At 57.9% G+C, this 55,954-nt stretch carries 58 protein-coding genes, 1 tRNA gene and 1 riboswitch (2 of these 60 cut by a window edge); of the genes, 34 read left to right on the top strand and 25 right to left on the bottom strand.

Annotated features, from left to right (window positions below):
* Positions 1-609, bottom strand: the 5' portion of a protein-coding gene (locus AC2FH9_RS08285; protein ID WP_282027330.1) for an alpha/beta fold hydrolase. Its footprint begins 141 nt before the window's first position; 609 of the gene's 750 nt are visible here — the first part of the coding sequence; its start codon is at positions 607-609; its stop codon lies beyond the left edge, outside the window.
* A 218-nt stretch (positions 610-827) separates the two neighbouring features.
* Here AC2FH9_RS08285 and thrS point away from each other — a divergent pair, with 218 nt between their 5' ends.
* From thrS to AC2FH9_RS08260, 5 genes are all read left to right on the top strand, one after another.
* Positions 828-2,786 (top strand): threonine--tRNA ligase, encoded by a 1,959-nt coding sequence (gene thrS, locus AC2FH9_RS08280; RefSeq protein WP_496749489.1) that lies wholly within the window; start codon positions 828-830, stop codon positions 2,784-2,786.
* Positions 2,787-3,007: 221 nt separating this feature from the next.
* Positions 3,008-3,310 (top strand): BufA1 family periplasmic bufferin-type metallophore, encoded by a 303-nt coding sequence (locus tag AC2FH9_RS08275; RefSeq protein ID WP_142632987.1) that lies wholly within the window; start codon positions 3,008-3,010, stop codon positions 3,308-3,310.
* Between the two features lie 74 nt (positions 3,311-3,384).
* Positions 3,385-4,242: an MNIO family bufferin maturase gene (bufB, locus tag AC2FH9_RS08270; protein WP_496749488.1), complete on the top strand. Its 858-nt coding sequence runs from the start codon at positions 3,385-3,387 to the stop codon at positions 4,240-4,242.
* Entirely contained in the window at positions 4,239-5,000 is a 762-nt protein-coding gene (locus AC2FH9_RS08265) for an HvfC/BufC family peptide modification chaperone (protein WP_496871218.1), read from the top strand. Before bufB ends, AC2FH9_RS08265 begins: the two co-directional genes overlap by 4 nt.
* Positions 4,997-5,515: a hypothetical protein gene (locus AC2FH9_RS08260; protein ID WP_496695928.1), complete on the top strand. Its 519-nt coding sequence runs from the start codon at positions 4,997-4,999 to the stop codon at positions 5,513-5,515. The genes AC2FH9_RS08265 and AC2FH9_RS08260 overlap by 4 nt, the downstream gene beginning before the upstream one ends.
* Before the next feature lies 1 nt (position 5,516).
* Here the strand turns inward: AC2FH9_RS08260 and AC2FH9_RS08255 are convergent, their stop codons facing one another.
* Positions 5,517-5,885: a hypothetical protein gene (locus AC2FH9_RS08255; RefSeq protein ID WP_142632981.1), complete on the bottom strand. Its 369-nt coding sequence runs from the start codon at positions 5,883-5,885 to the stop codon at positions 5,517-5,519.
* Between the two features lie 41 nt (positions 5,886-5,926).
* Positions 5,927-6,244: an ArsC/Spx/MgsR family protein gene (locus AC2FH9_RS08250; protein WP_496785781.1), complete on the bottom strand. Its 318-nt coding sequence runs from the start codon at positions 6,242-6,244 to the stop codon at positions 5,927-5,929.
* A gap of 216 nt (positions 6,245-6,460) precedes the next feature.
* Between AC2FH9_RS08250 and AC2FH9_RS08245 the strand changes: the two genes are divergently transcribed.
* Entirely contained in the window at positions 6,461-6,667 is a 207-nt protein-coding gene (locus tag AC2FH9_RS08245) for a cold-shock protein (protein WP_142632979.1), read from the top strand.
* 435 nt (positions 6,668-7,102) lie between these two features.
* Here the strand turns inward: AC2FH9_RS08245 and thyX are convergent, their stop codons facing one another.
* Positions 7,103-8,014, bottom strand: coding sequence for an FAD-dependent thymidylate synthase (thyX, locus tag AC2FH9_RS08240; RefSeq protein WP_281971864.1), 912 nt, complete (start codon positions 8,012-8,014; stop codon positions 7,103-7,105).
* A 175-nt stretch (positions 8,015-8,189) separates the two neighbouring features.
* On the opposite strand from thyX, the gene AC2FH9_RS08235 reads away from it, so the two are divergent.
* The 3 genes from AC2FH9_RS08235 to AC2FH9_RS08225 are packed head-to-tail and all read left to right on the top strand — an operon-like array spanning position 8,190 to position 10,044.
* Complete coding sequence (locus AC2FH9_RS08235; protein ID WP_142632976.1) at positions 8,190-8,618, top strand: VOC family protein; 429 nt, start codon at positions 8,190-8,192, stop codon at positions 8,616-8,618.
* Positions 8,615-9,319 carry a DUF1194 domain-containing protein gene (locus AC2FH9_RS08230; protein ID WP_271947892.1) on the top strand — a complete coding sequence of 235 codons (705 nt, stop codon included), beginning with the start codon at positions 8,615-8,617 and terminating at the stop codon, positions 9,317-9,319. The genes AC2FH9_RS08235 and AC2FH9_RS08230 overlap by 4 nt, the downstream gene beginning before the upstream one ends.
* On the top strand, positions 9,316-10,044 hold the full coding sequence (locus AC2FH9_RS08225) for a DUF1194 domain-containing protein (RefSeq protein ID WP_496871217.1): 729 nt from the start codon (positions 9,316-9,318) through the stop codon (positions 10,042-10,044). The genes AC2FH9_RS08230 and AC2FH9_RS08225 overlap by 4 nt, the downstream gene beginning before the upstream one ends.
* Here AC2FH9_RS08225 and AC2FH9_RS08220 read toward each other — a convergent pair.
* The 3 genes from AC2FH9_RS08220 to AC2FH9_RS08210 all read right to left on the bottom strand — a co-directional run bounded on the left by AC2FH9_RS08220 (position 10,038) and on the right by AC2FH9_RS08210 (position 11,259).
* The gene (locus tag AC2FH9_RS08220) at positions 10,038-10,535 is read right to left on the bottom strand and encodes a MarR family winged helix-turn-helix transcriptional regulator (protein WP_496871216.1); all 498 of its coding nucleotides are present in this window, start codon (positions 10,533-10,535) and stop codon (positions 10,038-10,040) included. The genes AC2FH9_RS08225 and AC2FH9_RS08220 overlap by 7 nt on opposite strands.
* Before the next feature lie 77 nt (positions 10,536-10,612).
* The gene (locus AC2FH9_RS08215; RefSeq protein WP_496871215.1) at positions 10,613-10,870 is read right to left on the bottom strand and encodes a succinate dehydrogenase assembly factor 2; all 258 of its coding nucleotides are present in this window, start codon (positions 10,868-10,870) and stop codon (positions 10,613-10,615) included.
* Positions 10,870-11,259, bottom strand: a complete 390-nt coding sequence (locus tag AC2FH9_RS08210) for a helix-turn-helix domain-containing protein (protein WP_496871214.1) — start codon at positions 11,257-11,259, stop codon at positions 10,870-10,872. Before AC2FH9_RS08210 ends, AC2FH9_RS08215 begins: the two co-directional genes overlap by 1 nt.
* Before the next feature lie 92 nt (positions 11,260-11,351).
* Between AC2FH9_RS08210 and AC2FH9_RS08205 the strand changes: the two genes are divergently transcribed.
* Positions 11,352-12,554 (top strand): pyridoxal phosphate-dependent aminotransferase, encoded by a 1,203-nt coding sequence (locus tag AC2FH9_RS08205; protein ID WP_496871213.1) that lies wholly within the window; start codon positions 11,352-11,354, stop codon positions 12,552-12,554.
* A gap of 11 nt (positions 12,555-12,565) precedes the next feature.
* On the top strand, positions 12,566-12,967 hold the full coding sequence (locus AC2FH9_RS08200; protein WP_496871212.1) for a hypothetical protein: 402 nt from the start codon (positions 12,566-12,568) through the stop codon (positions 12,965-12,967).
* 7 nt (positions 12,968-12,974) lie between these two features.
* Here AC2FH9_RS08200 and AC2FH9_RS08195 read toward each other — a convergent pair whose 3' ends face one another.
* Together AC2FH9_RS08195 and ppk2 are read right to left on the bottom strand one after the other, a co-directional pair.
* On the bottom strand, positions 12,975-14,339 hold the full coding sequence (locus AC2FH9_RS08195) for an MATE family efflux transporter (RefSeq protein ID WP_496705857.1): 1,365 nt from the start codon (positions 14,337-14,339) through the stop codon (positions 12,975-12,977).
* Between the two features lie 104 nt (positions 14,340-14,443).
* Entirely contained in the window at positions 14,444-15,370 is a 927-nt protein-coding gene (gene ppk2, locus AC2FH9_RS08190) for a polyphosphate kinase 2 (RefSeq protein ID WP_142632960.1), read from the bottom strand.
* Positions 15,371-15,480: 110 nt separating this feature from the next.
* On the opposite strand from ppk2, the gene AC2FH9_RS08185 reads away from it, so the two are divergent.
* Positions 15,481-16,356, top strand: coding sequence for an alpha/beta fold hydrolase (locus tag AC2FH9_RS08185; protein ID WP_496871211.1), 876 nt, complete (start codon positions 15,481-15,483; stop codon positions 16,354-16,356).
* Between the two features lie 3 nt (positions 16,357-16,359).
* Here the strand turns inward: AC2FH9_RS08185 and AC2FH9_RS08180 are convergent, their stop codons facing one another.
* Positions 16,360-16,968: a carboxymuconolactone decarboxylase family protein gene (locus AC2FH9_RS08180; RefSeq protein WP_496871210.1), complete on the bottom strand. Its 609-nt coding sequence runs from the start codon at positions 16,966-16,968 to the stop codon at positions 16,360-16,362.
* Positions 16,969-17,359: 391 nt separating this feature from the next.
* Here AC2FH9_RS08180 and AC2FH9_RS08175 point away from each other — a divergent pair, with 391 nt between their 5' ends.
* The 3 genes from AC2FH9_RS08175 to AC2FH9_RS08165 all read left to right on the top strand — a co-directional run bounded on the left by AC2FH9_RS08175 (position 17,360) and on the right by AC2FH9_RS08165 (position 20,644).
* Positions 17,360-17,794 (top strand): NYN domain-containing protein, encoded by a 435-nt coding sequence (locus AC2FH9_RS08175; protein WP_496871209.1) that lies wholly within the window; start codon positions 17,360-17,362, stop codon positions 17,792-17,794.
* Positions 17,795-18,009: 215 nt separating this feature from the next.
* On the top strand, positions 18,010-19,968 hold the full coding sequence (parE, locus tag AC2FH9_RS08170; protein ID WP_496871208.1) for a DNA topoisomerase IV subunit B: 1,959 nt from the start codon (positions 18,010-18,012) through the stop codon (positions 19,966-19,968).
* A complete protein-coding gene (locus tag AC2FH9_RS08165) occupies positions 19,961-20,644 on the top strand; it encodes a DUF2971 domain-containing protein (RefSeq protein ID WP_496871207.1) in 684 nt (227 codons plus the stop codon). The genes parE and AC2FH9_RS08165 overlap by 8 nt, the downstream gene beginning before the upstream one ends.
* 179 nt (positions 20,645-20,823) lie before the next feature.
* On the opposite strand, the gene AC2FH9_RS08160 is transcribed toward AC2FH9_RS08165, so the two are convergent.
* From AC2FH9_RS08160 to AC2FH9_RS08120, 9 genes are all read right to left on the bottom strand, one after another.
* A complete protein-coding gene (locus AC2FH9_RS08160) occupies positions 20,824-21,594 on the bottom strand; it encodes an alpha/beta hydrolase (RefSeq protein ID WP_496871206.1) in 771 nt (256 codons plus the stop codon).
* A 59-nt stretch (positions 21,595-21,653) separates the two neighbouring features.
* Entirely contained in the window at positions 21,654-22,799 is a 1,146-nt protein-coding gene (locus tag AC2FH9_RS08155; protein ID WP_496871205.1) for an iron-containing alcohol dehydrogenase, read from the bottom strand.
* Positions 22,796-24,178, bottom strand: coding sequence for an aldehyde dehydrogenase family protein (locus AC2FH9_RS08150; RefSeq protein WP_496749477.1), 1,383 nt, complete (start codon positions 24,176-24,178; stop codon positions 22,796-22,798). Before AC2FH9_RS08150 ends, AC2FH9_RS08155 begins: the two co-directional genes overlap by 4 nt.
* Before the next feature lie 130 nt (positions 24,179-24,308).
* Positions 24,309-25,670 (bottom strand): glutamine synthetase family protein, encoded by a 1,362-nt coding sequence (locus tag AC2FH9_RS08145; protein WP_271947924.1) that lies wholly within the window; start codon positions 25,668-25,670, stop codon positions 24,309-24,311.
* A 57-nt stretch (positions 25,671-25,727) separates the two neighbouring features.
* A complete protein-coding gene (locus tag AC2FH9_RS08140; protein ID WP_496749476.1) occupies positions 25,728-27,413 on the bottom strand; it encodes a Na/Pi cotransporter family protein in 1,686 nt (561 codons plus the stop codon).
* Between the two features lie 146 nt (positions 27,414-27,559).
* Positions 27,560-28,594, bottom strand: a complete 1,035-nt coding sequence (locus tag AC2FH9_RS08135) for a TRAP transporter substrate-binding protein (protein WP_142632938.1) — start codon at positions 28,592-28,594, stop codon at positions 27,560-27,562.
* 52 nt (positions 28,595-28,646) lie between these two features.
* Positions 28,647-29,966, bottom strand: a complete 1,320-nt coding sequence (locus AC2FH9_RS08130) for a TRAP transporter large permease (RefSeq protein WP_496871204.1) — start codon at positions 29,964-29,966, stop codon at positions 28,647-28,649.
* Positions 29,963-30,535: a TRAP transporter small permease subunit gene (locus AC2FH9_RS08125; protein ID WP_496871203.1), complete on the bottom strand. Its 573-nt coding sequence runs from the start codon at positions 30,533-30,535 to the stop codon at positions 29,963-29,965. The genes AC2FH9_RS08130 and AC2FH9_RS08125 overlap by 4 nt, the downstream gene beginning before the upstream one ends.
* An 8-nt stretch (positions 30,536-30,543) precedes the next feature.
* Complete coding sequence (locus tag AC2FH9_RS08120; protein WP_496700599.1) at positions 30,544-31,299, bottom strand: N-formylglutamate amidohydrolase; 756 nt, start codon at positions 31,297-31,299, stop codon at positions 30,544-30,546.
* Between the two features lie 156 nt (positions 31,300-31,455).
* Here AC2FH9_RS08120 and AC2FH9_RS08115 point away from each other — a divergent pair, with 156 nt between their 5' ends.
* Positions 31,456-32,325 (top strand): MurR/RpiR family transcriptional regulator, encoded by an 870-nt coding sequence (locus tag AC2FH9_RS08115; protein WP_142632930.1) that lies wholly within the window; start codon positions 31,456-31,458, stop codon positions 32,323-32,325.
* An 838-nt stretch (positions 32,326-33,163) separates the two neighbouring features.
* On the opposite strand, the gene AC2FH9_RS08110 is transcribed toward AC2FH9_RS08115, so the two are convergent.
* Complete coding sequence (locus AC2FH9_RS08110; protein ID WP_496871202.1) at positions 33,164-33,838, bottom strand: TIGR04283 family arsenosugar biosynthesis glycosyltransferase; 675 nt, start codon at positions 33,836-33,838, stop codon at positions 33,164-33,166.
* A 73-nt stretch (positions 33,839-33,911) separates the two neighbouring features.
* Between AC2FH9_RS08110 and ygfZ the strand changes: the two genes are divergently transcribed.
* Both ygfZ and AC2FH9_RS08100 read left to right on the top strand, forming a co-directional pair.
* On the top strand, positions 33,912-34,649 hold the full coding sequence (gene ygfZ / locus AC2FH9_RS08105) for a CAF17-like 4Fe-4S cluster assembly/insertion protein YgfZ (RefSeq protein ID WP_496871201.1): 738 nt from the start codon (positions 33,912-33,914) through the stop codon (positions 34,647-34,649).
* A 106-nt stretch (positions 34,650-34,755) separates the two neighbouring features.
* Positions 34,756-35,694 carry an ABC transporter transmembrane domain-containing protein gene (locus tag AC2FH9_RS08100; RefSeq protein WP_271947939.1) on the top strand — a complete coding sequence of 313 codons (939 nt, stop codon included), beginning with the start codon at positions 34,756-34,758 and terminating at the stop codon, positions 35,692-35,694.
* A 63-nt stretch (positions 35,695-35,757) separates the two neighbouring features.
* Here AC2FH9_RS08100 and efp read toward each other — a convergent pair whose 3' ends face one another.
* Positions 35,758-36,321: an elongation factor P gene (efp, locus tag AC2FH9_RS08095; protein WP_142632922.1), complete on the bottom strand. Its 564-nt coding sequence runs from the start codon at positions 36,319-36,321 to the stop codon at positions 35,758-35,760.
* Between the two features lie 218 nt (positions 36,322-36,539).
* Between efp and AC2FH9_RS08090 the strand changes: the two genes are divergently transcribed.
* On the top strand, positions 36,540-36,860 hold the full coding sequence (locus AC2FH9_RS08090; protein WP_108785849.1) for a DUF6280 family protein: 321 nt from the start codon (positions 36,540-36,542) through the stop codon (positions 36,858-36,860).
* A 204-nt stretch (positions 36,861-37,064) separates the two neighbouring features.
* Positions 37,065-38,522, top strand: a complete 1,458-nt coding sequence (locus AC2FH9_RS08085; RefSeq protein WP_281994393.1) for a cobyric acid synthase — start codon at positions 37,065-37,067, stop codon at positions 38,520-38,522.
* A gap of 3 nt (positions 38,523-38,525) precedes the next feature.
* Here AC2FH9_RS08085 and AC2FH9_RS08080 read toward each other — a convergent pair whose 3' ends face one another.
* The 3 genes from AC2FH9_RS08080 to AC2FH9_RS08070 form a co-directional block, all read right to left on the bottom strand.
* Complete coding sequence (locus AC2FH9_RS08080) at positions 38,526-39,242, bottom strand: hypothetical protein (protein WP_496871200.1); 717 nt, start codon at positions 39,240-39,242, stop codon at positions 38,526-38,528.
* 75 nt (positions 39,243-39,317) lie between these two features.
* A complete protein-coding gene (locus AC2FH9_RS08075) occupies positions 39,318-40,736 on the bottom strand; it encodes a TolC family outer membrane protein (RefSeq protein ID WP_496692410.1) in 1,419 nt (472 codons plus the stop codon).
* Between the two features lie 95 nt (positions 40,737-40,831).
* On the bottom strand, positions 40,832-41,485 hold the full coding sequence (locus AC2FH9_RS08070) for a protein-L-isoaspartate O-methyltransferase family protein (protein WP_281972387.1): 654 nt from the start codon (positions 41,483-41,485) through the stop codon (positions 40,832-40,834).
* A 228-nt stretch (positions 41,486-41,713) separates the two neighbouring features.
* Between AC2FH9_RS08070 and AC2FH9_RS08065 the strand changes: the two genes are divergently transcribed.
* From AC2FH9_RS08065 to cobJ, 8 genes are all read left to right on the top strand, one after another.
* Positions 41,714-41,787, top strand: a tRNA-Cys gene (locus AC2FH9_RS08065).
* A gap of 352 nt (positions 41,788-42,139) precedes the next feature.
* Positions 42,140-42,346: riboswitch (cobalamin riboswitch) on the top strand.
* A gap of 94 nt (positions 42,347-42,440) precedes the next feature.
* Complete coding sequence (locus AC2FH9_RS08060; protein ID WP_142632902.1) at positions 42,441-42,815, top strand: DUF1636 family protein; 375 nt, start codon at positions 42,441-42,443, stop codon at positions 42,813-42,815.
* A gap of 2 nt (positions 42,816-42,817) precedes the next feature.
* Positions 42,818-43,873, top strand: coding sequence for a cobalamin biosynthesis protein CobW (gene cobW, locus AC2FH9_RS08055; RefSeq protein WP_496871199.1), 1,056 nt, complete (start codon positions 42,818-42,820; stop codon positions 43,871-43,873).
* A gap of 3 nt (positions 43,874-43,876) precedes the next feature.
* Positions 43,877-47,170, top strand: a complete 3,294-nt coding sequence (cobN, locus tag AC2FH9_RS08050) for a cobaltochelatase subunit CobN (RefSeq protein ID WP_496871198.1) — start codon at positions 43,877-43,879, stop codon at positions 47,168-47,170.
* Entirely contained in the window at positions 47,167-48,294 is a 1,128-nt protein-coding gene (cobG, locus tag AC2FH9_RS08045) for a precorrin-3B synthase (RefSeq protein ID WP_496871197.1), read from the top strand. The genes cobN and cobG overlap by 4 nt, the downstream gene beginning before the upstream one ends.
* A complete protein-coding gene (locus AC2FH9_RS08040) occupies positions 48,294-48,923 on the top strand; it encodes a precorrin-8X methylmutase (protein ID WP_496749464.1) in 630 nt (209 codons plus the stop codon). The genes cobG and AC2FH9_RS08040 overlap by 1 nt, the downstream gene beginning before the upstream one ends.
* Complete coding sequence (locus AC2FH9_RS08035) at positions 48,920-49,648, top strand: precorrin-2 C(20)-methyltransferase (protein ID WP_496749463.1); 729 nt, start codon at positions 48,920-48,922, stop codon at positions 49,646-49,648. The genes AC2FH9_RS08040 and AC2FH9_RS08035 overlap by 4 nt, the downstream gene beginning before the upstream one ends.
* Complete coding sequence (cobJ, locus tag AC2FH9_RS08030; protein ID WP_496695985.1) at positions 49,645-50,397, top strand: precorrin-3B C(17)-methyltransferase; 753 nt, start codon at positions 49,645-49,647, stop codon at positions 50,395-50,397. Before AC2FH9_RS08035 ends, cobJ begins: the two co-directional genes overlap by 4 nt.
* On the opposite strand, the gene AC2FH9_RS08025 is transcribed toward cobJ, so the two are convergent.
* Entirely contained in the window at positions 50,370-51,119 is a 750-nt protein-coding gene (locus AC2FH9_RS08025; protein ID WP_496871196.1) for a cobalt-precorrin-6A reductase, read from the bottom strand. The genes cobJ and AC2FH9_RS08025 overlap by 28 nt on opposite strands.
* Here AC2FH9_RS08025 and cbiE point away from each other — a divergent pair.
* The 6 genes in view from cbiE to cobF are tightly spaced (each overlapping or abutting the next) and all read left to right on the top strand, a layout consistent with a single transcriptional unit that may run on beyond the window.
* Positions 51,118-52,317, top strand: a complete 1,200-nt coding sequence (gene cbiE / locus AC2FH9_RS08020; RefSeq protein WP_496871195.1) for a precorrin-6y C5,15-methyltransferase (decarboxylating) subunit CbiE — start codon at positions 51,118-51,120, stop codon at positions 52,315-52,317. The two genes, AC2FH9_RS08025 and cbiE, sit on opposite strands and share 2 nt — an antisense overlap.
* Positions 52,314-52,682 carry a cobalamin biosynthesis protein gene (locus tag AC2FH9_RS08015; RefSeq protein ID WP_496749690.1) on the top strand — a complete coding sequence of 123 codons (369 nt, stop codon included), beginning with the start codon at positions 52,314-52,316 and terminating at the stop codon, positions 52,680-52,682. The genes cbiE and AC2FH9_RS08015 overlap by 4 nt, the downstream gene beginning before the upstream one ends.
* Positions 52,679-53,473, top strand: a complete 795-nt coding sequence (gene cobM / locus AC2FH9_RS08010) for a precorrin-4 C(11)-methyltransferase (RefSeq protein ID WP_496749459.1) — start codon at positions 52,679-52,681, stop codon at positions 53,471-53,473. The genes AC2FH9_RS08015 and cobM overlap by 4 nt, the downstream gene beginning before the upstream one ends.
* Complete coding sequence (locus AC2FH9_RS08005; RefSeq protein WP_496688607.1) at positions 53,460-54,782, top strand: cobyrinic acid a,c-diamide synthase CobB; 1,323 nt, start codon at positions 53,460-53,462, stop codon at positions 54,780-54,782. The genes cobM and AC2FH9_RS08005 overlap by 14 nt, the downstream gene beginning before the upstream one ends.
* Positions 54,779-55,507 carry a uroporphyrinogen-III C-methyltransferase gene (cobA, locus tag AC2FH9_RS08000; RefSeq protein WP_142632880.1) on the top strand — a complete coding sequence of 243 codons (729 nt, stop codon included), beginning with the start codon at positions 54,779-54,781 and terminating at the stop codon, positions 55,505-55,507. Before AC2FH9_RS08005 ends, cobA begins: the two co-directional genes overlap by 4 nt.
* A protein-coding gene (gene cobF / locus AC2FH9_RS07995; protein ID WP_496751633.1) for a precorrin-6A synthase (deacetylating) crosses the window boundary here: on the top strand, positions 55,500-55,954 show its 5' portion. Its footprint extends 289 nt past the window's final position; the window shows 455 of its 744 coding nt (coding positions 1-455); it begins with the start codon at positions 55,500-55,502; its stop codon lies off the right edge, out of view. Before cobA ends, cobF begins: the two co-directional genes overlap by 8 nt.

The raw sequence follows: 55,954 nt of genomic DNA, 5'->3' as shown, positions 1-55,954 counted from the left end.
TCCGATTGAAACCGCTGTGTCTTCGGTACCTTGCAAAAACCGCACGGGAAAAGGCATATGCAGAGGCTTGCGCAGGACCAAATGTTGGCGACCATCTTCGATCATCCGTTTGGTCACGATGTAAGGCTCCATATAGTCCGAAGGCAGCTCGACATGGCCAACAGTTTCCAGTGCCTGTTTCTGGTTTTTCGAGAATGAAGCCCAATACCCGTCCTCGGTAAAATCCGGCGCAGCAGCGATGGTCACCATTCCCTGAATCCGATCTGGCAGCGCTTTGGCCAACAGCAGCGCCTGCCACCCCCCCATGGACGAGCCGACAACAATCAGCGGCCCATCCGTCAATTCCGTGATCGCGGCCAGCGTATCCTCATGCCAGTCACCAATGCATCCTTCTTCGAACTTGCCCCCGCTTTCACCGTGACCTGAATAGTCGAACCGCAGAAATGAATGGCCACGCCCCTTCGCCCAGGCCTCCAAATGCACCGCCTTGGTGCCTTCCATATCGGATTTGAGCCCGCCCAGAAACACGATGGTCGGCCCGGTGCCCTCGCTTTTGTGATAGGCCAGCCGCCGTCCCTGCGCCGTTTCCAGAAAATTCGTCGCTGCCATGACACCCTCTTTTCTTTTTCCGATATCATGCACGCCCCACCCCCAAGTGCAATTCCCAGATCCCCCTTCATCTGGCCAAAAATACCTCGGGGAGCGCGAGGGGCCGGCCCCTCGCGCCGGCCCTTGACAGGTTCACCCCCACCTGACAAATGAAGCGAACACAACATAACCCGCAACCGGGCGTTCAGTGGGCGCCAAACCGACGAGGAGAGCCAGCCATGGCCTTGGACGCACAGTCAATCTCTCTCACTTTTCCTGACGGCAATGCACGATCCTATGACGTGGGTGTAACCCCTGCGCAGGTGGCCGCCGACATCTCGACCTCACTGGCCAAAAAGGCCATCTCAGCCACGGTGAATGGCCAGCATTGGGATCTGCAATGGCCCATTGAATCTGATGCCGAAATCGCCCTGCACACCATGAAAGATGAAGATCAGGCAAACGAACTGATCCGCCACGACCTGGCTCATATCATGGCCCGCGCCGTGCAGGAGATCTGGCCCGATACCAAAGTCACCATCGGCCCCGTCATCGAAAACGGCTGGTACTACGATTTCGACCGGGCCGAGCCATTTACGCCCGAAGACCTCGGCGCGATTGAGAAAAAGATGAAGGAAATCATCAACAAACGCGACACCGTGACCACCGAGGTCTGGGACCGTCAGCGCGCGATTGATTTCTACACCGAAAACAACGAGCCCTATAAGGTCGAACTGATCGACGCCATCCCAGGTGACGAGCCGCTGCGCATGTATTGGCACGGCGACTGGCAGGACCTGTGCCGCGGTCCGCATCTGCAGCATACCGGCCAGGTTCCGGGCGATGCGTTCAAGCTAATGAGCATTGCTGGCGCCTATTGGCGTGGTGACAGCGACCGTGCGATGCTGCAACGCATCTATGGCGTGGCTTTTACCGGCAAGGAAAAGCTAAAAGCGCACCTGCACATGCTGGAAGAGGCTGCCAAGCGTGACCACCGCAAGCTGGGCCGCGAAATGAACCTGTTCCACATGCAGGAAGAAGCTCCCGGCCAGATCTTCTGGCATCCGAATGGCTGGAAGATCTATACCACCCTGCAGGACTATATGCGCCGCATGCAGGAGCGTGACGGCTATGTCGAAGTCAACACACCGCAGGTTGTTGACCGCAAATTGTGGGAAGCCTCGGGCCACTGGGACAAGTATCAGGAAAACATGTTCATCGTCGAAGTCGACGAGGAACATGCCCGTGAAAAGGCCGTGAACGCCCTTAAGCCGATGAATTGTCCCTGCCACGTGCAGGTGTTCAATCAGGGTCTGAAATCCTATCGCGATCTGCCTCTGCGCATGGCCGAGTTCGGGTCTTGCGCGCGGTACGAACCCTCTGGCGCGCTGCATGGTATCATGCGGGTGCGCGGCTTTACCCAGGACGATGGGCATATTTTCTGCGCCGAAGATCAGATCGAATCTGAAACTGCAAAATTCATCGCGTTTCTGTCGAAGGTCTATGCCGATCTCGGTTTCCATGATTGGACCATCAAGCTCTCGACGCGCCCGGAAAAACGCATCGGGTCGGATGAAAGCTGGGATCTGGTCGAAAAAGCCCTAGGTGACGCCTGCAAGGCCGCAGGATACGACTATGAGCTTCTCGAAGGCGAAGGCGCCTTCTACGGACCCAAGCTTGAATTCACCCTGACCGACGCGATCGGCCGTACCTGGCAATGCGGCACCCTTCAGGTGGACCCCAACCTGCCCGAGCGGCTGGACGCCAATTTCATTGGCGCGGACGGATCGAAGCACCGCCCCTTCATGCTGCATCGTGCAACGCTGGGTTCGTTCGAACGGTTCATCGGCATCCTGATCGAAGAACACGCGGGCAAATTGCCCTTCTGGCTGGCCCCGCGTCAGGTCGTGGTCGCTTCGATCACCTCCGAGGCTGACGGTTACGTGCAGGAAGTGGTTGAGATACTCAAGGGCGCAGGTATCCGAGCCGAGGCGGACATCCGCAACGAAAAGATCAACTATAAGGTTCGTGAACACTCGGTCGGCAAAGTTCCGGTCATTCTGGCCGTCGGTCACCGTGAAGTTGAGGACCGCACGGTCAGTGTCCGTCGTCTTGGTGAGAAACAGACACAAGTGCAGCCGCTTGAGGCTGTAACAAATGAACTGTCGCGGGCCGCTACGCCGCCCGACCTGCTGTAACAATCAGCGGCAAATTGCACAAAATCCGGCCCCCTCTGAGGGGTCGGATTGAAACATTTGCGTTTTATCTCTTCTAAAACAAACTATTAGTTTGCAAGATGTCATGACAGTCATTGACGGGCTCGTGAGACACAGGCTCGTGAATTCAACTGTGACCTGCAACCCATTACCTTTGTCATTGTCGAACACAGACATACGCAGTCATCAAAAGGATAACCGAGATGTCGAACACCGCTAAATCCCTTGTCATCGCAAGCGCCGTAGCCGCAGCCGTTTCAGGCATGGCCACAACCGCATCCGCACAAGCCAAAGAAAAGTGCTATGGCGTTTCTCTGGCCGGTCAGAACGATTGTGCCGCCGGTCCTGGCACCACGTGCGCGGGCACCTCGACTGTTGATTATCAGGGCAATGCCTGGACGCTGGTAGATGCCGGCACCTGCGCCGATATCGACCTGCCTCAGTCAGCTGACGGCGCTGCCCGCAAGGGATCGCTCGAGCCGCTGGAGCGCGACCTGCCGGCATAAGCCTGAGTTTTTGCCAAATCTGAGGGGCGGGCAAGAATCGCCCGCCTCTTTTTTCAAGACCGCGAGGTTACCAGATGTTGGACAGCACAATCCGATCGAACAGGCTGCCTACGGCACCAGGCGTCGGCTATAAGCCTCAGCATTTCCAGCAGATTCTGGATCACCCGCAACCGGTCACATGGCTGGAAATCCACGCCGAGAATTACATGGGCGATGGTGGCCGCCCGCTGGCACAGCTGCGGCACTTGTCGGAACACTTCCCGATTTCCGTCCACGGCGTTGGCCTGTCCATCGGCGGTGAAGGCCCGCTGGATACCGACCACCTGGCCCGCTTGAAACACCTTGTCGGCTGGCTCAACCCCGCCAGCTTTTCCGAACATCTGGCCTGGTCGACACATGACAGCCACTTCCTGAATGATCTGTTGCCCCTGCCCTATACCGACGCAACCCTTGCACGGATTTGCGATCATATCGACCAAGTTCAGAATGTCGTTGGGCGACAGATGCTGCTTGAAAACCCGTCAAGCTATCTGGCGTTTGATGAAAGCACGTGGTCCGAACCCAACTTCCTGCGCGAAATTTCGGGCCGCACCGGATGCGGGCTCTTGCTGGATGTGAACAACGTTTTCGTATCGGCGACAAATCTCGACTTCTCACCGCAGAGCTATATCGACGCCTATCCGCTGGACAAGGTTGGTGAGATCCACCTTGGCGGGCATGATGAGGATGAAGACGACCACGGGCATCCCTTGCTGATCGATAGCCACGGGCGAGAAGTGGTTGATCCGGTTTGGGCTCTTCTGAACTATGTGCTTGAACAATCGGGACCAAAACCTGTTCTTGTGGAATGGGATACCGACGTCCCTGATTGGCCTGTCTTGCGTGCCGAAGCCGATCGCGCCCAAGCGGCACTGGACCGCATTCCAGCATGAGCGTGTCGCAAGAAGAGTTTCACCTGGCTTTGCTGGATCCAGCCATGTCGGTGCCTGAGGGCCTTGTGGACGCGTCGGATCAGCCGGCGGGACGGCGTTTCAGTGTCTATCGCAACAATGTTGCCATTTCGCTGACCGAAGCCATGCATCAGGCCTTCCCGGTTATCGCCAAGTTGCTGGGTTTGCAAAACATGGACGGGTTGGCCGGGCTTTTTCTGCGCAGCCACCCACCAACCTCGCCGTTGATGATGTTCTATGGCGAAGCGTTTCCGGATTTCCTGGCCGGGATGGATCAGCTGTCGCATATCGGGTACCTTCCCGATGTGGCGCGACTGGAGCTGGCCCTTCGCCGATCTTACCACGCGGCGGACAGCGTGCCAGCGTCGGACGACGCGTTAGCCGTGCCACCCGAAGATCTGTTCCGGGCCCGATTGGAATTCGCACCTTCGATGCAGATCTTGCGCTCGGACTGGCCCATCTTTTCGATATGGCGGTTCAATACCGAAGACGGCGCACCGAAACCCCAAGCTGGTGCTGAAGATACCCTGATCACGCGCCGCGAATATGATCCTGTTCCTCAGGCCCTGCCGCAAGGCGGGGCGGGTTGGATCGCCGCGATGCAGGCCGGAAACACAATCGGACAGGCATTTGAAAACACTACCGAAACCACCCCGGATTTTGATCTTGGGGCCACTCTGGCGCTGCTGTTACAGGGCGGCGCTATCACTTCTGTGACTATTGAAAGGCTGGCAACATGACTGCCCTGATCTCTCTTCATAACAACGTCCTGGGACGGATCGACAGCTCGGCCAACTGGCTGACACCAACCCTGGCGCGTCTTGTCTTTGTTGCCGTGTTGCTTGTCTACTACTGGAACTCAGCCACCCTGAAAATCGACGGGTCGATTTTCTCTCCGTCAGCGGGGGCGTTTGGGCAGATTTTCCCCAAAGCGGCAGAGGCCGTACTTTATGACGTAACCCAGATGACTTTTTTCCAACGCGTCGTAATCTTTCTGGGAACAGTCGCCGAATTTGTCCTGCCAGCCTTGTTGCTGGTCGGCCTGCTGACCCGGGTGGCAGCCCTTGGGATGATTGGGTTTGTTTGGGTCCAGACCATTGTCGACGTGACCGGTCATGGCGTCAAATTGGGAGGCCTGTTCGACAACGCACTTACTTTGATGGATCAGCGCGTGATGTGGACTTTCCTGTTTCTGGTCATCGCGATAAACGGCGCAGGCCCGATCTCGATCGATCGCATCCTGCGCCTGAAGTAACTCAGAAATGTGCCTTGGGCTCGTCCGGTTTACCCGCGGCCAGCCCAAGGAGACCCGCCACGGCGGCAAAGGCGACCGGGAACATGGTGAACACATTGAACCCGAACGCATAATACATCCCAGCCGCAGAAATCAGCAGCAACACGCCACCAATCAGAGCGCGGGCATGTGCCATCGCCCCGCCCGCAATAGCCAATAAAGGCGCAAGGATCGCCGCGGTTCGGATCAACTGCGCATTGTCCACCTGCTCGGCAATCCCGTCGATTTCGCCAAACCTGTCGATCAACTCGACATATCCATAGCCAACAAACCCGACCAACATGCCGATCAGACCGGCAACTACCCCTAAAATCATCGCTGCGTTACGCATTTAGAACCCTCTAGCTTGCGACCAACCACATAAGTACCCACTCAGCCAACGCCAAGGGCTGCCTGCGTTTCAGCCGTCCAGCCCAGATAAAGTGCACCGTCTTTCTCAACAAGCGGTCGCTTCATCAGGGTGGGGTGTTCCTGCAACAGCTCCAGCGGCTCTTTTTTGCGCTGCTCTGCATCTAACCCCCGCCATGTTGTTGATCGAATATTGAGCAAAGCCTCGCCGAAGTGATTCAGGGCCTGAGCCAGCACCGCCGCTGGCACGCCCTGCGCTCGGACGTCGATGAATTCTGCATCTGGAAGCGATTTCAATGCCTTACGACAAGTATCACATGTTTTCAGTCCATAAACGCGCATTTTCGGGCTGCTCCTGTATTGATTTTGGTCGTCGGCAAATTCGCCAGTGTATTCCGGTATTTCTTGATTTTTTACTTCACCGTGCAATGTTGAAAAAGACGAAACACGTAATTCGGGCCGTGTCGTGAGCGCGAGACGGTGATGTGTTGTGGTGACGTCAATTCCTACCCCCACCAATTTTGTGGGACAACGTGCAAGTAGAAGGAGACACGGGAAATGCCAACTGGCACCGTGAAATGGTTCAACACCACCAAAGGCTATGGGTTTATTGCCCCTGACGAGGGCGGCAAGGACGTATTTGTTCACATCTCGGCCGTTGAAAGATCCGGTCTTACCGGACTCGCAGACAATCAAAAGGTCGCTTACGAACTGGAAGACGGACGTGACGGCCGGCAAATGGCTTCAGATTTGAAGCCACTGTAAAATCCCGTTACTGCGGGTACGAAAATCAGGACAACGGCCAATTTCAGGCCGTTGGCCATCGAAAGTGATGTGCCTATTCTCGCACCCTGCTGCTTTCGGGGCGCGTGGTTCAATTTTGCCACATGGCACGATACAGGACGTACTGGTCGCATAGGTGACCACCATCGTCCAGTTGCCGGATTATCTAGTCCACACTTCCATCAGTTGTTCAGGATCGCAAATCCCGGCTCTTGCCCGGTCAGAGGTGAACTGGAGCGCAAGTTTTTGGTGCATGTAGCCGTGGGTTCGCAAATCACCATCGACGATGGGTGGACTCGGCCTGTGCCACGCAAGGCATGAACAGGGTCAGACAACCGGTTTTGATCAAAACTGAAAGTGTCATGAAACGATCGCAACCATTTCATGACGCCCCGTATAGACAAACGGCAAGCGCACTCAGCTTTCCTTGATGATCGCCTCGAACTCACGCCATTCCCGCCCGGTCATGCCCGAGTTTTCCTGAGTGACCGTCTCTCCGGCCAACATCCGACGCAGGCTGTCGACCATCTGGGCGGAAAGATTGACCGCACCCAGGCGGTAATCTTCAAACGCCTTATAGGCGGCCGGCACCCAATCAGCGACGATCTTGCACATGGCATCGGCGTAAACACGAATTTCGTATTGGGCATGAGGATCCGCGCGCAGACGCAGGAAGTGGAACAGGTTGTGCAGGTCAACCTTCCAGTACCATTGCGTGTAGATATTCGCCGGAAGGTTCATCCGCGCCAGTTCACGCGCAAGCCCTTGCTGCCCGTCCTGACCCATCATCGCCTCGTAATTGTCATAACAACGCGCGCTATCAGCTTTCAATATCTCAAGGACGCGCGCGGCTTCTTCGCCCTGCAACGTATCGCCGCGACCCTGATTGTTGATCTCGGACTGCGCGGACACGTGCTCGGGTGCCGGGATATAGAATTCACGGTCCAAAATCGAATAGCGCGCCGAATATTCATTCACATTCGCTGTCCGGTGCCGAATCCACTGTCGCGCGACAAAAACCGGTAACTTGACGTGCAACTTTATCTCGCACATCTCAAACGGGGTCGAGTGCCAGTGCCGCATCAGATAGCGGATCAACCCTTCGTCATTTTGCACTGATTTGGTGCCCTTGCCATAGGACACGCGTGCGGCCTGACAAATCGCAGCGTCATCACCCATATAGTCGATCACGCGCACAAAACCGTGGTCCAGAACCTGATGCGCCGTGTACAGGTGTTCCTCCATCCCCGCAGCTACAACACGGCGTGTTGGATGCGATTGCGCCCGTTGCGCTTCGATCTCGGCCAGTTGGTCAGAGGACAGCGGCATGAAATTTCCTTTCCAGCAATGAGTCGCCTGCCACTATATATCGCCAATCAAAAGACAGGAACCGCGATATGTGCGCCCACATTTGCATTTTCAGAATTGTGTCCGCGCGGCCTCTCGACACGTGATGTACGCGCGCTAAGGTGCAGGGCATCACCGGAACAGAAAGGAACCCGCAATGGGGCTCACTTACCTCCACACCATGGTTCGCGTGAAGGACCTGGACAAATCCATGGCGTTTTACAAGTTGCTGGGCCTTAAGGAAACGCGCCGCTATGACAGCGAACAGGGGCGGTTTTCCCTGATCTTCATGGCTCCCGCTGGGCAAGAGGATCGACCAATCGAGTTGACCTATAACTGGGATGGGGATGACGATCTGCCCAACGACAGCCGCCATTTCGGCCATCTCGCCTATGGAGTCGACAATATTTATGAAACCTGCCAGCACCTGCAGGACAATGGAGTCGTGATCAACCGGCCACCGCGCGACGGCCGAATGGCGTTTGTGCGGTCACCCGACAATATCTCGGTAGAGTTGCTACAAAACGGTGATGCGCTGGAACCGGCCGAACCCTGGGCCAGCATGGAAAGCACCGGGCACTGGTGATCCGCTGGTTGATCACACTGGGCCTAGCCTTTTTAGCCAGCCCCCTGCGGGCCGAGCCCTGTCGCCTTGCGCTTGCACTGGCAATGGACATTTCAACATCGGTAAGCGCAGAAGAGGACGCGCTGCAAAGGCAGGGCCTTGCCGCAGCGTTGGTTGCCCCCGAGGTGACCGAGGCCTTCTTTTCCTCGCCGATGCCGGTCGCGCTGGCTGTTTATGAATGGAGCGGCCGGGACGTTCAGCACATCATACTGGGCTGGACGATGATCAACACGCAGACCGATTTGCTGGTGGCAGCGACCACGATACAGCAATCGGTCCGATCAGACAGCGACTCGGCCACGGCGATGGGGTATGCGCTAGCCTTTGGGGCGACGCTGATGCAGCAGGCCCCGACATGTCTTTTTCAAACCATTGATCTGTCAGGTGACGGTTCGAACAACGATGGATATGGCCCGGATTCCGCCTATCGGCATTTTCCCTTTGAGAATACGATTGTGAATGGCCTGGTCATTAATGCCGCCGACTTCGAAGGCGAGCTGTACCTGATTCCCTTCTTTGAAAACAATGTCCTGTACGGCCCCGGGGCGTTTCTGGAAATCGCCGACGGGTTCCAGGATTTCGAACGCGCCATGCGGCGCAAACTTGAACGCGAACTAAAAGGTATGCAGATCGGTGCATTGTCGGGCCCCGGCCAGCGATGATACGTGCGCTTGCAACGATAGTCAGCATATTGGCCACCTCTGCGGCATCAGAATGCCGCCATGCTTTGGCTTTGGGCCTGGATGTGTCGGGATCAGTCGACAGCTCGGAATACCGGTTGCAGCTTGGCGGCTTGGCAGGTGCTTTGCGCAGGCCCGAGATTAAGCAACTCTTTCTTTCAGACACAGCAAACCCGGTACACATCGCGATTTATGAGTGGAGCGAACCCGGCCACCAACGCCTGTTACTGGGCTGGACCGCAGTACAATCGGACCTCGATCTGGGGCGCATAGCCACCCTGCTCGACCATGTGAAACGCAGCGGCGCTCCGCAAGGAACCGCCGTCGGGTCCGCCATGCTGTTCGGTGCCGAGCTTTTGGGCCAGAAACCCGATTGCTGGAAGCGGACATTGGATCTGTCGGGGGACGGAAAGCACAATATCGGCCTGCATCCAAGAAATGCGAAACAGACGCTCTCTGACGACGGTATCACGATCAATGGACTGGTCATCGGTGCCGACGACCCTGACATCGGTAGCACCCGCTATGTTCAGGTCGGAGAGCTGCAGGCCTATTTCAAAGCATGGGTCATCCTTGGCCCCGGCGCCTTTGTTGAGGTTGCCCTGGGCTTTGACGATTACGAAGAAGCAATGACCCGTAAACTGATCCGCGAACTTGAAGGCCTGACCCTATCAGATGCGGGACAGAGGCCGGCCAAGCATCAGTAGATATAGCGGATCTGATCCGTCCAATACCGTTCTACCCGCCGCAAAGCTCCGGTAATGTCTTCGATCCCTTCCTGTCCAAGCACGCCGCGCGATTGTAGACCTTCGGCATGTCTCGAAAACAGCTCGGAGACGATATCGCGGATTTCCCGGCCCTGTGGCGTTAACCGGACACGCACCGAACGGCGGTCTATTTCGCAACGCTGGTGGTGCATATACCCCATCTCGACCAATTTTTTGAGGTTGTAGCTGACATTGCTGCCTTGATAGTAGCCGCGGCTTTTCAATTCACCAGCGGTAACCTCATGATCTCCGATATTGAACAAAAGCAACGCTTGAACCGCGTTGATCTCAAGAACTCCGACCCGTTCAAACTCATCTTTGATGACATCCAACAACAAACGATGAAGCCGCTCAACCAGAGCAAGTGCCTCAAGATAGCTGGTCATGAAGCCTTTGACCTCCGGCGCGGAGACCTGCATTTCCAAACTCATACGATCCTCCGATTCATTCGCGCAGTTTCAGGCAGAATGAAGCGAAAAGCCGAAAAATCAGTTAAGCCGGATAATCTTTATTTTTGAAAGGTTTGTGCGATTTCGGAAACAAGGTCCGAGAATTGGGTAGGTGGCAGGACCTGACCGGTGACCCATTGATACAGGTCCTGATCATTCTCGTGCAACAGGGCGTCGTAAACATCCAGCCCTGTTGTATCCATGGAGTCCAGATTGCGGTCTGCATAGGCAGCCAGAATCAGATCCATCTCTTTGATGCCGCGTCGCATGGAACGCATTTTCATCCGTTTGATCCTGACATTGCGCGGTTCGGTCACTATTCCGCCTCCAGCATAATGCGCACACGTTTCTCCAGCCTAGCAGCCCGCTCGGCGCTGGCGCGCATCTCGCCTCGGATTGAACGAAGCTCGGATACGATTCTGGCCAGGTCAGGTGCGTTTTCTCCAGCCTCGACAGGGGCGTCCATCCCGTCGCCCTCGCCGGTGAGAAGCCACATGATCGAAACGTTGATCATGCCTGCCATCATCGACAGTCGGTTGGCCCGGGGCTCAGACAGATCATTTTCCCAGGCGGCAATCGTAGACTTCTTGACACCCAGCCTGCGGGCCAGATGTGCCTGCGTCATCCCCGCTGCCTCACGCGCCCCTGCCAGCCGGTCTCCGAATGTCGCCGCGTCGGGTCCGTACCAGTCATTTTCGTCGTTCATCGGGGTCTCCAAATCTCTTGTTTTATATCGCTTGATCGTCGTTCAGGCGCACCCTATGACAGTCAGGCAAAACATACAAACTGAGGCCGACCATGAGTTTCCTGTCTGCGACACTGTCACGCGTAAAACCATCTCCAACAATCGCGATGACAGCCAAGGCAGCCGAATTAAAGGCAGCCGGACGAGACGTAATTGGCCTAAGCGCCGGAGAGCCAGATTTCGACACGCCCCAGAACATCAAGGATGCTGCGGTGGCGGCCATCGCCGCTGGAAAGACCAAATACACCGCGCCCGATGGCATACCAGCGCTGAAGCAGGCGGTTTGCGCCAAGATGAAACGTGATCATGGACTGGACTATTCGCCTGCTCAGATCTCGGTCGGAACCGGTGGCAAGCAGACGCTGTATAACGCGCTGATGGCCACCATGAACGCGTGCGATGAGGTGGTCATACCTGCACCTTATTGGGTCAGCTATCCCGATATGGTTCTTCTGGCCGGGGGAACGCCTGTGACAGTTGAAACGACCCTGGAGAACAGTTTCAAACTAACCGCTGAACAGCTTGAGGCAGCTATTACCCCAAAGACCAAATGGTTCATCTTCAACTCTCCGTCCAACCCAACCGGTGCAGGGTATAGCCGGGCGGAATTGAGAGCTTTGACCGATGTCCTGATCAGGCACCCGCATGTTTGGGTAATGACGGATGATATGTACGAGCATCTGGCCTATGACGGGTTTGAGTTCTGCACACCGGCAGAAGTCGAGCCCAGGCTTTATGACCGCACCCTGACCTGCAATGGTGTATCCAAAGCCTATGCGATGACTGGCTGGCGGATTGGCTTTGCAGCAGGGCCTGCCGAATTGATTGCGGCAATGCGCAAGGTTCAGTCTCAATCGACCTCGAACCCCTGCTCGATCAGCCAATGGGCGGCGGTAGAGGCGCTGAACGGTACACAGTCCTTTCTGGCCCCGAACAATGAAACGTTCAAACGCCGCCGTGATCTGGTCATCAGCATGCTGAACCAGATCGAAGGAGTGTCCTGCCCAACTCCGGAAGGTGCGTTTTACGTCTACCCTTCCATTTCCGGGTTGATCGGAAAGACCACGCCTGCTGGCACTTTGATCGACACAGACGAAGCCTTCGCAACCGCGCTTTTGGAAGAGGCTGACGTTGCAGTCGTCTTCGGCGCTGCGTTTGGGTTGTCCCCCAACTTCCGCGTCAGCTATGCTACGTCAGATGAAGCGCTGACCGAAGCCTGCACGCGCATTCAGAGGTTTTGTGCTTCGCTGACCTGATCGGAGACTTTATGACTGCCGAATTGCCTGAGTACTATTTCCGCATACGCGAAAACGGTGCCGCGGTTTTCCGGATCGACACGGAAAACCGCCAACGTCGGATTGAAATGAACCAGATCGCGGTCATCAACATCCGCAACGGAGAGGTGAAGCCGCAGGGTCAACGCGCTCTGACTGAGGCGGATCAGGCCGAAATCGAGCGCTGGATGGCAGAACGTAAAGATCTTCTGGCGCAGCGCGATATCGACGATATTCACCGCGCGGTGGACTATCTGAACCTAACCACACAGTGGGCCCAGTCCAAAGCGACTGACCAACAGCTCGAGGACGTTACGGACCGGCTACTACTGGCGATGCATGATCTGCGCAGCGTATTGGTTCGGAAGAAAGCCGACCGGCTGAACAGAGGCTAATTTGCCTTCACGCTGCCGGTTCAGCGATCATACGCACTGATCGTAACCAGAAGCGCGCCATCAACAGTACGGCGGCACAGGCAAGACCCAGCACAAGGCCCAACCAGACACCGACGCCCTCCATGCCGCGGATGAACCCAAAATAGTAGGACGCCGGAATTCCGACGACCCAATAGCTTAGCCCCGCCATGACCATTGGCACCTTGGCATCCTGCAATCCGCGCAAAAGGCCCAACGCGATCACCTGTGCACCGTCCACCAGCTGGAACAACGCAGCCATGGCCAGCAACCCGGTACCTATGGCCAGAATCTCGGGGCGTTTCGGATCCTGCGGTTCCACAAATACGGAAATCAGAGGCTCGGCGCAGGTCAGGAACAGGATGATTGTCAGGATAGACACCACAAGAGACATCCCTGTCACGGCGACGGCTCCTTTTTCCAGATGCGCGCGGTCCTTGCGGCCAAGCGCATTGCCCGCCCGGATCGTGGCGGCGTTGGACAGGCCCAGATGCACCATGAATGTCGCCGAGGCGAGGTTCAGAGCGATCCCATGCGCCGCCAGCGGCACCTGACCGATCCAGCCCATCATAAAGGCCGACATCGCGAACAGAGACACTTCGGCCAGCAGGGTCAGCCCGATGGGTATGCCTAGCTTCAGAACGCTCAGCAGCATCTCCCAGTCGGGCCGCCAAAACCTTTGGAACAGGCTATGCTCGGGCAGAACTTTTACAGCATAGATGATAACCGCAATTAACGACACGGTCTGCGTCACGACCGAAGCGATAGCGGCGCCCATCACGCCCAGTTCAGGCGCACCCCAGTTGCCAAAGATCAAAGCATAGTTGGTCAGACCGTTCACCACCGCAGCTGCAACAGTGATCCACAAAACAACCTGGGTTCGCTCCAACGCCGCAAGGTAGGACTTCAAGACCATTACCACCAGAGCGGGGAACAGACCCCAGCCTGCAACCCGCAGGTATTCCGATGCAGTTTCTGCCACCTGTGGATCCTGATCTGTGGCGATCAAGATCGGGTATGACCACCACAGCAATGGCATTACCACTGCTGCATATAGCAACGACAACCAGAGCCCCATGCGGGTCGAACGGCGAATGCTGGTTTCATCGTCTTCGGCAGCGGCTGTTGCCACCATTGGCATAACGGCCAGACCGAACCCGCCCCCGAACAGGAACAGGACAAAGTAAAAGCTGCTGGCCAACGTGACCGCCGCCAGAGCTTCGACCCCGTACCAGCCAAGCATGATCGTGTCCGTCAGACCGATTGCGAACTGCGCCAGATGCCCGCCAACCAATGGCAGGCCCAGGACGGCAATGGCACGGAAATGGCCTTGATATGTCATCACCTTATTCATTCCACCAGCCATAGGCCCGGGGAAAGGCCGGGACAAGACCGGAACAGAGAAATTTCAGAGTGAGACATGGATCCGGGACAGGTGCCCTGCCCCGAACCTTAGGCCTAGCAGCGGGCGTCAGGATGCAGCGCGTTGCCCAGAATATGCTCGGATCGGTGGATCACATGATGCGCCTGACCCACGATCAAAGGATCGGGCTCGCCAACAATGCCGTGATCCTTGTCCGGGTAATCAAGTGTCGACAGAAAGTGGCGCATACAGTTCAGACGAGCGCGTTTTTTGTCATTCGATTTCACGATAGTCCAGGGCGCATCAGCGGTGTCTGTATAAAAGAACATCGCCTCTTTAGCCTCGGTATAGTCATCCCATTTGCCAAGGCTTGCCTTGTCGATCGGAGATAGTTTCCATTGCTTCAACGGATCGGTCTCACGGCTTTGAAACCGCCGCTGTTGTTCGGGTTGCGTGACCGAAAACCAGTATTTGTAAAGCTGAATTCCCGACCTCACCAACATCCGTTCAAGCTCTGGCGTCTGGCGCATAAACTCTAGGTACTCGTTCGGAGAACAGAACCCCATCACCCTCTCGACCCCGGCGCGGTTGTACCAAGAGCGGTCGTAGAACACCATTTCACCAACGGTGGGAAGCTCGTGCACATAGCGCTGATAGTACCATTGGCCCTTTTCTTCCCAGGTGGGTTTGTTAAGGGCGACCACGCGCGCCTGACGGGGGTTTAGGTGTTCCATAAACCGTTTGATTGTACCGCCTTTACCAGCCGCATCGCGCCCTTCGAACAGCAATACGAACCGTTGACCGGTTTCCTGCGCCCACAGCTGAACCTTAAGCAACTCAGCCTGCAGTTTGGCCTTCTCGGCCTCATAGACCCGCCGGGGCATCTTGCGATGATAGGGATATCTTCCGCTTTCGAATGCCTTGCGGATCTTTTCCGGGCTTGGCTCGGAAACAGCACCTGCAACAGGTGTTTCGTCATTCACGCGTGGTAGATTTTGCTCGGGTTGCGCAGCTGCATCCATTCATATTCTCCTTTTTTCACTGTTCGAAAAAACGGCTAGCAGAACCGAAGCTTTCGCGCTTTGATTGGGGTCAAACCAAATTCACTTATACGGCGAAAAGGCCAAGAAACATGGAAACCCGATTTCAGAACCTGAATGGCCAGAGGTTTCATATTCGCCGTTGGGGGTCATCCGACCTGCCACCCTTGCTGTTGCTACACGGCTTTCCGGAATATGGTGGGGCATGGGTCGATCTGGCGCCACATCTGGCATCTCATTTCCATTGCATTGCCCCTGATCAACGCGGTTACGGCCAAAGCTGGGCACCAGAGGGTGTCGGCCAATATGCCACGTCCGAGCTGGTCTCGGATATGATCGCACTTGTCGAAGGTCTGGATACGCCAATCAGTGTTCTGGGCCATGATTGGGGCGCCGCGGTCGCCTATGGCCTGGCCATGTTCCGCCCAGATCTCGTCGGTCGTCTGATTATCGCAAACGGCGTTCACCCGGTGCCCTTCCAACGGGCTATGGCATCGGGCGGCGCACAATCCGCGGCCTCTCAATATATTAACGCGCTACGGGCCCCTGATGCCGCAACACACTTTGCCGCGAACAATTTTACCCGCTTAGAAAGTTTCTTTCGCCACGGGATGGGCTTGGACTGGCTGTCCGATGACCGGATGGAGGACTATCGCACTGAATGGGCCCGTCCCGGTCGTCTGAATGCCATGCTGAACTGGTATCGGGCATCTCCGCTGGTTGTGGCGAAACCGGGCGAGCCCTGCACAGACCTGCCCCGGCTTCCGGTCGAGCGGCTGATGGTTCTTTGCCCACATCTTTTGCTATGGGGCTCCGATGACAAAGCGCTGCTGCCCGAGACGACAGACGGTCTGGAAGATTTCGCGCCCGACCTCACACGAGTCGATATTCCGGGCACAGATCACTGGTTGCACCACCAGAAGCCCGAAGCATTGGCACAGGCAATCATCGAGTGGACAGACGGCTGAGGCCTATTTATGCTCCCAATCGGCAGGATCAGCCGAGTTATTGGGGGACAGCCCCAGAATGTCACCATCGGTGGAACATCCCAGCCCCAGAACGGTGCGGTTAGCATAGGCGAAATAGGCGCAGACCTGATTGATCTCGAGGATTTCTCCATCATCCCACCCTGTGTTGCGCAGGGCGGCGATGTCACCTTCCACCAATTCTGCAGGGGCCTGCGTCAGCTTGCGCGCATACAGCATGGCCGCAACCTGAGCAGCCTCCAATGGTGCGCTTTCGGGTGTCCCAACTTCGATCGCGGCACGGATTGCATTACCGCGCACTTCGTCGCCTAACAGCTTTTGCAACCCGTTGAAATGATGCTCGACACAGTACCCGCAGTGGTTCAGGGAACTGACCCAGACACCCAGAGTTTCGAGAAACCACTTGGGAATCTGATTGGCCGAATGGTGCAGCACATTCTTGTACAGCGCCATATGTCCTTCCATCGAATGCGGCCGCAGGGAATGCGCCATCATGATGTTGTCGACATTGTTGTCGGGGCCGGTCACCCGCTCATACAGCTTGCGCAGCTTGCCCGTAGCTTGTTCGAAAGGAATGGTTTTGATCCAGCTCATTTGGCATGCCCTGTTACTGTTGTTCAGCTTCGCGAAAAGACTAGAAGCGAAAACTGAGCGTTGCGAGGTAAAAAGCAGAACTTTTAGCACCTCGGGGCATCGAACCAGATAGATACACAAGGTTCGGGATTTTTATACAACGTTTTGGGCTGCACATAGCGCCAATCCCAACACCACGTCGCCCCGGGCCCCACTATATTTTAATTTTCATTTCGGTGTTTTATTCGCTTCAGTTACATAGACTATCAATTTTGCGAAAGAGATTCTGGAATTGCGCATACTCTGTACTGTCTTCGTGCTCTCCGGGATAGGCACCGTCGTCGCATTGACGCAACCCGGGCTCACCGATTGGGTATTGCTGGCTGGGCCCTGCGCATTGGCAAGTGTGATATTGCTGCTCAAAAACTGGCTGAAGCGCTTTCAAAAAGCAAGAAAGTGGGCCGTCGTTGACGGATCAAACGTCATGCACTGGAAGGACGATGTTCCAAGTATCGAGACCGTTCGCGAGGTCACGATCGCACTGACCAAAGCAGGGCTAACGCCCGGAGTGGTCTTTGATGCGAATGTGGGATACAAAATTTCTGATCGATACATGAGTGACAAATATCTGGCGTCCAAGCTTAGGCTACCGAGAGATCGCGTTATGGTCGCTCCAAAAGGAACACCAGCAGACCCATTAGTCTTGCAAGCCGCCAGGGATTATCAAGCCACCATCGTTACGAATGACCGATTCCGCGATTGGGCTGATGACCACCAAGATGTTCTAAACGACAGAAAACCAATACGCGGCGGTTACAAGGACGGAATGCTTTGGTTGTCTCTTTGATACCTCACTCATTTACGGGTAGCTTTGCCTGACGTATTCGCTTGTATGTCTGTGCTTAGCCAAAGACAGACACCACAGAACGTCCAATTCCAAAGCATCGCTCCTACTCCTCGCGCTTCCAAGACCCAAACCATCCACAACACCTCGCGTCCCTCTTCCCCCGGACCACATCACCTGCCATAATAGGGGGAAACTCAAAAACAAGAGCAGCCCATATGCCCGACGATCTGTTGACGCCCGAAGCGACCAATACCTATGACGCCTCATCCATTGAGGTGCTCGAAGGTCTTGAACCTGTTCGCAAACGCCCCGGCATGTATATCGGCGGCACGGATGAGCGTGCGCTGCACCATATGGTCGCTGAAATCCTCGACAACTCGATGGACGAAGCGGTGGCAGGCCATGCCAACCGGATCGAGGTCGAACTGCACGCAGATTACGCCCTGACCGTGCGCGACAATGGGCGCGGCATTCCGATCGATCCGCACCCGAAATTCCCCGACAAATCCGCGCTTGAGGTCATCCTGTGCACATTGCACGCGGGTGGCAAGTTCTCGGGTAAGGCGTATCAGACCTCGGGCGGTCTGCATGGGGTTGGTGCATCTGTGGTCAATGCTTTGTCGGATTCCATGGTTGTTCAGGTGGCCCGGGACAAACAGCTGTTCGAACAACGCTTCTCGCGCGGAGTACCTCAGGGACCGGTTGAAAAGGTTGGTGCTGCCCCCAATCGGCGCGGCACCACTGTGACCTTCCATGCCGACCCCGACATCTTTGGCCACCACAAATTCAAACCCGCGCGGCTGTTCAAATCCATCCGCTCCAAGGCCTATTTGTTCTCGGGCGTCGAAATCCGCTGGAAAACCGCCATCGACGACGGCGAAACCCCCACCGAGGCGACGTTCCACTTCCCCGGCGGGTTGTCGGATTACCTCAAAGAGACGATGAACGGCTCTTCGACCTATGCCGACCAGCCCTTTGCCGGCACCGTGGATTTCCGCGAAAAATTCAACGCCCCCGGCAAGGTCGAATGGGCGATCAACTGGACCCCCTCACGCGACGGGTTCATCCAATCCTACTGTAACACCGTCCCCACGCCCGAAGGCGGCACCCATGTGGCAGGCTTCTGGGCCGCTGTCCTCAAGGGCATCAAAGCTTACGGCGAGCTGATCAACAACAAAAAGGCCGCGCAGATCACCCGCGACGACCTGGTCACCGGCGGCTGCGCCCTGGTGTCCTGCTTTATCAGCGAGCCTGAATTCGTTGGCCAAACCAAAGACCGCCTCGCCACGGTCGAAGCTCAAAGGCTGGTCGAAAACTCGGTCCGTGACCATTTCGACAACTGGCTGGCCGCGGATAACAAATCCGCCGGAGCGATCCTCGATTTCCTCATTCTAAGGTCCGAGGAGCGCCTGCGCCGACGGGCTGAAAAGGAAACACAGCGCAAGTCCGCCACTAAGAAACTTCGTCTCCCCGGCAAGCTGGTGGACTGTAGTAGTTCAACACGGGACGGAACCGAATTATTCATCGTCGAAGGAGATTCTGCGGGCGGATCTGCAAAAATGGGTCGCGATCGCAAAACGCAGGCCCTTTTACCCCTGCGCGGCAAGATCCTGAACGTGCTGGGCGCGGCCAGTTCCAAGCTGGGCACCAATGCCGAGATCAACGACCTGACCCAAGCGCTGGGGGTTGGCCTTGGCACCCGCTTCAACGTCGATGACCTGCGCTATGACAAGATCATCATCATGACCGACGCGGATGTGGACGGCGCGCATATCGCGGCGCTGCTGATGACCTTCTTCTTCACCCAGATGCGGCCGATGATTGACGCGGGCCACCTGTATTTGGCATGCCCGCCGCTGTATCGCCTGACCCAAGGCGCCAAACGCGTCTATTGTCTGGACGAGGCCGAGCGGGACGAATGGCTGGAAAAAGGTCTGGGCGGCAAAGGCAAGATCGACGTCTCGCGCTTCAAGGGTCTGGGTGAGATGGACGCCAAAGACCTGAAAGAAACCACGATGGACCCGGCATCCCGCAAATTGATCCGCGTCACCATAGACGAGGACGAACCCGGCGAGACCGGCGATCTGGTCGAGCGCCTGATGGGTAAAAAACCCGAACTGCGGTTCCAGTACATTCAGGAGAACGCGCGGTTTGTGGAGGAGTTGGATGTGTAGTGGAACAAAACGTCTCTACTACTTCACCGGTCCAGAGCACGCTTTAGAAAACGTTGAAATGCGTCGCTTGAAATTGTCGTTCCCAGATAAGGTGAACGATATCTTCGAGATGATGCCTTTTGACTTTGGCAAAGACAAAGCATCTAGAAAAGCCTGGAAGAAAGCAATCTCAGAGGTTTCACAGATTTCCGGGTTTATCTCTTTTAGTAGCGAATGGAACGGTCCATCTATGTGGGGGCACTATGCTCAATACCACAAAGGCGCTTGTCTTGGTTTCGAAGTCGCGCGCGAGATAGTTACGAAAATAAAATACAAAAAGAAGTTCGAGAAATTCAACTATGAGTTCTTTAAATCAAGCGGGCAGTTGTTGGACAAGGTGTCTTACGCTCAAAAAACAAAGAGTGTTCACTGGAAGTATGAAAAGGAATGGAGACTATACACTGGATTGACTACTGAAGAGAAAGAGCAAAAGCGCAATGGAACTACCTTGTTCTTTCGTTCTTTCAATCAACAACTGGCGCTCCGAGAGGTTATCATAGGCGCAGATTCGCCGTTAACTTCTCAGCAGTTTCAGAAGGCCCTCATTGGTTACGATCAAGTCGAAGTGAAGACCGCTAGACCATCGTTTCGTGGCTTTAAAATCGTAGAACAGCAGTCCACAAGATTGCAAAAGTAACATCCAATTTATCTCTGGATGAGACATTTACTTTCGTACATTTTGAGAACCTCGCGCCCGGCCCGAGGGTGGGTGCGGAACGCGCCTGCCCATGGGGGCGGGTCGGGCGCGTGCTTGATGCAAAGCATCAAGCAATGGATGTATAGCGCCACACATCTCCACACCCCGTAGACCGGGCTTCAGCCCGGCACCCCGTCCAACCACTCCGCAATCTGCCCGGCAGGCCCTTCCCACCCCGGCTCCATGAACAGAAAATGCGCGTGGTTTTCGACCGGCAGAAACGTCGCGCGGCCTCCGTAGAGCTTCGCCAGCGCACGGCAGGTGTTGGGGTTCACGGCCCGATCTTCCGACCCTGAGACGATCAAAACCGGGCAATCGACCTTGTCGATCTCGACCTTCATCGCGTGGTAGTCGTCGAACATCCAAAAGAACATCTCGAACATCACCCTGCCGCTTTCCGCGCCCAACTGGTCGAACACCGCGTGCTGCTGCGCCTCGGGCATCTTGTTCAATGCAAAGGGGGCCATCAGATCGAACTCAACCCGCATGGGCTGTTTCCAGAACGCCCCGCCTTCCATCAACGCGCGCGGCACGGCGCGTTCGTCGTCGGTTTCGGGCAGCGTGCCCCATGGCGCGTTCGGATTGATCAGAACGATGGCGCTGGCTAGCCCGCGCGCGGCCACCTGCTGCGCCACAACGCCCGCGATGGCATGGCCCAGAATAATCGGCTTGCTGTCCAGCCCCTGAACAAAGTCGGCAATGTCATTTGTATAGTCCGTCACGCTGGTGTCGGTCAGGCCCGGATCGGGTTCGGCCTTGGGGTCGCCGCCATGGTACCGCAGAGCAGGCGTGTGCACGGTCCAACCCCGGTCGCGGAAGAACCCCGCGTAATCGGCCATACACCACGGTCCGGCAAAGGCTCCGTGGATCAGAACAATCTCTTTGGTCATGGAAACGCCCCCTCACCTGCCTTCACTATGAGAGATGAGGGAGCGGATCGGCAAGAGGCTTACAGCGCCGCTTTGAACAGCGCCGTCAGGTTGTCCTCGGTCAGTTCAATCGGGTTGCCGCCGCAAGAGGGATCGATGATCGCCCCCTTGACCAGTTCGGGGATTGCCGCATCGGTCACTTTCATATCCGAGAGTTTGCGGGGGATATCCAGCGAGTCATTAAACTCCTGCACAAAGGCGCGGAACCCGTCAAAGCCTCCATCGATGCCCAGATAGGCCGCGGCCTGCTGGAACCGGTCGGCGATGGCGGGGGCGTTGAACTCTAGCACCGCGGGCATACAGACCGCGTTGGTCGTCCCGTGATGGGTGTTGAACACCGCGCCAATCGGGTGGCTCATCGCGTGGATCGCGCCGAGGCCCTTTTGAAAGGCCGTGGCCCCCATGGCTGCCGCGCTCATCATCTGGGCACGGGCTTCGATATCGGTGCCATCGGTATAGGCGCGCGGCAGGTAGTCCTTGACCAGCCGCATCCCCTCGAGCGCGATGCCGTGTGACATCGGGTGGTAATGCGGGCTGGAGAACGCCTCGACACAATGGGCAAAGGCGTCCAAACCGGTGCCCGCGGTGATGAATTTCGGCATCCCCACGGTCAGTTCCGGGTCACAGATCACCACGGTTGGCAGTACCTTAGGGTGAAAGATGATCTTTTTCGCGTGGGTTTCCGAATTGGTGATGACGCTGGCGCGCCCGACCTCGGACCCGGTGCCAGCGGTGGTTGGAACCGCAATGATCGGCCCGATGACATCAGCATCTGCGCGGGTCCACCAGTCGCCAATATCTTCGAAATCCCAGACCGGGCGCGTCTGACCGGCCATGAAGGCCACCATCTTACCCAGATCCAGCCCCGAGCCACCGCCAAATGCGATCACCCCGTCATGATCGCCTGCCCGATACGCCGCAACGCCAGCCTCAAGGTTCTTCTCATTAGGGTTCGGGTCCACTTCGCTAAACAGGCCACGCCCCAGACCCGCAGCCTCAAGAATATCCAGCGTCGCCGAGGTGATCGGCAGATCAGCTAGCCCCTTGTCCGTGACCAGCAGAGGGCGTTTCATTCCGGCGGCAGCGCAGGCTTCGGGCAGTTCCTTGATGCGGCCAGCGCCGAATTTGATCGCGGTCGGATAAGACCAGTTTCCAGACAGGCTCATGGTGTCACCTTCTTCAGATGGTAGGATTTGGGGCGGGTAAGGTTGTGATAGCCGATGACAGAAAGACCTCCGCCACGCCCGGTATTCTTGCAACCGGTCCAGCACAGGCCCGGATCCAGATAATCGGCGCGGTTCATGAAGACGGTGCCAGTTTCAATCTGGTCCCCGACCTGCGCGGCCCGGTCCACGTCGCGGGTCCAGAGGCTGGCGGTCAGGCCAAACTCGCTGTCATTCATCAGCGCGATGGCTTCGTCATCCGACGACACTTTCATGATACCAACTACGGGGCCGAAACTCTCATCCCGCATCACCCGCATGTCGTGTGTGACATTGGTCAGGATTTGCGGGGTCAGATATGCCCCCCCATCATCCTCGGGGAAAGTGTCGATATGGGTAACTGCGCCATCCGCGACTGCCTCGGCAATCTGCGCGCGGACCTCATCGGCAAAGCGTACACTGGCCATCGGTCCAATCGTCGTCTCTGCATCCAGCGGATTGCCCAGCTTATAGCCCTGAACAATCTCAACCGCTTTGGCAACGAACGCATCATACAGGCTTTCGTGCACATAAATCCGCTCAATCCCGCAGCAGCACTGGCCCGCGTTGAACATCGCACCGTCGATCAGCGTATCAACAGCTGCGTCCAGATCGGCGTCGTCCATGACATAGCCTGGATCCTTGCCGCCCAACTCGGTACCGACCCCGGTGAATGTGCCCGCCGCCGCACGTTCCATCGCCTGACCACCACCGACCGAGCCAGTGAAGTTCACGAAATCAAACGCATTTCCAGCGATCAAATCGTTAGTCACATCATGACTCAGGAACACATTCTGGAACACATCCTCAGGAACACCTGCCGAATGGAAAGCCTGCGCCATCCGCTCACCCACCAACAAGGTCTGGGTCGCGTGTTTCAGCACCACGGTATTGCCCGCAATCAACGCCGGGGCCACCGTATTGATCGCAGTCATGTACGGGTAGTTCCAGGGCGCCACGACAAAGACCACCCCGTGCGGAATGCGTTTGATATAGCGCCTGAAGATCTCATCCTCGCCCACCGCAATATCGGCCAGTGCACCCTGCGCGATCTCGGCCATATGGCCGGCGCGCTCGTTGAACCCGCCGAACTCTCCGCCGTAGCGCACTGGCCGCCCCATCATATGGGCCAATTCGAGCACGATTTCGTCATTCATCGCACCAACAGCGGCGACACCCGCCATCACAAGATCAATTCGCTCTTGTATTGGGCGTGCTGCCCAGGCTGTATGCGCTTCCCTGGCCCGCGCAGCCACCTCAAACGCTGCTTCGCGCGATAAGGTTTCGCGCTCAGCATAAACCGATCCATCGATCGGCGAGATGCATTTCAACATCTGCCCCATCTCCATTCCATCCTCTAAAAAGCAGAATCTCCTGCTTTATCTGGCCAACACAAACCTCGGGGGCCGTCATTGATGCGCCATTGGTTCAAGCACCAATAGCGGCAGGCAGGGCCCCCAACTTCGTCCACCCTCAGGCCCGTTCGAACCCGCGGGCAATTTCCCAATCAGTAACCACGCTTTCGAATTCCTCGATTTCTACCTCGGCGGCGCGCGCATAGTGATCAACAACTTCGTCCCCCATAGCGGCCCGCAACATGGTTGAGCCAAGCAGGGCATCCCGCGCAGCGGGCAGGTTGCCGGGGATCATGCCGGACTCGCTCTGATACGCATCGCCTTTGGTTGGTGGTTCAAGCTCCAACCCCTCCTCGATGCCTGCGATACCCGCCGCCAACATACCAGCAATCGCCAGATACGGGTTCATATCCGAGCCCGGAATACGGCATTCCACGCGAACCGATTTGGTTCCATCACCACACAGTCGGAAACCGGCGGTGCGGTTGTCGACCGACCAGATGATCCGCGTCGGCGCAAAACTTCCTTTTTGGAAACGCTTGTAGCTGTTGATGTAGGGGGCCATGAAACACGTATAATCGGCAGCGTATTTCAACAACCCGGCCATATAGCTTTTCATTACTGCCGACATGCCGAGCGGATCTTTTTCGTCGAAAAAGATTGGCCTTCCCTCAGACCACAGCGACTGATGCACATGGGATGAACTACCAACCTTGTCATGATGCCATTTCGGCAGGAACGTGGCCGCATGCCCGTGCTGCCAGGCGATTTCCTTCACCGCATTCTTGGCGATCGAGTGATACTCGGCCGTTTCCATGGCGGCGGCGTATTTGATGTTCAATTCTTCCTGACCGGTCTCGGCCTCGCCCTTCGTATTCTCGACCGGGATGCCCGCGTTCCACAAATGATTGCGGATGGGACGCATCACATGCTCTTCCTTGGTGGTCTGCAGGATATGATAATCCTCATTATAGCCCGAGATCGGCGCCAGATCGCGAAACCCTTCCTTGCGGATCTGGTCAAAGCTCTTCTCAAACAAAAAGAACTCCAACTCAGTGGCGCACATCGCGTCGTAACCCATGGCTTTCAGGCGTTTGACCTGTTTCTTCAGGATCGACCGGGGCGCGTGCGGAACCTCTTCATGCGTGTGGTGATCCAGAACATCGCACATCACCATCACCGTGCCCTCAAGCCACGGCACCGGGCGCAAAGTGCTGAGATCAGGTTTCATGACGTAATCGCCATAGCCCCGCTCCCAGCTGGTCGAGGCATATCCGTCAGGCGTGCCCATTTCCAGATCTGTCGCCAACAGATAATTGCAGCAATGGGTCTCTTGCCAAGCGCCTGCCACAAAGTGACCGGCGTGAAACCGTTTGCCCATCAGCCGCCCCTGCATGTCCACCATGCAAACAAGAACGGTGTCTACTTCACCTGCTTCAACCTTGGTTTTGAGGTCCGCCAACACAACATCATGGCCCATCATGTTCATCCTTCATCACAATCGGGCCCACCGCGCCCCTGTTCCCATCGACGGCCGTTAGTCTTCGGCCGCTTCTTTCTCCATTTCCATAACCAGCCGCGTTTCCAGAACCTGTCCGCTTTTGTAGAGGATCGGATAGGCGATGGCCGCGATATGGCCGTGCAGATCGCGCATAGCGCGCAGTGCCTCCAGATGCAGATCGCTGGACTGGAAACTTTCCGTTTGACCACGCTCCAGCCGCTTTAGATGCGCCTTGCGGCTGTCGCGGGACATCCTTTTGATCTCGGCCTTGTCCAGAACAAGACGGCGGGCACAGTCGACGTCATCCACCAACAAAACGTGTCGCGCCAGCGAAAAACTTTCCAGAATGGTGGCGTGTAAATCCTTGAGTTCTTTCCACCCCTGGGCGGAAAACTCGGCCCTTTCCATGTGTTTAATCTTTGCTGAACGCGTCATTCTGTTCGACACGACATCTCCAGCGGCCTCGAGCCGAATAGCGTATTCCACCAAACCACGGGCGGCCTTGATCTGAGACTTGCTCATATTCTGCCGCGGCAACCGCGCGACAAAGCGTCGGATTTCCGTCAACTGGGCGTTTACCATTTCATCCTGCTGCGACAGGGCGGCAATGGTATCAATGTCGTCACGCTCATAGATATCCAGCACCGGGCGGAACATGCGTTCGACCTGCGTGACCATCTGCAACAATTCGTGGCGCACCGAGGACATCGCAACATCAGGGCCTGTGGCACTGGGGTCGCCTAGCGGATTAAGAGCACCCGAGAACTGATCTGCCACACCAGATTCAGGGTCGGTCTCGGGCATGAGCAATGCCATCGGCGCTTCCATCCGGGTGACGAATCCGGTTGCCAGCAGAAACACCACGAGGTTGAAACCGATATGGGCAAAGATCAACGATTGCCCCGGCCCGCTGATCATCAATGCGGCATGGGTCCCGGTGACGTTGACAGCAAACAGCATCACAAGCGCCGCACTGCCGCGCAGCAACAGGTTGGCTATCGGTATCCGGCGGGCCGAAACGATCTGGTCGCGCGTCAACCAGATCGGAATAAAGGCCGAGCCCAAATTTGCCCCCAATACCAACGACAAACCCGCCGCGAATGGGATTGCCCCGATCTGTACCAGCGTCACGCACATCAGGATTGTCGCAACCGAGCTGTGCATGACAAAGGCAAGCACAGCTCCAACGATGAAGGCACTGAAATAGTCGCTTTCAAGATAGCCCGCGATGGCCGGCAAAAAGGCGCTTTCGCGGATCGGATCGACAGCATCGCGCAAAAATTGCAGTGATACCAAAATGAAGGCTACACCCAGAACAATCCGCCCCATCAGGCGAACATTTGCCCGATCAGATTTGAGGTAGAGCCACCCGCCCAGCGCCAGCAACACCGGCTGCAACCATCCCAAATCATAAGACAGTATCTGAATGACCAGAGCCGATCCCAGATCGGCCCCCAAAACCCCCGCCAGGGCGATGCCAAAACTGACCATTCCGGCCGCCGCAAACCCTGTCAGCAAAACCGCCACGGCGGCTGAACTTTGCAGGATCGTAGCCAGAACCATACCCGCGCCACCGGCGACAAAACTGTTTGAATGTCGGGTCAAAAGCGATTGAAATAGCGCGCCAAATCGCCGCTCAATCCCCGTACGAACCAGGCGAACGGCGAAAAGCAGCAACATGGTTGCGGCAAAAATCTCGATCAGAAAACCAGCGATGGCCATGTGTTCATACCCCGTCCGACCGGTGAGCAGCACTGTGCATCCGGTTTCGCATCTCTGTTATTGGGATTGATATGAACATAAGAGGTGTCGCCAGGTGATGTCCAAACCCGACGCGAGAGGAGTTACCCGCGTCGGGAAGTTGCTTATTATCCGTAACGATAAGGCCGTCCGGCCTTGAGCATGTCGGCGTTGTATTGCTTGAATATCTCAACAACCCTCGCCTTGATCTCAGATTCTGCCGCAATCTCATCCCAGAATGCGATTGCCGCGCCTTCGACCTGTGCCCATTCCTCATCTGGGATCGTGGTCAGCTGCATCTTGTCGCCATTGACCCGCAAGCTGGCCTCGCCGCCCCAGTACCACCACTGGCGGTAGTAATGCGACTGATCACAGCAAACACGGAACAGCGTTTGCAGATCTTCCGGCAACTCGTTCCAGCGATCCATGTTGGCAAAGAAAGACCCGGCCCAGGCGCCTGAGATGTTGTTGGTCAGGAAGTAGTTGGTCACATCCGCCCAGCCGACAGTGTAATCCTCGGTGATGCCCGACCATGCGATGCCGTCCAACTCGCCGGTCTGTACGGCGACCTCGATATCTTCCCATGGCAGTGTAACTGGTACCACACCGAACTGGCTGAGGAAGCGACCCGCTGTTGGGAAAGTGAAGACACGCTTGCCTTGCAGATCCGCCAGGCTGTTGATTGGGTCCTTGGTGGCGAAATGGCACGGGTCCCAGGCGCCCGCCGAGATGTGCTTGACCCCGACTTTCGAGTATTCTTCGTCCCAGATTTCGTTCAGACCGTACTGATTGAACAGAACCGGTACATCCAGCGAATAGCGCGAGGCAAACGGGAAATAGCCGCCGAACACTGTGACATCGGTGGGCGACGCCATCGAGTCATCATCGGACTGTACCGCATCAATGGTACCTTTCTGCATGGCACGGAACAGTTCGCCTGTCGGAACAAGCTGGTCAGCATAGAACAGCTCGATTTGCATCCGGTCACCGGCAATCTTGTTGAACATCTCGATTGCCGGGTCGATCACATGCGCAGCCAGCGCAGGACCGGCATAGGTCTGCATGCGCCACGTGATCGTGCTTTGAGCCAGCGCCGGTGCGGCCAGAGGTGCGGCTGCGACCCCTACCCCGGCGGTTTTCAGAAACTTACGTCTTGTCGTCATGTCAATTTCCTCTCTGTTGAAGTGCTTCGTGCCTCTTCGAAAGGCATTCTTGTTAATTTCCATAGACATAGCCGGGCAGCCAAAGAGCCAGTTCCGGGAAGATCATGATAATCGTAAGCGCCAGAACCATCACGGCGACGAACGGAAAGATCGAGCCATAGATATCCCTCAGCGTGATTTCTGGTGGGGCCATCGCGCGCATCAGAAATAGGTTATAGCCGAAAGGCGGTGTCATATAGGCGATCTGTGTGGTGATCGTGTACAGAACCCCGTACCAAATCAAGTCAAAGCCCAGCGCACCAACCAGCGGTACATAAAGCGGTGCCACAATCACCAGCATCGCGGTGTCGTCCAGAAACGTGCCCATGACAATAAAGCTGAGCTGCATCAGGATCAGGATCATCCAGGGTGACAGGCCCAACTGGTCGGTAAACAAGTTGTCGATTGCCTTCACCGCACCAAGCCCGTCGAAAACCGCGCCAAAACCAAGTGCTGCAAGGATGATCCACATGAACATGCACGATATCGCCAGCGTATGCTTGGTACAGGTTTCAATAATCGCCCAGGTCATTCGACGTTTGGCCACCGAAACCACCAATGCCGCCAGCGCTCCGATGGCCGAACTTTCAACCAGTGACGTCCACCCGTTCACAAAGGGCACCATCATTGCAGCGAAGATAATCAGCGGCAACGCACCCGCGCCCAGCAACCGGAATTTCTCGGCCCGCGGAACCTCGTGCGCGTCTTTCATCGCTGGACCAAGCTCGGGCTGAATGCGGCAGCGGATCCAGATGTAAAGGATGAACATACCAGCCATCATCAGCCCGGGCACGATCCCCGCCAGCCATAACTGTCCCACAGGTTGACGGGCGATCATCGCATACAGCACCAGAACCACCGAAGGTGGTACAAGAATACCCAGACTGGACCCGGCCTGAATGACACCGGTCACCATGGTTTTGTCGTACCCGCGTCTCAACAGTTCAGGCAAAGCAATCGTGGCTCCAATAGCCATCCCGGCCACACTGAGGCCATTCATGGCAGAAACCAAGACCATCAAACCAATCGTCCCGATGGCAAGCCCGCCATTCACCGGCCCCATCCAGACATGGAACATGCGATACAGGTCATCCGCCAGCCTGCTTTCGCTGAGCACATAGCCCATGAAAATGAACATTGGCAGGGTCAGCAGCGGATACCACTTCATCAGCTTCATCGCGGCTGAAAATGTGATGTCCTGCCCTCCGGTTCCCCACAATGAAAGCGCCGCGATCGTCGCAACCGCACCGATCGCACCAAAAACGCGCTGACCTGTGAACAGCATCAGCATCATCAACGCGAACATGAAGATGGCGATATATTCCTGGCTCATGCCCGCTGTACCCCGATTTCCTGCCCGTTGATCCGCGCAATGTCTTTGAAAAATTCCGAGACTGCCTGCAGCAACATCAGGAAGAAGCCGAAAACCATGATGGATTTGACCGGCCAGATATACGGCCGCCACGCGGTCGAGGAACGTTCAAGCCGACCGATCTCTTCACTGCCGGTCAGCAGTCCGGTGAAGTAGGAAACGGGTTCGTCGCCCCAATAACCAAGGCTGTACGCCGTCGATCCAAGCCCACCGTAGAACAGCACACCCAGATAGAGGATCAGCAAAAGCACGGTGAACGCATCGAACCACGCTTTTCGTTGGGGGCTCCAGTTGTGGTAAAACAGGTCCATGCGCACATTCGAACCCAGCTGGATCGAATATGGCCCACCCATGATGTAATAGGTCACCATCGCAAACTGTGCCATTTCAAGTGTCCAGAGCGACGGTAGGAAGAAGGTCTTTGATATCGAAGACCACAGCAGGATGCCCATCATGACAAACAGGCACCACATCATGACCCGCCCGATCCGATAGTTGATCGCATCCACGATACGGACATATGCGCTCATTGCTTTGATCACGCTGACGCCCCTTCCTGAAAATCCGACAGAACACGCGCTATCCAGGGCACCAGGCAATCGGCCATCTCTGCCTGCTGCTTAGGCGTGCGGATCAAGTCATTGCGGATCTCGATCATCACGTTCAGCAAGCGGTGAGGCAGCGCCTGGGTATCCAGTGTATGAGCTACTCCATCCGCCGCAGAATAAGGCTCATTCAGCCTGATGATAAAGGGGCTGCCGATAGCTCCGTCAGCCATCATCGCTGTGGCAAACTGGTTGTCCACACCGTGCAGAATACCCAGTTCGACCTGCCGTTTCTGCCCCAGATAGATCGGCGTGAAACTGTGGATTGTCACCATCAACCTAAGTGAAGCGCTGTGCTGATCGATCAAATCCGACAGAGCGGCGCAAAACGGCTGATACACGTTTTCGATTCTGACCATTCGCTGCTCGGGCGACATGTTGATGTTCGCCGGGATTTCGTAATCCTCGCTGCGGATCGGCATTGCACCCGCCGCCTCGGGCGGGCGATTGCAGTCATAGACCAGCCGAGACACCCCGCCATGGACCAAAGGTGCTGACATGCGTTTGGCCATAGCCTGCGCCACGGCCAGTGCGCCTGGATCCCAGGCAATATGACTTTCGCGTGCTTCAGCGCTTAACCCCATATCACCCAGAAAAGCCGGGATACGATTAGACGCATGTTCGCACACCAGCACGACCACAGGCGCATTGCCCGCCAAATCCGTATGAACAACTTTGCCGAAGTCCAATCTACCGTCCTGCGATTCCAAAATGAGACATTGTGGAAAAATTTCCACAGACCGCATCATCCTGTCAATATTTTTTCTGTATAAATTTTTCCAAGCTTGATCTTGCTGAAAAATTATTCACATTATGGTCTGGTCGCATAATAGGAGGACACGCCAGTGCGGGTGACAGACAGGCTTCTGGCCCATCGGGACAAGATGACCCCGTCTGAACGGCAACTGGTCAGCGTTCTGCTGGATGATTACCCGATGGCCGGGCTGGGTAGTATTACCGAATTGGCCAGTACCGCCTCAGTCTCGACCACTACGGTTGCACGGATGCTGCAAAAGACCGGTTTTGACGGATATCCTCAATTTCAGGCCGCGCTGCGTGGTGAGGTCAAAGAAATGATCTCGGGGCCAGTAGCCAAACGTGATGTCTGGCAGAATGACCTGCCCGAAGAACATATCCTCAACCGCTATTCCCAGCGTTCTCTGGCCAACCAGAAGCGCACAATCGACGAGATCGACCCCGACGAATTCGATAGCTTCTGCAGCCTGCTGAGCGATCAGAACCGGCGTATTTTCATCACCGGTGGCCGCATTACCGGAACACTGGCGCAATACCTGTATCTGCACCTGCAAATGATCCGACCGGATGTCCGCCTGTTGCCGGTCGCCGCATCCTGGACCCATGATCTGTTGGACGTGCGTCAAGGGGATGTGCTGATCGCGCTGGATGTCCGGCGCTATGAGAATGCGAGCCTACTGATTGGTCAGCTCTGCCACGAGCGCGGGGCCGAAATCGTGCTGTTGACCGATCAGTGGCGCTCGCCAATCCACCGGCTGGCCAAACACACATTCGCGGCGCGCATCTCGGTGCCTTCTGCCTGGGATTCGATGGCTGCGATACTGACCCTGATGGAATGCGCCATAGCCGAAGTTCAGGAACGGCTTTGGGATTCGGTCAAAGATCGCACGGTCGAACTGGAACAGGCCTTTGATCGCACCAAGCTGTTTCGGAAATTCGGTCAAAGTTCGGGCTCTTAGCTTCGGATTGTTCCAAAACTACAACTGCCCGTGAGGAGTGTTGCCACTTGACCGGCGGTTGGTCACTTTGTTTCCATGACATTTATTACCGAAAACCAGCTGCCGCTGCTGATTCTGTTTTTTCTGATCGGCACAGTTGGCACAGCGTTCCTGTTTCGCAAACCAGCCGGGCATCGCGCATGGAAACTGGCTGATCTGGTCTGGGTGGTTCTGGGCGGGGTCGGCGCATTGGTTGCGGTGATGGCCGGGCTTTATACAGCGGACAGTTCCCGTCTGGACCGGCAGATTGACGTTGCCTATGCCGCAACACTTGCCTTTGACCGCGACGCCGCGCGGTTTCGATTGCGGTTCTGCGACCCAGCCTATGACAAGGATATCGGAGCGCTGTGCGAAAAAGTTGAGTTCCTTTCAGCCTCAACCGCAAGCAACGCTGACCTGCCCTTGTTTATTGCCGTAACAAACGAAGTCGCCCCTCTGAGGGGGCTACAATTCCTGTTTGGACGGCAGGCCCAGGAAGAGCGTGATGACATGCGCGCGATGACATCGAAGGTGCACTCATTCGACGTCGACCAGTTTCTGGTGTTCACAACGCTGGATGACCCGACACAGGAAGCTATCGACAATCTGCGCAGGAAAATTCCCGCAATCGCAGGCGACTATTTGATCTTGGCCCAAAGTTACGATGACCTTGTCACTCAAGTCGGCAAGCTTAAGGATGAATGGGAGTATTTGCGGGAAAACGGGCATATTCTGGTGCTTCAGATCATTGCGCTGTGCCTTGTCAGCTTTGCCGCCCCGTTCCGGCTGGGCAAATCCATTGTCGAACTCAGAACGACGCTTACTGCCGGTACGCCCGCGCCAACCGCTCGGGATCAGCGCCCAGAAGATAGCGGATCAGAGTCCACAGATTCCGACCACCACGACGCAACCACCCCGCCCGTTCATACCGGTCCGCGCTCGTAAAGGCGCGGGCGGACAACAGCGTGATGCGGTGCAACTTTTTGGCAAGCGCCACGTCCTCCATCAAGGGCTGGTCCGGGAAGCCGCCTGCATCTTGATATTCAGAACGCCGGACTAGCATGCCCTGGTCACCATAGGGCAACCCAAAGATCCGGCTACGAAGATTGGCCCATCCGGCAACCCAGGATGGCGCAAACCCCGCGGCCACAAAGGCCAGTCTGAACGCCGCAGGTCGCCCCGAGGGCAGATGATCCCGCACAACATTGCTCCACCCGTCCTGCAAAACCGTATCCGCATGAAGTACCAACAGCCAATCGGCTTTGGCGGCTGCACAGCCACGGCGCAGCTGCCCCCCGCGCGAGGCTTCTCCGGTCACGATCCTGGCCCCGGCATTCTCGGCGATTTCATGGGTTTTGTCGGTAGAGCCTGCGTCCGACACAATCAATTCGTGGATCAACCCTGCGCGCAGCCCCTCCATCAGCGCTCCAAGTGTAGCAGGCAAGGTTTCGGCCGCGTTCAGGGTTGGAATTACAATACTGATCGGTGCCGGCACGTCGGATATCCTCTGGTCTTATGAGCGATTTCTCATATATCACGAGCACCATGGAAAAGACGAGGACTCTGCCATGCCCAATCGCCGCATTCTGCGCCTAACCGGTGCCGACGTTGACAGCTTCTTGCAGGGGCTGGTGACCAATGACATTGCCGGGCTTGATCGGGGTCTGGTCTATACGGCGCTGCTGACCCCACAAGGCAAGTATCTGGCCGATTTCTTTCTGAAACGCGAGGGCGACGATATCTTGCTGGACGTCGCCGAGGTTATTGCCGACGGGTTGATCAAACGTCTGAGCATGTACAAGCTGCGCGCCGACCTGACGATCGAAGCCAGCGGCCTGAATCTGCAACGCGGCACTGGCCTGGCACCCGATGGGGCCCTGCCCGATCCGCGCCATTCAGATATGGGCTGGCGCGCATATACCGAAGATGCCGAAAGCGAGGACGGAACCGATTGGAACGCGATCCGCGTGCTCCATTGCATTCCCGAAACCGGAATCGAACTGACCGAAGACAGTTATATTCTGGAATCAGGGTTCGAGTTGCTGAACGGCGTTGATTTCAAAAAAGGGTGTTATGTCGGTCAGGAAGTGACCGCGCGCATGAAACACAAGACCGAGCTGCGTAAAGGGCTGCGCACGGTAAATGTCGCGGGCACCACGCCTGTCGGAACCGAAATAACTGCTGACGGGAAATCCGTGGGGCGCCTGTTTACCCAAGCGGATGGCCAGGGGATCGCATATCTCAGGCTCGACAGGGCCAAGGGTGATATGCAGGCGGGCGACGCGACCGTGCGCCTGAAGGAATGAAAATTCTCGAATACAGCCTGGTCATGGCCCCGCCAGCCCCGGAACCATTTGATCCGCCCAGCACAGGCTGCCAAACTAGGTTTGGTTCAGTGATCCGGGTGAGTTGATGTTTCGTCTGTATAAAGCAATTTGGCGTGCCAGTTCCGCCCGGCAGATCATCCTTATCATCCTGTCTATTGCGGTTGCCGCTCTGGCAGCCGTCCCGCTGGAGTTTCAGCGCGATATCATCAACCACCTGACCTCGGACGATGTATCTGTGGACCGAATGATCCTGCTTGGTGCGGGTATGATGGTGGTTATCTTGCTGAGCCTGGGGCTGAAATGGCTGCTCGGCTATCGGGCGGGGACATTGGGCGAGGATATGATCCGCCTGATCCGGCAAAGGCTGCTGGTCCGGTCCGCCGATCTGGATGAAACCGGCGAGACCATGCGCAAGGGGACCATGACTACCGCCATTTCTGCCGAAGCAGAAGAGCTGGGTAAATTCGCAGGCGGTGCCTTTTCCGACCCGGTGGTCCAAATCGGCACTCTGATCAGCGTGATTGGCTATATCTCGTCTACACAGCCGGGGTTGGGTTTGATCGCTTTTTCGATGGTCGCGCCGCAGATCATCATCGTTCTGGTTTCGCAACGCAAAGTGAACGTCTTTGTCGCCGAACGCGTTCGTATACTGCGCCGCGCCACCGACAGTTTGACAGCAGAAAAGATTGACGCGGCCGCGCACGAGATCGAAGCGGAATTCGACAAAATCTACGAAACTCGCAGAAAGATGTTCATCTGGAAGCTCTCGGCCAAATTCCTTCTAAGCGTGATCAACGGCGCCGGGACGGTTGGGGTTCTGATGCTGGGTGGCTGGCTTGTCCTTCAGGGCAGAACCGATGTCGGCACAGTTGTTGCCGCCACCAGTGGGCTCAGCCGCATTCAAGGCCCCACGGCTTTTCTGATCGCCTATTATCGCCAGGTCAGCGCAAACCGGATCAAATTCGAACTGATGCTCGAACTATTTGGCCCGAACCCAGAAAAATACCGACGCGTCAAAGACTAAAAATAGAAAGAACCGCGCAGCGCGGGCTGTCGCGGTTCTCGTTGTCTTGAAGCAGAAGTGCAGTTACGCGCGTTCCGAATAGTCCATGGTTTCAGTATTCACCACGATCATTTCATCTTGGCCCACAAATGGTGGCACCATGACTTTTACACCATTGTCCAGAACGGCCGGTTTGAACGAGTTCGCAGCGGTCTGACCTTTGACCACAGGCTCGGTCTCGACGATCTTGCACGTCACTTTCTGTGGCAGTTTGGCGTTCAGTGCCTCACTTTCGTAAAATTCTACGACGATAGTCATGCCGTCCTGCAGAAACGGGCGGCGATCACCCAACAGATCAGCGGACAGTTCGATCTGCTCATAGGTCTCGGAATCCATGAACACCAACATGCCGTCGGATTCGTATAGAAACTGCTGGTCTTTCTGTTCCAGGCGAACACGCTCGACCTTGTCAGCTGAGCGGAAACGTTCGTTCAGTTTGGAACCATTGCGCAGATTGCGCAGTTCGACCTGTGCAAAAGCCCCGCCTTTACCGGGCTTTACATGATCAACTTTGACAGCGGCCCATAGCCCATCGTTATGCTCAAGCACATTGCCGGGGCGAATTTCGTTCCCATTTATCTTGGGCATGACTTAAATCCTTCACAAACGGTTGATGCGTCAGTCGCGCACCCTATATCTGGCGTGGCCGCACCTGACAAGACAACGACACCTTGTGCTGCAGCCGCAGCAAGCTATGCGCGTGACGCAACGCAACTATGCACATTAGGTGTATCCGAATCGCACTTAATAGGTCATAAGAACCGTCACGCCGAAAATGCAAGAGCAAGAACAACAAGGAAGACGAGATGAGAGATTTCGTTGACGGCACCGCCTTTAACAATGAGCAAGGCAACCGTGCTCGTAAACTTTTCGCAGCCGTCGTTTTGGCTGCGCTGGATGATGCTATCGCCGACGACAAAAAGTATGGCAATGGCCCAGAACAGATCGCCCGCTGGGCACGCTCGCGCGATGGGCGCGAAGTGCTGTCTTGCGCGGGTATCGACCCAAATGAACGGGTTGTCAGCGGATTGATGGATTTCGTTGGTCGCGGTGTGCGTACTTCGGTCGCTCTTTCGCGCGAAGAAAGCGAGCGCCGCAACGCCGCCCAACAGGCCGAAGCCGCCTGATCACAGACACGAGTCTGTTTGAAAAAACGCGCCTCCTATTGATGGAGGCGTGTTTTTTTGTTGCATAGACCCCGAATATGAATTCCGGTGCGAAACTGCGCCCTCACCCGATGACTGAAAAATGATGACAATGCCACGTCATCCGGGGCTTTCCCTTCACCGTTAAATCAGGTCATCTGCGCGTTAGCTTACAGGAGACTCGGCATGGTTCGCGCCATCATGATTCAGGGCACAGGCAGCAATGTTGGAAAATCGGTTCTGGTGGCCGGATTGGCACGCGCCTATACGCGCCGAGGCCTACGGGTTGCCCCGTTCAAACCGCAGAACATGTCGAATAACGCCGCAGTAACCGAAAATGGTGGCGAGATCGGGCGCGCGCAAGCCCTACAGGCGTTGGCGGCACGACGCGCCACACATACGGATATGAACCCGATCCTTTTGAAGCCTGAAACAGATACAGGCGCGCAGATCATCATTCAGGGCAAACGCGCCGGAACGATGCAGGCTGGCGATTACCGCAAGGATAAATCCAAGCTGATGACAGCCGCGCGCCAGAGTTTTGACCGGCTCTGCACCGACGCTGATCTGGTGTTGGTTGAAGGGGCCGGAAGCCCCGCCGAGACCAACCTGCGTCAGGGTGATATTGCCAATATGGGCTTCGCCTGCGCCGCGGGTGTGCCGGTCGTACTTGTCGGCGATATTCACCGAGGTGGGGTAATTGCTCAGATCGTCGGGACTCAGGCCGTGCTGGATGCTGGCGATCTGGCAATGATCCGAGGCTTTGCCATCAATCGCTTTAAGGGCGATGTATCCCTATTCGACGAAGGTCGCGATGACATCGCCGCTCGAACAGGCTGGGCCTGTATCGGTGTTGTGCCTTGGTTCGACGATGCCTGGAAGCTGCCAGCCGAAGATATGATGGATATCCGGTCCCACAGTGGCGGTTCCTGTAAGGTTGCAGTACCTCAGTTGGAACGGATGGCCAATTTTGATGATCTTGATCCGCTATCGGCAGAGCCTGGCATCACGGTCGAGATCGTGCCCGCTGGCCGCGCGCTGCCCGGCGACGCCGATCTGGTCCTGCTTCCCGGAAGCAAATCAACCATTGGCGATTTGGCTTACTTTCGTGCGCAGGGCTGGGATATCGACCTTTATGCCCATGTGCGACGTGGCGGTCACGTGTTGGGATTATGCGGTGGCTACCAAATGCTAGGTAACACCATTGCTGATCCCGATGGTGTGGACGGGCGGCCAGGTACAGTCGATGGATTGGGGCTGTTGGATGTGGATACCGTTATGGTCGGTGAGAAAAAGGTGACCCTACGGACTGCACGCGCCCTGCCGGGGCACCAACCGCTAACCGGATATGAGATCCATATGGGCCGCACCGAAGGCAATGATTGCACCCGCGCCTGGCTGGAGGTCGAGGGCCGCCCGGAGGGCGCAGCTGATCGGACTGGCCGGATACGCGGAAGCTACCTACACGGTATATTCTCATCCGATCAATTTCGGGCCGACTACCTACAGCTTTTGGGAGTCTCTTCCACCCTGCACTATGAGGACGGTGTCGAAGATACGCTTGATCGTCTGGCCGACCATCTGGAACGACATATGGATCTGGATCGCTTGCTGGAACTGGCTGAAACGCCGATTAAAGGCTGACTCTCACTCGGCTTTTTGCTCGGCCAACGCACGGTAGATCTCGCGGCGAACCATTTTTCGAACGTTCCGCGTAATGCGTTCACCCAGTACGCCCTGCAGTTCTTCACGAACAACCTGCGCAATCAAAGAGCGCAAGCCATCGTCATCAAGCCGGGACATGGCAGCATCTGCTTCTGAACCTGTTGTATCCGCGGCAGCCGATACCTCTGGGTCCCGTACAAAAACTGCCTTTTCAACAGTCTCAGTCTCTGCATCTTGGGCTTCGTCTTGGGGTTGCCATTCCAACGGTTGATTTGGCGTTCCGGAATAGGCATCTACGCTGTCACCGTCGGGCTCCCACTGATCTTCGGTCCGGGCGATCGCGGCTTCCAGCGCCTCAATTTTGGCACTTAGACTTTTGGCTATGCCCTCTTCCGCAACTGGATCAGGTGAATGCTCTGTAGCCGACTCCGCTTCATCACCCGCAACAACATCGCAGGCGCGCAAAAGCATCGGTTTCACCGATTTTTCAGCGCTGTACTCAGCATCCAGCTTGAAAGGCTGCGTCTCGACACCTGTTTGCTCGCCAACCCTGAGCGCATCAGTCAGAACAAGCCGCCCTGGCTTTCGCTCTGACTTGGAACGCACCAGATCGGGAACTTTTCGACCTTCTTCGCTGACCAGCCGCTTGACCGATGACAGTACGTCTTCGATCCCGGAGTTCACGACATTGTCTGTCATTGTTTTCTACCGCTCTAACCTCAGGTCCGAGTGTAGCCAAACAATGCAGACCTCACAACAGGCAGTATTGGGTGTTTAATCCCGACGCAGTGCTTTCAGGACCCGATCCAGATCTTTGCTCTGCTTGCTGACCTGCGCGGGGGCTTTCTTCACCAGATTATAGTAAAGGGTCGGATCGTAAATCTGAACCGCCAGACCCAAACGCTCGGCCGTGAGCAAACCTTGGGCCTGCAGCAACTGATAAGCCGCCAGAGATCGCTCGGTTCTGGAAGCAATTTCGGCAAGCTGCGCGTCCAGCAAATCCTGCTGAGCAGCCAGCACGTCCAGAGTGGTCCGCGCACCCAAAGTTGCCTCTTCGCGGATACCATCAAACGCAACTTCCGAGGCGCGCACACGTTCCGAAGAGGCCCTCAGGCTTGCGCTTGCAGTTTGAAACCGGACATAGGCATCAGACACACCCTGCGTAATGTTCTTTTGCACATTCAGCAGATTGGCACGTGACCCATCCCGCGAGGCCATTGCGCGGCGCACGCTTGCCGCGAGTCGACCACCCGCATAGATCGGCTGGCTGAAGTTCAGCGAGATACTCGCATCATTCACATAATCGTCGTCATCATAGCTCTCGGTGACGCCCGCATCAGCGTTCAGGCTGACATTCGGACCCAGGCCCGCGCGCTGCTGCTGCACGACCAGATCAAGGGCGCGCACCTGATGCTGGGCGGACAGAATGGATGGGTGATTGCGTTGGGCCAGGCTGACGGCCTCGCTCTGGGACCGGGGCAAGTTTGGCAGGCTGGGCTGACCAGCAGTACGGCCCGGCAGTTTGCCAACTGCGTTCACATATTCCGCCTGAGCAGTGCTCAGATCGCCGCGCGCATTCGCCAGATCGGCCTGCGAGCTTGCAAGCTGAGCCTGAGACAATGCGACGTCTGTGCGGGTAACTTCCCCAACTTCGAAACGATCCTGCGAGGCGCGAAGCTCTTCTGCGGACAGTTCAACGTTGTTTTGACGAATCGATACGGTCTCTTCCTGCAGCAGAACACTCAGGTAAGCGGTCGCCGCGCGGAACAGGACCTGCTGTTCGATATCGATCAGCGCCTGCCGGGTCGACAGCACCGTTTCCTGCGCTGATTGCTTGCCCAGAATCGAGGCTCCGCCATCGTATAAAAGCTGGCTCAGCGTCAGGCCCGAGAAGAAGTTCGAAGGATCAACACTGTTCGTAACACCACTGTTTCTGCTGCGCGTATAGTCTTGGCTAACCGCGACGGTCCAGTTGATAATAGGGCGCAAAGCCGACAGCGCGATCGCCACATCCTCGTCCGCAGCCCGCAGCAGCGCCCGGTTCTGTTCCAGCAAACCGCTGGTATTATAAGCTCCGATGAACGCATCGGTCAGGTTATCGGCCCAAACCGCCTTACCGGGCAACGTGCCCAGAGCAATACCCGCAGTCACTGCCAGAGTCCTGACCAGCTTGCCTCCTGCTGCAAAACGCATGGCGAAATCCTCTCAAATCAAAATAACGCAGCCCTCAGGGCAGTTTGCGTCTTTGTGTTGAACTAATCAAGGCAGCAGATAAATCTGCCCGCCGACTATAGCGAAAATGCACTCTCGGCCGAGAAAGCCTTCAGAACAGGTGCACTGGCGTTGAATGCCTGGCGCCAGGTAACGCGATCGCCTGATTTGTGGCCTATACGGACGGTCCCAAGATCACCTTCCATGAACAGGCAGGCGATACGCCCATGATCCTTAAGCTGGTCAATCAATGCAGACGGAACCTCTTCTACACCGCCCTGGATCATGACCACGTCATAAGGCCCATGCTCGGCAGCGCCCTCATCCAGCGGCCCCACGTGAACGACCACATTATCCGCGTCAGCCTCCATCAGCAGAGTTTGCGCTTCGGCAGCTAGCGCTTCATCCGCTTCCACCGCTACGACCAACTGCGCCATACGGGCTGCAACAGCCGTCGAATATCCCAGCGCCGGAGCAATATCCAGAACAACCTCATCATTGGTAATGTTCAGCACATCCAACATCTTGGCCAGTGTTCTCGGTTCCAGAATGCAGCGTCCAGCCTCAAGTTCTATCATACCCTCGACATAGGCGGCTTCGCGTTGCGCGTCTGGCACAAAATTCTCGCGCTTGACGGACAGCATGGCATCAATGATCGGGAACTTGGTAACGTCCGAAGGCCGGACCTGCGTATCGACCATGGTGCGGCGGCGGGCTGCGAAATCTGTCATTGGATCGCTCATTCATTTCCCAAGGTTGATGGGCTTGTGCCACATCCCGGGCAAACCAGCAACGGCCCGCAAGCGGAAACTTTCGTCTGTCGTGAAGATTTTAGAGTGATCCGAATGGGTGATCCAATTTTCAGTACCTCAAATTTAGACCGAACCCACTGGACGCCCCGGATTAAAGCTGCTAAAACGCCTGTCACACCACGGCAAGTATTTGATATTACTTGAAAAGGCGAGTTGGCGGAGTGGTGACGCAGCGGATTGCAAATCCGTGTACACCGGTTCGATTCCGGTACTCGCCTCCAATACTTTCAAACAGTTGCTTCGCATTCGGTTTTTTCGAGCCTGCGACACGCCGTCTCGCCACTGCAGTGCTCTGCTGAGTGAAGCTTGACACCGGATTGATCAGAAGGCGGTGAACTCACTGGCTCGGCCGGTAAATTTGACCGCTCTATCGAATCCACGCGATATGCCCTTTGAAGTAACTGGCCCGCGAATCCTTTCGTCTGGATATCTTCGAGGCGCAAAGCCCAAACTCGCCTGCCGTCATTTTGCATGTGGCTGACCAAACATGCCGCTGACAGGCATTGGCAGGTCGCTTTTCCATTCTCGATGATTACCGTGCGTTTGCCGCGCTTGACAAGCCCCCTGCCCGTGCCGCATGTCCCATCCGTTGGTGTCTGCACATGCAGATGAAAAGGGAATGCGTCAGCGGTCATCCGTCAAACGCAGCCGCCCCCGCGACCGTGACCGGAGAGGGTGCCCAAAGCCACTGGCCAGACGGGCCGGGAAGGCGGGACATCTGCCAGAGGCCAGCCTCTGACATCCGCAAGCCGGGAGACCTGCCAACATCCGAAGTTGAAACCGGACGGGGTGATCCGGTGTCGGGCCCATGTCGCAATACGTGGCCCGCATGAAACCCCGTCCCCCGCGAAGAGGATTTGGGGGGATGAGAGACATGACCGAGACCACACCGGTTGAACTGCTGGTGTGCACGACCTGCCGCCGCGGCCTGCCCGTCGAGAATGATGCAGATCGTCCTGGGGCGTTGCTGCACAAGGCGTTGGAGCAGGCAGAACTTCCTGATGGCGTCACTTTGAAGGCAGTAGAATGCCTTTCAAATTGCGATCAGGGCTGCTCGATTGTGCTGCGTGGCGGACCGAAACGTTGGACCTTTGTCTATGAGCATCTCGATGAAACCGATCATGTCGAGACCATTGTTGAAGGCGCGACCAAATATCTCGCGACCCAAGATGGCCTCGTTAAATGGCGCGAACGTCCTGAACATTTCCGCAAAAACTGTGCGGCCCGCATTCCCCCGATTGGAGCTTAGATATGAGCAATCTCGAAAAACTGCCCGTCACTGTGATCACCGGCTTTCTGGGCTCGGGAAAGACCACGCTGGTGCGTCATCTGATGCAGAACCCGCAGGGCAAGCGCCTGGCCATTGTGGTCAACGAGTTTGGAGATGTTGGCGTCGATGGCGAAATCCTCAAATCCTGCGCGATCCCCGATTGCCCGGCGGAAAACATTATGGAATTGGCCAATGGATGCATCTGCTGCACCGTGGCAGATGATTTCATCCCGACCATCGAGGCGCTGATGGCGCTAGAGCCGCGCCCCGATCACATTCTGATCGAAACCTCTGGCTTGGCCCTGCCCAAGCCGCTGCTGAAAGCGTTCGACTGGCCGGATATCCGCTCGAAAATCACCGTGGATGGCGTAATTGCTCTGGCCGATGCCGAAGCTGTGGCCGCCGGTCGCTTTGCCCCGAATGTCGCTGCGGTGGATGCCCAGCGCCTGGCCGATGACTCGATTGATCACGAAACGCCGCTATCCGAGGTGTTCGAGGACCAGATCTCCTGCGCCGACATCATTCTGCTGACCAAGCCTGATCTTGCTGGCCCCGAGGGGGTCGCCAAGGCCAAGGAAATCATCGCGGCAGAGGCTCCGCGCCCGCTGCCCGTGGTCGAAGTGGCCGAAGGCGCTGTGGATGTACGTGTTGTGCTGGGGCTTGAGGCCGCTGCTGAAGATGACATGGAGGCACGTCCCAGCCATCACGATGGCCACCACGATCACGAGCATGATGATTTCGAAAGCATCATTGTCGAGCTGCCGGAACAGACCGATCCGGCCCAGTTGGTCGCCAATATCGAACGTCTGGCGAATGAACTGAACATCCTGCGGGTCAAAGGCTATGCCGCTGTTACCGGCAAACCCATGCGCCTTTTGGTGCAGGCAGTCGGGGCCCGTGTGCGTCATCAGTACGACCGCCCGTGGGAGCCAGGTGAAGAGCGTCGCTCGCGTCTGGTGGTCATCGCCGAGCATGACGACATCAAAGAGGCTGAAATCCGCGAAATCCTCGTGGGTGTAACCGAGGCCGCCGAGTAAGCCATGCACGTCGTCTTCCGCGAAAGCCACGGGTTAGAGGAAACGGAGACCCCAACCGATCTGGGCCAGAGCCCGGCGGATCTGGTGGTGCTGTCCTTTTCCGACAGTGACCTTGGCGCTTTCGCGGCAGGCTGGCATCGTGGTGGTGGACCCGAAGGCCGGATGCCGACCCTGCGGCTGGCCAATCTAACGGCGCTGAAACACCCGCTTTCTGTCGACACCTATGTCGAGCAGACGCTGGAGGGCGCCAAAGGTATCCTGATCCGCCTGATCGGTGGCGTGCCCTACTGGTCCTATGGCTTGCAGCAGGTTCTGGCACTGGCTCAAGCTAAGGGCATTGCCGTTGCTGTGCTGCCTGCGGATGGACGTGAAGATACGCGGCTGGATGACTATTCTACCCTGCCCGTTTCAACCCTGCGGCGGCTGGCGCATCTTTGCGACACAGGCGGTGAGGTCGCAGCGCAGGCTGCGCTGGCGCAAATGGCACTGGCCGCGGGGCTTTATTCTGGCCCGGTGATGGGGGCCAAGACGATCCCGGAATGTGGCGTATGGTGCCCGGATCGCGGTGTGATCCCGGCGGATACCGCATTCGCCGGTGATGCCAAGCGCATCCTCGTGACCTTCTATCGCGCCTATCTGACCTCGGCAGACACTGCCCCGGTCGCGGCCCTGATCCACCGTCTGCGTGCGCGTGGGTTTCAGGCTGTTGGCCTATTTGCGCCGTCGCTCAAAGCCCCTACCGCCGCTGACTGGCTGCGCGAACAGGTCGTAGCGCTGGCCCCCTCGGCAATCATCAACGCCACCTCCTTTTCGGGCAAAGGCGCCTCGGGAACGTCCCCGCTGGACGCCGCCAATGTGCCGGTATTTCAGGTCGCCTTGTCCACCGCACGCCGCAAGGCTTGGGTCGATGCGGAACGCGGGCTGTCCCCCGCCGACCTCGCAATGCATGTGGTCCTGCCCGAGGTGGATGGCCGCATTTCGGCGGGCATCGCTTCGTTCAAGGAACCGGGCAAGCGCGACCCGTATCTGGAATATTCCCGTTTTGCTCACTGCCCCGAGCCGGAACGGATTGAGGCGATCATTGACCGGGTCGACGGCTGGCTGGGCCTGACCGATAAACCCAAAGCCGATCAGAGACCGGGGCTGGTGCTGTCCACCTATCCCGGCAAGGATTGGCAGATGGCCCATGCGGTGGGCCTGGATGCACTGGCCTCGGCCGAGGCGATGCTGTCCGATCTGCAGGCCGAAGGCTATGACACCGCACCCGGCGCGCCGATTGCCGAGACGCTTTTGGATGCGCGACTGTCTTGGCCGCTCGCGGCCTATCAAACCGCGCTGGCGGACCTGCCGGAGCAGCTGCAAACGGATCTGCAATCCATTTGGGGCAAGCCCGAGGACGACCCGTTTTTTGCCGATGGTGCCTTCCACTTTACCGCCCTGAACCGGGGCAAGACGCTGATCGCGCTGCAACCCGAACGCGGCACACCCGAGCTGCGCGATGACGACTATCACGACCTGTCCCGCACCCCGCGCCACAGCTATGTTGCCTTCTATCTCTGGCTGCGTAAGGGGCATGGCGCGGACGCGCTGATCCATATCGGCGCGCATGGCACGTTGGAATGGCTGCCAGGCAAATCGGTCGCCCTGTCCCAAAACTGCTGGCCTGAGGCGTTGGTCCGCGATCTGCCGGTGATCTACCCCTTTATCGTGAATGACCCCGGCGAGGCCGCACAGGCCAAGCGCCGGATCGGCGCGGTTACACTGGGCCATATCCCACCCCCGATGCGAACAAGTGACACGCCGGACCGTATGGTGCGGCTGGAATCCCTGCTGGACGAATTCTCGAACGCCGACGGGCTGGACCCCAAACGCCGCGACCGACTACAAGAAGACATACGGGATGAGGCGCAGGCCATTGGTCTGGAAAGCGATCTGGGTCTGAATCAGGCAACCTGTACCGCCGAAGCGATCACCCGTATCGACCGATTTGTCTGCGACATCAAAGAAAGCCAGTTCGGCGACGGCTTGCACGTCTTTGGCCGCGTCCCCGAAGTGACCGGCAATTTTGATGCCACGCCTTCGGCGCATGCGGAACGTCAATCACTTTTGGACGCACTGGCCGGGAAACGGATCGAGGCTGGCCCCTCTGGCTCACCCTATCGCGGGCGCTCGGACGTGCTGCCGACAGGGCGAAATCTTTACACCACCGATCCGCGTTCGGTTCCAACTCGCGCGGCCTATACCCAAGGTGTCAAACTGGCCGAGGAACTAGTGCGGCGGCATCTGCAGGAAGAAGGCGATTACCCCAAGGGGCTGATTGTCGACCTCTGGGGCTCGGCCACGATGCGCACTGCGGGTGAAGAATTCGCCATGGCGCTTCACCTGCTGGGTGTGAAACCGGTTTGGGACAAGGGGTCGGAGCGGGTTTCCGGTATCGAGGTGCTGCCAATCACTGATCTCAGCCGTCCACGGCTAGACGTGACCTTGCGTGTCTCGGGCCTGTTCCGCGATGTATTCCCGACGCTTTCTGCGCTGTATGGCCAGGCAGTGCGAGCATTGTGTGAACGGGACGAGGCAGGAGACTGGAACCCATATGCCGGGCAGGCACCGGCCGCCCGTGTCTATGGCCCCGCCCCCGGCAGCTATGGCCTGAACATGACGCAGCTATCCGAAATCTATACGGACGAAGCGCGCGCACAGGCCGGTCAGGCTTGGCTGGATGCCAGTTCCTTTGCGCTTGAGGGCGAGCAAATTGCACGGGATGTCGATGGTATTACCCAACGCGTTGCCCTTGCCGACAGCTTTGTTCACCTTCAGGACCTGACCGAAACCGATCTGCTGTTGGCCAATGACTATGCCACGCATGAGGCCGGTTTTGCCGCCGCCAAGAAAGTCACTGGCGGTACTGCGCAGCTGTACCATCTGGACAATACCAACCCAGACACACCCCGCGCCCGAACCCTGTCTGAGGAAATCAGCCGCGTTGTCCACGCGCGCGCGGCTAATCCTGACTGGATCGCAGGAATGCAACGGCACGGATTCCGCGGCGCCGCCGAGATCGCGGCAACGCTGGATCATATGGCAAGCTTTGCCCATCTGTCGGGAACCGTTGCACCGCATCTGTTTGACATCTACCACGATGCCACACTGGGTAACGCCGAGGTTGATGCCTTTCTGCAAGAGAAGAACCCACAGGCGCATCAGGCCATGCAGGATCGGTTCCGTGCGCTGCTCGAGGCTGGCTTGTGGAACACGCGCCGAAACTCGATCCGAGCCGATCTGGAGGGGTTGGGATGAGTGCACCGATCGTTCAGGGCTGGTGCCCCGGCGCCCATCGCCCGATGATGTCGGGGGACGGGTTGGTCGTGCGGGTTCGGCCGCGGTTGGCGCGCCTTGAGGCAGCGCAGATGTTAGGCCTGTGCGAACTTGCCGACCGGTTCGGCAATGGCACCATTGACCTGACCAATCGCGCCAATCTGCAACTGCGCGGTGTGGCCGAGGCCGATCACCAACCTTTGCTAGAAGAACTCGCTGCGCTGAACCTTTTGGATGCGGAACCGGGTATCGAGGTGCGGCGCAATATTCTGGTGACGCCGCTCTACCAATCCGGCGATCTTACCGCACGACTGACGCAGGAACTGACCGACCGGTTGGGTGAATTGCCGTCGCTACCAGCCAAGTTTGGGTTTGCCATCGACACCGGACCAAATCGCCTGTTGGTCGGGGATTCGGCGGATATCCGGCTGGAGACAGGCCCCGACGGGCTGATCCTACGCGCTGATGGGGCCGAAACAGGGCGTCGCGTGACCGAAAAAATCGCCATCGACCACCTGATCGCGCTGGCCGAATGGTTCGCGGATCACCACACTCCCGAGGCCCGGCGCATGGCCCGCGTGGTTGCGACACAGGATTTGCCGTCAGAATGCCAAGGCAGCGCACCGGGTGATGTTGGCGCTCTGCCTGAGCCGGGCATCGTGGAACTGGGTGCGCTATACGGAGCCGCGTTCGGTCAGTTGCCAGCGCGCGCGCTTGCGGGGCTGATTGAGACCTGCGGTGCCTCTGCGCTGCGAGTCACCCCTTGGCGGCTGTTCCTGATGGAAGGCGGGGCGGCGATACCCGCCCGAGCGTTCGTCACCGATGGCACCGACCCGCTGATGACCACTGACGCCTGCCCCGGCGCCCCGCTCTGCCCGCAGGCGCAGGTGGAGACCCGCGATATCGCCCGCGCGCTTGCCTCGCGTATTCCCGGCCACTTGCATGTCTCGGGCTGTGCCAAAGGATGCGCGCGCATGGGACCAGCTGATGTCACCCTGGTCGGCCACGATGGTCGATTTGATCTTGTCAAACAAGGCCGCGCGGGAGATGAGCCAAACCTGCGCGGGTTAAGCCCCGAAACACTTATGACCATGGACTTCACCTGATGCCCTATGAATACGAAACCGACGGCGCCGCGATCTACAAACAAAGCTTTGCCACCATCCGGTCCGAGGCCGATCTGGCACGGTTCGACGCCGATGAGGAACAGGTCGCCGTCCGGATGATCCACGCGGCAGGTATGGTGGGGCTGGAAGAGTTCGTGCATTTCTCACCCGGTTTTGTGACCTCGGCCCGTGCCGCGTTGGAAGACGGCGCACCGATCCTGTGCGACGCCCGCATGGTCAGCGAGGGTGTGACCCGGTTCCGCCTGCCCGCCGATAACGAGGTGATCTGCACCCTGCACGACGAACGTGTGCGTCCGCTGGCTGCCGAGATGAGCAACACCCGGTCCGCCGCTGCGCTGGAGTTGTGGCGCCCGCATCTGCAAGGTGCCGTGGTGGCCATCGGTAATGCGCCCACCGCCCTGTTCCACCTGCTGAACATGCTGGAAGACCCCGACTGCCCGCGCCCTGCGGCCATCATCGGCTGCCCGGTGGGCTTTGTCGGTGCGGTCGAATCTAAAGACGCTCTGTGGGAGGCGCAGCCTGTGCCGTCCTGCATCGTCAAGGGTCGCCTTGGTGGCAGCGCCATCACGGTCGCCGCGGTCAACGCCATCGCGAGCCGCGCCGAATGAACGCGGGCAAGATATACGGTGTCGGCCTCGGCCCCGGCGATCCGGACCTGATAAGCGTCAGGGCCGACCGCCTACTGCGCACTGCCCGCCACGTGGCCTTTTTCCGCAAACCGGGTCGCAGTGGTCAGGCCCGCAAGATCGTCAATGGCATGATCCCAGAAGGCGCGGTGGAATTCCCGATGGAATACCCCGTGACCACAGAAATTCCATTGAGTGATCCGCGGTACAATGAGCTGCTCTCGGCGTTTTATGAAGATTGTGCCGCGCATCTGAAGACACTGTCGGATCAGGGCGAAGACGTGGTGGTCCTGTGCGAGGGTGATCCGTTCTTCTACGGATCATTCATGCATCTTTACAATCGATTACGCGGCGAATCTGAAGTTGAAGTCGTGCCTGCGATCACCGGTATGTCCGGCGCGTGGACCGCAACCGGCGACCCCATCACCTGGGGAGACGACGTATTGACCGTTCTGGTCGGCACATTGCCCGAAGACGATCTGGCCCACCGGATGGCCCAAACCGACGCGCTGGTGGTGATGAAGATCGGGCGCAATATCGACAAAGTGAAGCGGGCCTTGAAGACGGCCGGTTTGTATGACCGTGCTTGGATCGTGGAATACGCTCAGATGCCTAATCAACGCGTGTGCAAATTGTCGGAAAATTGCGAGGGGATCACCCCGTATTTCTCGATCATCATCGTTCACGGACAAGGGCGGCGGCCATGAGCGGCTGGGTCAAGATTGCAGGACTCGGGCCAGGAAACGAGGCTCTGGTGACGCCCGAAGTGACCGCTGCGCTGGCTGAGGCGACGGATGTCGTCGGCTACATTCCTTACGTCGCGCGCATCGCCGAACGCCCCGGCCTGACGCTGCATGCCAGCGACAACCGGGTTGAGATCGACCGTTCGCAGCATGCGTTGCAAATGGCGGCCGAAGGGAAGCGCGTAGTGGTCGTATCCTCGGGCGATCCGGGCGTATTTGCCATGGCAGCAGCGGTGTTCGAAGCGCTGGAAAACGGCCCCCGTGAATGGCGCGACCTATCGGTTGAGGTGCTGCCCGGGATCACCGCGATGCTTGCGGCCTCCGCCCGCGCTGGCGCCCCGCTTGGGCATGATTTCTGCACCATCAACCTGAGTGACAACCTCAAACCTTGGCCTCTGATCGAGAAGCGCCTGCGTCTGGCAGCGCAAGCGGATTTTGCGATGGCGTTTTACAACCCCCGCTCGAAATCCCGCCCCGAAGGCTTTGTCAAAACACTGGAAATTCTGCGTGAGGAATGCGAACCCGAACGGCTGATCCTGTTCGCCCGCGCTGTCAGCCGGGTGGATGAGGCAATCCGGATTTCGACATTGATTGAGGCCACGCCTGATATGGCCGATATGCAGACCGTTGTCATCGTCGGCTCATCACTGACCCGCGTGATCGAACGCGCCGGTGACCCGATCGTCTATACGCCGAGGTTCACCCCGGAATGAGCCAGCCAATCCAGAACCTGCGGAACGCTCGACAGTTCCAGCCGCTGCGGCAGGGCTGGACGGTCGACCATCAACACCGGTATGCCCAGAGCCCGCGCGGCGTCCAGCTTGGCGCGCGCGCCGGCGCCGCCCGCGTTCTTGGATACCACCAGCTGCGTGCCGTGGCGCTGCATCAACGCCCGGTCATCAGCCTCGGCAAAGGGTCCGCGCGCCACGACAACCTCGCAATTCGGCAAGGGCAGGACATCGGGTTCATCCACCAGCCGCAACAGGTAATGGTGCTGGGGCTGGCTGACGAAATCTTCGAGATGCATGCGCCCGACCGCAAGAAACACGCGCTGCGGATTACCGGACAAAGCGGCCACCGCTGCGGCGATATCCGGGACGCGCAGCCAGGTGTCACCGGGCTGCGGTGCCCATTCGGGCCGTGTCAGCGCAACAAGTGGAATCTGCGCCGCATGGCAGGCCTCAATCGCGTTACGGCTCATCCCGGCGGCAAAAGGGTGGGTCGCGTCGATCACGTGGCTTATGCTGTGGTCATGGATATATTTCACCAGCCCTTCGGCCCCACCGAACCCGCCAACACGTACCGGCAGAGGTTGCGGGCGCGGATTGTCGACACGCCCGGCATAGGAATAGGTCGCGGGAATACCCCGGTCGGCAATGGCTTTTGCCAGCGCGTTGGCCTCGGTCGTGCCGCCCAATATCAGGAGGTTGGACATGTCTGAAGCTCCGTGGCTGACCGTTTTGGGTTTGGGCGAAGATGGACTGGATGGCTTGCCCCCCGCAAGCCGTCAAGTGCTGGAACGCGCTGAAATCATCATGGGGCCACCGAGACACCTATCCTTGGTTCCCGATTTCGGAGCCCAGCAGGTGGAATGGCCTGTGCCCTTTGCCGATGGTCTGCCGATCCTGACCGGTTTTCGCGGGCGATCAACCGTGGTTCTGGCCTCGGGTGATCCGTTCTGGTTCGGCGCCGGATCCGTGATCGCGCGGAATTTCGAAGCCGGGGAATGGGCCGCCCTACCCGGCCAATCCACTTTTTCGCTGGCCGCTGCGCGGTTGGGCTGGCCGCTGGAAAGCACGCAGACATTTGGTCTGCACGCGGCCCCGCTGACCCGGCTGCGCCCGCATCTGGCCCCCGGCCTGCGCGCGATTCTGCTGTTGCGCGATGGTAAAGCCGTGACGGAACTTGCCACCTATCTGACTGACACCGGCTTTGCCGACACACACCTGCATGTGATGGAGGCCCTGGGCGGCCCGCGCGAACGGGCGCGCAGTGTCTCGCTGACCGAGGCGCTGTTGGGTGGGTTCGATCACCCGGTCTGCGTCGGGCTCGAGGTTGCTGGCGGCGGGCAGGCCTTTCCGCGCGCCTCTGGCAAACCGGATGAGATTTTTGAGACCGACGGCCAGATCACCAAACGCCCTATCCGTGCGCTGACCCTTTCGGCGCTGGCCCCGCAGCGGGACGAGCATCTGTGGGACATTGGCGGCGGCACCGGGTCAATCAGCATCGAATGGCTGATGTGTGATCCAACGCTCAGCGCCACGACGGTCGAACCCCGCGAAGACCGCGCCGAGCGTATTCGCCGCAATGCCGACGCTTTGGGTCAGGACCGGCTGCAGGTGGTGCATGGCACCGCCCCGGATGCGCTGGACGGCCTGCCCCTGCCCGATGTGGTTTTCATTGGCGGCGGGCTGAGCAGTGAGCTGCTGCAATGGCTGCATACAACCCTGCCCTCCGGCACGCGGCTGGTGGCCAACGCGGTGACTTTGGAAAGCGAAGCTCTACTAGCGCAGTGGCAGGATAGGCTGGGCGGTGAGCTGCTACGGGTCGAACTGGCACAGGCTTCAGCCCTGGGGCCGCGGCGCGGTTGGAAATCGGCCTATCCGGTGGTGCAATGGAGCGTCACGCTATGATCGTCGCAGGCATCGGTTTTTCCTCGGCCGCTACGCTGGACAGCCTGCGCGCCGCCTATGATCAGGCGAGTGCCGGTCACGCTGTGGACGCGCTTGCCACGGTAGCCGACAAGGAAGGCCACGCCGCACTAACAGATTTTGCCTCGGCCATTGCCCTGCCCTTGCATTTCATTCCCCCCGCCGATCTGGCCGGGCAGCGCACCCTCACCTGCTCGACCCGCAGCCGCGCCACCTATGGCACCGGCAGCGTCGCCGAAGCATCCGCCCTTGCCGCCGCCGGAACTGGTGCGCGGCTGATCTCACCCCGACAGATTTCAGACGACCGGCTGGCCACCTGCGCCATCGCCATCGGAGGACAGACATGACCGTTCATTTCATTGGCGCCGGACCGGGCGCCGCCGACCTGCTGACCCTGCGGGGGCGCGATATCATCGCCGCTTGCCCGGTCTGCCTGTATGCGGGTTCGCTGGTGCCAGAGGAAATTCTGGGCCATTGCCCCGACGACGCCAAGATCGTGAACACGGCGGCGATGGATCTGGATCAAATCATGGCCGAGATCGAGACCGCACATCAGGCCGGTCTGGATGTTGCGCGACTGCATTCCGGCGACCTGTCGGTCTGGTCGGCGATGGGCGAACAAATCCGCCGCCTCAAGGAATTGGGCATCCCGGTCAGCGTGACCCCCGGCGTGCCGTCTTTTGCCGCTGCAGCCGCATCTCTGGGCACGGAACTGACCCTGCCCGGACTTGCGCAATCAGTGGTCCTGACTCGGACACCGGGACGCGCATCGTCGATGCCCGAGGGCGAGACGCTGAAAAACTTTGCCCGCACCGGGGCGACACTGGCCATCCACCTGTCGATCGGCAATCTGGATACGGTGATCGCCGATCTGACACCTGCCTATGGGTCCGACTGCCCGGTGGCCGTTGTCTATCGTGCCAGCTGGCCCGATGAGCGGATCATCCGTGCCACGCTGGCAACCCTAAAAGACGCGTTGGACGAGAGCATCTCGCGCACTGCGCTGATCATGGTTGGCCCGGCACTGGCTGGTGAAGGATTCGACGAAAGCTGCCTGTATTCAAAGGATTACGACCGCCGGTATCGCCCGCAAAGCGCGGACAGCCCTTGGTCAAGCTGGAGCCATGGTGATGACTAACCCTCCGGGTATTCTGATTTCGGCACCGTCTTCGGGGACTGGCAAGACCACCGTGATGCTGGGCCTGCTGCGTGCGCTGGCCGAGGATGGCCTGACCGTCCAACCATTCAAAAGCGGCCCTGACTATATCGACCCGGCCTTTCACCGGGCTGCGGCTGGGCGCGCCTCGTTCAATCTGGACAGCTGGGCGATGGGCGATCCTCTGCTGAACGCAATATCGGCACAGGCTGACGGCGCGGATATCGTCGTAGCCGAAGGATCGATGGGTCTGTTCGACGGTGTCGCCAAACCCGGTGAGATTGGCCATGGATCTAGCGCGGAAACCGCGCAGCGTATGGGCTGGCCTGTGGTGTTGGTTCTGGATGTCGGCGGTCAGGCGCAATCAGCTGCAGCCACGGCGCTGGGGTTTCGGATGTACAACCCCGACCTGCCCTTTGCCGGGGTAATTTTGAACCGCTGCGCCAGCCCGCGCCACGAGCGTCTGACCCGGTTGGGTATGGAACGTGCAGGCCTGCCGGTTCTGGGCGTTCTGCCACGACGCGGAGACCTGACACTTCCCGAGCGGCACTTAGGTTTGATCCAGGCGGTGGAACATCCCGATCTGGAAAGCGCCATTGTCGGCTATGCTGCGTTCCTGCGTGAACATGTCGATCTGGAGGCGATCAAGCGGGCGGCTTCCTCAAGCCCAAATAGGCCATCGTCAGCCGTGCTACCCCGCCCTCCGGCGCAGCGGATCGCACTGGCGCGGGATGCTGCGTTTTCGTTCACCTATCCGCATTTGCTGGAAGGCTGGCGCACGGCGGGTGCAGAAATCCTACCGTTTTCACCGCTGGCGAATGAAGCCCCTGCCCCGGATGCCGATCTGGTCTGGCTGCCGGGTGGGTATCCCGAGTTGCACGCAGCCACATTGGCCGCCGCCAACACCTTCCAGACTGGGCTGCGCAAACATGCCGAGACAAGACCTGTGCATGGCGAATGCGGGGGCTACATGGCGCTGGGTCAGGCGTTGATCGACAAAGAGGGTGCCCGGCACGAAATGGCGGGCCTTCTGGGCCTTGTGACCTCCTATGAAAAGCGCAAGTTCAACCTGGGTTATCGCAAGGCGGAATTATTGGCCCCAATGGCCGGATTTGCCGAAGGCACAGCGCTACGCGGGCATGAGTTCCACTATTCCTCGATCATCGAACAGCCTGACGCCCCGCTGGCGCGCGTGTTCGACGCCGAAGGCGCGGAAGGCCCGCAAACCGGATCGGTGCGAAACAATGTCACCGGGACATTCTTTCATCTGATCGCCGAGGCCTCGGCATGAGTGGTTTTGTGTCCTTCATCGGTTCAGGCCCCGGCGACCCGGAATTGCTGACACTGAAGGCGGTAGACAGGATGCAGAAAGCCGATGCGGTGCTGTTTGATGACCTCAGCAGCGGCCCGATCCTGAGCCACGCGCGCGAGGATGCTGATCTGGTTGGTGTCGGCAAACGCGCCGGGCGCCCCTCGCCCAAGCAGGATCACGTCAGCCGCTTGTTGGTCGAATATGCACAAACCGGTCAGCATGTTGTGCGGTTGAAATCCGGTGATGGCGGCATGTTCGGCCGGCTTGAAGAAGAACTGGTGGCCCTGCAAGAGGCCGGGATCGACTATGAAATCATCCCCGGCATCCCCTCGGCGGTAGCGGCGGCGGCAGCGGCGGGCATTCCGCTGACCCGGCGACTGACCGCGCGGCGCGTGCAATTCGTCACCGGCCACGATGTCAGTGGCAAACTGCCCGAAGATCTGAACCTGGCAGCACTGGCTGATCCACAGGCTACGACCGTCGTGTTTATGGGCAAGCGCACCTTTCCCCTTTTGGTTGGCGCCCTGCATTCGCACGGCCTGCCGCTGGACACGCCTGCATTGATGGCCGAATCCGTCTCGACCCCCGAACAAAAACTGCAACGCTCGACCATCGGTGCTTTGTCGCAGCAGTTGGAAACCGAGATCGGCACCGCCCCGGCCCTGATCCTGTATGGACCTCTGGCAGAGTTCGAAAATGATTGACCTGACGCTGATCGGTATTGGCACCGGCAACCCGGATCATGTGACATTTCAAGGGGCGCAGGCGATCCGTTCGGCGGACCTGATCCTGATCCCCCGCAAGGGCGAAAACAAGGCCGATCTGGCAGGGCTGCGCGAGCAGATCATCGCTCAGGTCGCGGATACCCCTCCGCAAATCGCGTATTTCGACATTCCCAAACGCTGTGCCGATGATGGCTATTTACGCGGAGTGGACGAATGGCACGACGCGATTGCATTGCGCTGGCAGGAGGCCATCGCAGCCCACCCGAAGGCCCGCCATGTGGCGCTGCTGATCTGGGGGGATCCGTCGCTGTATGACAGTTCGCTGCGAATCGCGGCACGTTTGACCCCTCAGCCAGAAACACGGGTGATTCCCGGCATCACAGCGCTGCAAGCGCTGACGGCGGCCCATGCGATTCCGATCAACGA

It is taken from the genome of Ruegeria sp. CDSC081, from assembly GCF_059610485.1.
The sequence above is the reverse complement of the archived record's forward strand: the minus strand, read 5'-3'. Positions and strand labels throughout refer to the sequence as shown.

Coding starts and splice junctions, on each gene's coding strand:
- AC2FH9_RS08140 (WP_496749476.1), bottom strand. CDS start 27,413: ATGGCCATCGCTGGTTTTCTGATCGAGATTTTTGCCGCAACCATGTTG.
- efp (WP_142632922.1), bottom strand. CDS start 36,321: ATGCCCAAGATAAATGGGAACGAAATTCGCCCCGGCAATGTGCTTGAG.
- thrS (WP_496749489.1), top strand. CDS start 828: ATGGCCTTGGACGCACAGTCAATCTCTCTCACTTTTCCTGACGGCAAT.
- AC2FH9_RS08160 (WP_496871206.1), bottom strand. CDS start 21,594: ATGACCAAAGAGATTGTTCTGATCCACGGAGCCTTTGCCGGACCGTGG.
- AC2FH9_RS08060 (WP_142632902.1), top strand. CDS start 42,441: ATGACCGAGACCACACCGGTTGAACTGCTGGTGTGCACGACCTGCCGC.
- AC2FH9_RS08085 (WP_281994393.1), top strand. CDS start 37,065: ATGGTTCGCGCCATCATGATTCAGGGCACAGGCAGCAATGTTGGAAAA.
- AC2FH9_RS08070 (WP_281972387.1), bottom strand. CDS start 41,485: ATGACAGATTTCGCAGCCCGCCGCCGCACCATGGTCGATACGCAGGTC.
- AC2FH9_RS08185 (WP_496871211.1), top strand. CDS start 15,481: ATGGAAACCCGATTTCAGAACCTGAATGGCCAGAGGTTTCATATTCGC.
- AC2FH9_RS08210 (WP_496871214.1), bottom strand. CDS start 11,259: ATGAACGACGAAAATGACTGGTACGGACCCGACGCGGCGACATTCGGA.
- cobG (WP_496871197.1), top strand. CDS start 47,167: ATGAGTGCACCGATCGTTCAGGGCTGGTGCCCCGGCGCCCATCGCCCG.
- AC2FH9_RS08220 (WP_496871216.1), bottom strand. CDS start 10,535: ATGAGTTTGGAAATGCAGGTCTCCGCGCCGGAGGTCAAAGGCTTCATG.
- AC2FH9_RS08200 (WP_496871212.1), top strand. CDS start 12,566: ATGACTGCCGAATTGCCTGAGTACTATTTCCGCATACGCGAAAACGGT.
- AC2FH9_RS08090 (WP_108785849.1), top strand. CDS start 36,540: ATGAGAGATTTCGTTGACGGCACCGCCTTTAACAATGAGCAAGGCAAC.
- AC2FH9_RS08080 (WP_496871200.1), bottom strand. CDS start 39,242: ATGACAGACAATGTCGTGAACTCCGGGATCGAAGACGTACTGTCATCG.
- AC2FH9_RS08260 (WP_496695928.1), top strand. CDS start 4,997: ATGACTGCCCTGATCTCTCTTCATAACAACGTCCTGGGACGGATCGAC.
- cobW (WP_496871199.1), top strand. CDS start 42,818: ATGAGCAATCTCGAAAAACTGCCCGTCACTGTGATCACCGGCTTTCTG.
- cobN (WP_496871198.1), top strand. CDS start 43,877: ATGCACGTCGTCTTCCGCGAAAGCCACGGGTTAGAGGAAACGGAGACC.
- AC2FH9_RS08015 (WP_496749690.1), top strand. CDS start 52,314: ATGATCGTCGCAGGCATCGGTTTTTCCTCGGCCGCTACGCTGGACAGC.
- AC2FH9_RS08150 (WP_496749477.1), bottom strand. CDS start 24,178: ATGGGGCAGATGTTGAAATGCATCTCGCCGATCGATGGATCGGTTTAT.
- AC2FH9_RS08255 (WP_142632981.1), bottom strand. CDS start 5,885: ATGCGTAACGCAGCGATGATTTTAGGGGTAGTTGCCGGTCTGATCGGC.
- cobM (WP_496749459.1), top strand. CDS start 52,679: ATGACCGTTCATTTCATTGGCGCCGGACCGGGCGCCGCCGACCTGCTG.
- AC2FH9_RS08225 (WP_496871217.1), top strand. CDS start 9,316: ATGATACGTGCGCTTGCAACGATAGTCAGCATATTGGCCACCTCTGCG.
- AC2FH9_RS08040 (WP_496749464.1), top strand. CDS start 48,294: ATGCCCTATGAATACGAAACCGACGGCGCCGCGATCTACAAACAAAGC.
- AC2FH9_RS08135 (WP_142632938.1), bottom strand. CDS start 28,594: ATGACGACAAGACGTAAGTTTCTGAAAACCGCCGGGGTAGGGGTCGCA.
- AC2FH9_RS08180 (WP_496871210.1), bottom strand. CDS start 16,968: ATGAGCTGGATCAAAACCATTCCTTTCGAACAAGCTACGGGCAAGCTG.
- AC2FH9_RS08275 (WP_142632987.1), top strand. CDS start 3,008: ATGTCGAACACCGCTAAATCCCTTGTCATCGCAAGCGCCGTAGCCGCA.
- AC2FH9_RS08100 (WP_271947939.1), top strand. CDS start 34,756: ATGTTTCGTCTGTATAAAGCAATTTGGCGTGCCAGTTCCGCCCGGCAG.
- AC2FH9_RS08005 (WP_496688607.1), top strand. CDS start 53,460: ATGGTGATGACTAACCCTCCGGGTATTCTGATTTCGGCACCGTCTTCG.
- thyX (WP_281971864.1), bottom strand. CDS start 8,014: ATGCCGCTGTCCTCTGACCAACTGGCCGAGATCGAAGCGCAACGGGCG.
- AC2FH9_RS08165 (WP_496871207.1), top strand. CDS start 19,961: ATGTGTAGTGGAACAAAACGTCTCTACTACTTCACCGGTCCAGAGCAC.
- AC2FH9_RS08195 (WP_496705857.1), bottom strand. CDS start 14,339: ATGAATAAGGTGATGACATATCAAGGCCATTTCCGTGCCATTGCCGTC.
- ygfZ (WP_496871201.1), top strand. CDS start 33,912: ATGCCCAATCGCCGCATTCTGCGCCTAACCGGTGCCGACGTTGACAGC.
- AC2FH9_RS08075 (WP_496692410.1), bottom strand. CDS start 40,736: ATGCGTTTTGCAGCAGGAGGCAAGCTGGTCAGGACTCTGGCAGTGACT.
- parE (WP_496871208.1), top strand. CDS start 18,010: ATGCCCGACGATCTGTTGACGCCCGAAGCGACCAATACCTATGACGCC.
- AC2FH9_RS08155 (WP_496871205.1), bottom strand. CDS start 22,799: ATGAGCCTGTCTGGAAACTGGTCTTATCCGACCGCGATCAAATTCGGC.
- AC2FH9_RS08245 (WP_142632979.1), top strand. CDS start 6,461: ATGCCAACTGGCACCGTGAAATGGTTCAACACCACCAAAGGCTATGGG.
- AC2FH9_RS08205 (WP_496871213.1), top strand. CDS start 11,352: ATGAGTTTCCTGTCTGCGACACTGTCACGCGTAAAACCATCTCCAACA.
- cobJ (WP_496695985.1), top strand. CDS start 49,645: ATGAGCGGCTGGGTCAAGATTGCAGGACTCGGGCCAGGAAACGAGGCT.
- AC2FH9_RS08145 (WP_271947924.1), bottom strand. CDS start 25,670: ATGGGCCATGATGTTGTGTTGGCGGACCTCAAAACCAAGGTTGAAGCA.
- AC2FH9_RS08035 (WP_496749463.1), top strand. CDS start 48,920: ATGAACGCGGGCAAGATATACGGTGTCGGCCTCGGCCCCGGCGATCCG.
- AC2FH9_RS08250 (WP_496785781.1), bottom strand. CDS start 6,244: ATGCGCGTTTATGGACTGAAAACATGTGATACTTGTCGTAAGGCATTG.
- bufB (WP_496749488.1), top strand. CDS start 3,385: ATGTTGGACAGCACAATCCGATCGAACAGGCTGCCTACGGCACCAGGC.
- AC2FH9_RS08130 (WP_496871204.1), bottom strand. CDS start 29,966: ATGAGCCAGGAATATATCGCCATCTTCATGTTCGCGTTGATGATGCTG.
- AC2FH9_RS08235 (WP_142632976.1), top strand. CDS start 8,190: ATGGGGCTCACTTACCTCCACACCATGGTTCGCGTGAAGGACCTGGAC.
- AC2FH9_RS08265 (WP_496871218.1), top strand. CDS start 4,239: ATGAGCGTGTCGCAAGAAGAGTTTCACCTGGCTTTGCTGGATCCAGCC.
- cbiE (WP_496871195.1), top strand. CDS start 51,118: ATGTCTGAAGCTCCGTGGCTGACCGTTTTGGGTTTGGGCGAAGATGGA.
- ppk2 (WP_142632960.1), bottom strand. CDS start 15,370: ATGGATGCAGCTGCGCAACCCGAGCAAAATCTACCACGCGTGAATGAC.
- AC2FH9_RS08125 (WP_496871203.1), bottom strand. CDS start 30,535: ATGAGCGCATATGTCCGTATCGTGGATGCGATCAACTATCGGATCGGG.
- cobA (WP_142632880.1), top strand. CDS start 54,779: ATGAGTGGTTTTGTGTCCTTCATCGGTTCAGGCCCCGGCGACCCGGAA.
- AC2FH9_RS08025 (WP_496871196.1), bottom strand. CDS start 51,119: ATGTCCAACCTCCTGATATTGGGCGGCACGACCGAGGCCAACGCGCTG.